Raw genomic sequence first — 57,671 nt, 5'->3', positions numbered from 1 at the left:
TAGCATATTCCGCATCGATAAGAATAGTCTGTGCATGTGAGCAAATTAGATGAATGTCTCACGCCGCGATTCCTCCGTTCTTTCATCAGAACATGAATCCGCGCAGAAAAAACCGTCCGGCTGCCCGGACGGTCCTTGCGTGCATCGACTATCATGTTATCGGATACGATGAGACTACCTATCTATCCAGCCCTCTGTCCGTAAACGGCATGAGCTGGCGCACTTTATCATTGCTCAACCAAACCCCTCCCCAAGTCAAAACAGCAAGGTAGACCGGAAAGAGAATCGTACTAAAAAGCGGGGCGTCCATCCGAATTTGCGTAGCGAGCACTCCGCCATAGTATCCTGTCAGCAGCAGTGCGCCCAGGAATGACGTGCGTGGAACGGCATACAAAATAGTAGAAAGCAGCCCGAGTATTCCAATAACCATAATATGATGCTCGGCATATCCCAGCGTGACTGTCCCTTCCACAACCTGGGCAGGCTTGAACAATTTAAGGATACTGTCGAACAGCATAAATATTATCGTTACCCCGCTCATGATTCGCGCCGTCCAAAGCCGTCCTTTTGAAATGCTGGTAGTCATGATTTATCCCACCTTCTCAAATTTTGGATAAACCCATATTAGCATAAGAGGATAGGCCGGATTTCTTCTGAATTGCTATATTCACTCATTTGTCCTTCGTCTCAAACCACACTCTTCTGAAGTCCACCCAGCCTATCGAGTTGAGATGAACCCCTTTCAGGGATGGATGTACCTGTGTTTTGAGCGGACGATGATACAAATAGAGTACGGCATCATCCAGCTTGAGCATCTGCTCCAGCTCTTTGGAGATCTCGTAACGTGTGGCAGGCGAAGATTCCTCGTACACTCGCTGGACGATACCCTCGATCTGCTGCAAGTTCCCCGGACGCAGGTTTTTATGGAAGCAGCTGTTCCCGGACAGAAATAACTCAATCATCGAAAAGGCCGATTCATCCTCCGTTACGATGGAACCGATGGCCAAATCCTCCTGCTTGATTCCAGCATCCTTCACCATACTATTCTTGGGTGGTTCAATAACATCCAGCTCGACACCCAGAATCCCGCATTCCTCTATAAACCATTGTGTGCTTTCATTGGATAATGCTGCATATACCGTTACTTTTTCTCCCTTGTAGCCGCTATCCGCCAACAGCTTCCGGGCTAACTCAGGGTCATACGCAGCTTCATAACCGGTAATCTCAGGATCCGGAAAGAAGCTTTCCACGGCTTTGGCATCTGTTGAAACCATGATTTCCAGCAGCCTCCTGCGATTCAACCCATGAAACAACGCCCTGCGGAATAACGGATTCTGCTGCGGACCCTCCTTGGATAAATTAAAGGAAATATAATGACAGGAAACAGCGCTGGTCTCAACCTCCAGCCATGCGGACGGGGTCTGCATCCCCAGCTCGCCGCAAAGATAATTGCGCATCTGATAGGAATCCGTATCACGCTTCCCGCTGCTCATATTCCGCTCCGGCGTCCGCCATATCTCTACCCGGTCCAGATGGGCGCGCTTGTCAAAATATTGCTGGTAGGCCTCAAGCACAATCATATTATCGTCATTTTTCACCAGCTTGAAAGGTCCCGTGCCTACCGGCAATCTCGCAAATTGTCTGCCCAGGTCCTGAACGGCATCCCGTGGAACAATGGAGGTGGGGTCAAAGCTTAAATTCCGCAGGAACAAGTGATTGGTTCTGGTCAGAAAGATCCGCAGGACATAGTTATTGACCACTTCAACCCGGGAAATATCGGAGACCAGCCAGCGGAAGGGGGCCTTGATCTCATCGTCATTCAACCGTTCCAGCGTAAACTTCACGTCGTGGGCAGTAAGCTCCCGGCCATGATGAAAATATATCCCTTTGCGGATATAAAATATCCATTCCGTACCTTGTTCATTCTTCCTCCAATAATGCGCGATATGAGGCTCAATGCGGTCGTGAAGCGAATCGTACCGGACCAGACAATCAAAGACATGCTTGACCAGATGCGACTCCACCGCATAGAGCATAAAAATCGGGTCGATATACTGAATCGTTCTATCGTATGGAATCCGCAGTGTTTCCATGACATCCATATTCTTCGTTTCCGTCCGGTAGCCAAAATGGGTATCGAGCCAGTACATGAACTGCTCTTTAACAAAGGGCAAGTGCGCGTATTCATCCAGAAAAGCAAACGCCTGTTTAAGATCCCCTTTTTCCACATACTGCTGTGCGATTTGCAGAACGATCGACTCCTGGGAGACGAGGAAGGTCATTTGCGAGCGATTGCCGCGCCCCCTCCCTGCAACCCAATCAATCCACTGCTGCTCTTCCATTTTACGCAGAATCAAATTCACGTTGCGCCCGGAGCATTCCAATACATCTGTCAGCTCCTGCAGGGTGATTTCGAAGCTCGTTCCCCGCATTTCGTTCAGATGCAATTGCCTTATTTTCAAATACTGCTGCTGCAGAATCATGCCGGTCACCTGCCCTGAATAAAAGATGAAATATATAATTAATACTTTACAATTTTTATTCATCTTTATCCAGCTATAATAAAAAACAAAGGGGATGTGACAAATGAACAACCTGTATGAATATGAAACGAGAATGAATCAAATCAGAGACGATGTGGAAAAAGCAGCGCGCGAGGCTTGGAAAACATCACCTCAAGCGCCGCCTGGCCGGTTGGTTCTTCAGCTGCTCAGAAGCCTGACTCTGTGGCTGCAAAAGCTGTGAGCAGCATCGTACATCTGTTGTCTAGCAGTCAAATTCTACCTTTCCCGTAATTCCCGGTTGAGTCACCAGCGGCCTCTCCACACCCTCGAAGAGGTTGCGGCTCACCGAAACTTCATCCGCATCGATCGCGTGAATGCCAATCGCCGAATTTCGGAATACATTGCCGCTAATCGCAATATGCCGGTTATACGGACCATCGAAGCCGGAGGATTTGATGCCGATGCACCCTTCTGCGCCATATCGCGGATAGAAGCCGCAGTGGTCGAATACGCAATCCTCTATACGGATATGCGTCGCATGGCCTCCCTCGGCATGGGTTGGAAGCTCCGCCCCCAGAAGAATACCCGGGTTCATTGTATTGCGGTATGTACAGCGCTGGATCGTAACATGGTCGTTCCTCACAAGATGGCCTGCACCGGCGATGTTGACAAATTCCGAGTCGGTACATGTGTAGCTGTCAGCCTCCCAGCAGTCTGCCGCACACAGCGTGCCTTCGAGCGCGGATGCGGGAATCTCCTCCTGCAATCGTATACGATACTTATGGCCCCCTTCGGTCTTCTCTTCCAGCGACCAATCCTCAATCACTCTTCGTTCCATATGCGCGCCATCATAAAATTCAATATGGCTGCCAATCTGCAGCGGCGCAAACGTGTACTTGCAGAAGAAAACAGCCTCCAGCGGAGACAGCTTGCGCTCCAGAAGCAGCCAGTTGCTCTGAATATTCTGCCCGTCCATTCTGACGCCTTCCACATACATCCGGTTAATCTCGATATGGCCGCTGCACTTGAACAGCTTCCAGGCATCGCGCGGTGCCGTGAACAAGCGGTTCCCGTCAGGCTTGAAGACCACTCCTTCGGCGCGTATATGCCGGCAGCTTTCCGTCAACATGGCGAAGCCGTTCGCATTCTTGATGCGAAGCCGGCTGAGCTCCAGATTGTCGCACCGGGCGAAGTAAATCTGGAAATCCGTCCGGGCGCCTTGATGCCATGACAAATGCTCGCCAAGCCTCACTTTGGAGGCAACCGATTGGCTGTTCAAGACAAAACTCCGCTCGCCGACCTGCTCCCAATCCGCGTCCGCTCCTCCGCCATAGGTGACGCTCTCGCCGGTCAACGCACCAGTCAGAGGGTCCAGGCGGTTCATGCAGTAGGTGCCCATCCCTTCATGGCAAGGATTCCCTGCGAACACCTCAACCGTAATGGAGGATTCCGAACGGTATGTGACGATTCCCGCAGAAGCAAATTCAGGCTCCCGCGTAAAAGCCAAATGACACAGGCCAAGGGCTTCATTGTCCTCGCACCACAGGATCGACGGCAGATATCCGTTGACGCTCCCGTCATTGTAACCAGCCAGCATGGTGGCCGGCTCGCCGTTATCGCCAATCGCTCCCTGCAGCGTCAAGCCTTTCGCGCCGCTTATCGCAATATGGGTATCCTTCCACAGCTGATGGCCGCTCCCCGCATCATGCACCATCCCTTCGGTCTGGACAACCTCCACCGAGGTGAGCCTGTATGTCCCCGCCTCAAATACGATTAACCCTGCTTCAGCCTCCAGTGCTGCCCGAATCGCTTCCCGAATTCCTTCCGCGCTATCCTGCCCGGATGGCGAGGTGTAATCCTTCACATATATGATTTTATCCGAACTCATACTTTCTCCTTCTTTCTCCCATTAGTCTTGGAGCAGCCTCAGCTCAGCCTGCCGTCTCTTCCACTATAAAGAAAAGCTGCCCTGCGCAGCATCAAGGATCTGGCGATTTATTTCATAATATGACGGATTTGAAAAGCTGCGGCCGCGCCGGCTGATTCCTCCTTCATAACTTCATGATTTCTTTACCCAACCATGCATCAGCGCTAATAATCATGAACTACTGTGAAGGTATCATCCGTAAGGAGGAGTGGGCCCTATGCGAATTGCCGTGTTTTCAGACACTTTTATTCCGCAGATCAATGGCGTTGCTCTTACTTTGAAACGCTGGACCGATTATTTATCCGACCGGGGAGTCGAGTGCAAGCTGTTTGTGCCGACCGAACCGGATCCCTCTTATGAAGATCAGGTATGCAGGCTCGCCAGCCTCCCTCTCCTGCTCTATCCCGAATACCGGTTCGCTATTCCCAATTTGCTCCGCATCCGGCAGCAGCTTTCCCGGTTCAAGCCTGATCTTGTCCATATCGCTACCCCGTTCAATGTCGGACTCGCCGGTCTTTCCGCCGCCCAAAAGCTGCACATCCCTGTCGTAGCCTCTTACCATACCCATTTCGACCGCTACCTCGAATCCTATCGCTTTCCTTTTGCCCGGTCATGCTATTGGCCGTATATCAAATGGTTCCACCGTTCCTGTCGCGCCATCTTCGCGCCTTCGCTGGAGACGATAAGCCTGCTGGAAGCAAAAGGGTTAAGCAATCTCGCCTTGTGGACTCGGGGAGTCGACTGCAAATTGTTCACACCCGCGAAGCGTTCGCAGCGTATCCGGGAAATTTACGGGATCACGGAGCGGTATCTGCTGCTGTTCGTCGGCCGTCTGGCGCCGGAGAAGGATATGGATATCCTCTTCCAGCTGATGCATCGGCTGCCGGATCCGATCCGCAATCAAGTCCATCTGCTGATTGTCGGCGACGGCCCGATGATGGAGCAGGCCCGGCAGGAAGTGCCGCAGAATGTAACGTTCGCCGGCTATCAGAGCGGAGAGTCGCTGGCGGAACTGTACGCATCCTCGGATTTGTTCGTGTTCCCGTCTTCGACCGAAACATTCGGCAACGTCGTGCTGGAGGCTGCGGCGTCCGGGCTACCCTCTATTGTCGCCAATAGCGGAGGCGTGACCGAGATTGTACAGCACGGGAAGACCGGGATGCATGCACAAGCCAGAAATGCGGAGAGCTTCCTCGCGGCCTTGACCGACTGGTTCGAGCACCCGGACAAATGGCGGGAGTTCGGGGCAAGAGCCAGGGCCTATGCGCTAACGCGCACCTGGGACCAAGCGATGGAGGTCATCTATACGCGCTGCCTGCAGATCGCCGAAACGGAGAATAATCAACTGGCCGCCGCAAGTCAAATCCTGACGGCTATCGCGGAAGAAGACGAAATTGCCTGAAGCTGACACACATCGGCACGACGCATAATCACATCCAAGATTCAGTAGGAGGTTATGGGATATGGATACCGGAACTCATCTTCTGATTGGCGCCACGTTGGGAGGACTTGCAATCTCTCTTGCCGATCCCGCTCTCATCAGTCATTCGACCGCCGTCTACGGGTTATTCGCGGCAACAATCATCGGCTCGAACGCTCCGGATTTCGATACCGTCATCCGTATTCGCGGGTATAAATCATACCTGCAGCATCATCGGGGCTTCAGCCATTCGCTTCCCATGCTTGCGGGGTGGCCGCTTGTCCTCGCCCCATTGATCGCCCTCGCTTTCCACGCCTGGGCCTATCTGCTCCCGATATTTCTATGGACGATGGCCGGAGTGGTGTTTCATGTCTTCCTCGATTTATTTAATGCCTACGGCGTGCAGTGCTTCAGACCGGTTTCGCGGAGATGGTTCCATGCGGATATCATCCCGATCTTTGATCCGATTCTGTTCTCTCTTCATGCAGCGGGGCTGCTCCTGTGGGTGTTCGACGTCTTCGGGGCAGCGGCTGTCTTTCCGTTTGTCTATGCTTTAACCTTTCTGTTCATCGGCTGCCGCCTCCTGATTGGCCGCTTCATGCTGCAGCTTGTCCGCCGTCGTTACGGAACCGCCGGCTATTCCTTCCTGATTCCACGGGGGCTTCCCCACGAGTGGAAGTATGTTCATGAAACCGGGCAGGCCTATATCACGGGCTCGATCCGCGGATTGACTTTGAAGGAAGAAGCGATCTTCGAAAAAGGGGAGCAAAACGATATCATTCACGCGGTCATGGGCAGCGACGGGGTCCGAACATTTCTCCGCTTCACGCATCGCGTTCATATTTCCTGCCAGAAGCTTCAGGACGGATACAAGGTTGAGCTGCGCGATGTCCGTTTCCGGCACGGACATGATCTTCCTTTCGGTATGGATGTCATGCTGGATGAACGGCTGCAGGTGATCGGGGACACGATCGGGTGGAGAAAGAAGATGTGGGAGCCGCCATATGCATGATATTCGGGGGAGGCAGTTGAGTACGTAAGGGTGGTTATAGTGCTGGAATCTTTGGATAAGAGGGCGCCTAGCAGCAGGTGCTCTCTTCTTTTTGCCTTGCTGCACAATAAACCGAGCCGCCTGTCCATCAATCAAACGGCAGCGCGAACGATGAAGTGATCCACCGTTGTTGGCAGCCCTCTTTCAACCGCATGCCCGGAAAAAATCCGCTCTACTTCAGACAAGCTTTCATTGATGACCATCTCTTGCAGGGATGGCAGCTGACCGAAGCAGCACATTTTAATAATGTCCATAGGCTCCTGCAAATATTGGACAGCCGTGACCGTTTCGATTTCAGCTTGAGTAATTCCCCCTTCTTCAAGCTTATTCTTGATTTTGTCCCATACGGGAGTTCCATCAGGAAGCGGTTCAAAAAGATTGGGGAAAAGCCGCGGCAATTCTGGAGACATGCGATCCCCGGGATGCAGACCAAGGATATGCCCGCCTTTTTTTAAGATCCTTTTTAAGTCTGCATAGGCGGAGGTCGGACCTTTGCGATTGTAAGCACAATCAAACGCTTCCGTTTCAAACGGAAGCTTGTGCTTCGTATTGGCCGTAACAAAAGATACGTTAGCCAGATTGCGGCTTCTGCCCGTTTCAATAAAGTCGCGTGTGATATCCAAACCCACAATCTGCTTCACAACCGGGCTCCATTGGATGGTGAAGTCGCCGTGACCGCAGCCAATATCCAGCACCTTCTTATTCTGAACCATCAGCGAGACCTCATCTCTAAACTTACTCTCGCCATTCGGCTCCGCGACCGTCGAATTCCATGGAAAAGCATACTCCCCTGTCAAACGCGCAAGCTGAGCATACCATGCATGCGAATGAGGCGTTAACCAGTCCTTGTGTGACCTCGGGTTTACAAGCTTCGGATACACGATAAAACCTCCTGCTCATTCAAAATCTCCTTAAAATTCCATTCATCCCCTTTCAATATAAGTAATTTCCTGGGTCTATTCAATGCTTTCCTGGATTCGAATGATTCGTAAAATTAATTCCAAGACTGATTTAAGTAAAATTTGGAATCCTTATAATTTCAACAGATTATTTGTTCAATTCCTTTCACCGGCAGGGTTTTGGAAAGGATTGTTTTTGAATATAACCGGAAATCTGACCAGCCCAGATAAAGCATAATGTGGATGAAATAATGGGATAGTAAAGGCGTGGCAAAATAAACTTATATTCAAAGGACGGTGTCTCATTAACATGGTGGACAATCAATATCCTCGCTTAAGAGGAAAGCTTCTCAAATCGGCAGCAAAGTTTCTCGGATCCGCCCTATTAGTAATAGCGCTGATGACTGGCTTTCCGGATGTCAGCTCGGCGATCGGTAAAGGGGCGAAAGGGCCGGATGTATACGTCATTCAGGGAATGCTGAAATCACTTGGCAGTTACGCAGGCCCAATCGATGGGAATTACAATGCTCTGACTGTCATCGGCGTCAAATATTATCAGAAGAAACATGGACTTCCGGCGACTGGCTCAGTGGACAAAAGGACGCTCAAGTCGTTGGTCTACGTGTACGCAAGCAAGAAGACCGGAACCCAAATGCACACGCAAAGTAAAGGTAATGGAAAAATACGCGAGCAAGGTATTCGCGGCGGCAAAAATGGCGGCGGTATGGGCGGTGGACAAGGCCACGGCGGCGGTATGGGCGGTGGACAAGGTCATGGCGGCGGCACTGGTGGTGGACAAGGCCACGGCGGCGGCATCGGCGGTGGTCAAGGCCACGGCGGCGGCATCGGCGGTGGTCAAGGCCATGGCGGCGGCACTGGCGGTGGACAAGGTCATGGCGGCGGCACTGGCGGTGGACAAGGTCATGGCGGCGGCACTGGCGGTGGTCAAGGCCATGGCGGCGGCACTGGCGGTGGACAAGGCCACGGCGGCGGCATCGGCGGTGGTCAAGGCAATGGAGGCGGCACTGGCGGTGGACAAGGCCACGGCGGCGGCATCGGCGGTGGTCAAGGTCAAGACTCCGGTCGGGGACAAGATCGGGGCCAAGAAAAAATAGAAATCAAACAAGAAGATCAAGGGCAAAAAATTGAAGAGAAAGCCAAGGAAAAAGACAACAAAATTCAAGATGACAATATTCAAGAAGACAAGGGCCAAGTAGAAGAAAAAACCAAAGAAGATACCAAAAGCAAGGATTATGGCCAAGGCGGAGAAGGCAGCCATGGGCATGGTGACAAGCAAAGTCAGGATCAAAATCAAGGAAACAGCCAAGGTGATAATAAAGGCAGCGGATATGGTCAATCAAAAGACACGCAATAAAATCTCCGGCAGCCTTCAAGCCTGATCAGAAACAAATATAAGCCGGGAAGCTCCCAATGGAGGGGTCCCGGCTTATTTAACTTCTCTATTCGGTTAATCAGATTCTAGCCCTTCACGGACCCCAGCATAACGCCTTTGGCAAAATGCTTCTGCAGGAACGGATAAACGAGCAGAATAGGCACCATGGCCAGCACAATGGACGCCATACGGATCGTTTCCTGCGGAATAACCCGGTCGTCGGACCCGCCGGACCCGCCTACGCCGTTGGAATCCGAATCGATAACAAGCGATTTGATCAGCACCTGCAGCGTCCATTTCTTGGCATCGGTCAAATAGATCAGCGCATTGAAGTACGTATTCCAGTAAGCGACTGCGAAGAATAAGGTGAAAGCGGCGACAGCCGGCATGGACAGCGGGACAATAATCCGCCAGAAGACGCCGATATCGGAGCAGCCGTCGATGCGGGCGGCATCCTCAAGCTCCGGGGGGAGCGTATCCAGAAAGCTTTTAATCACAATCAGGCTCCAGGCGTTGGTCAGGCCGGACAAGATCAGGGACCAGTGCGAATTGAGCAGTCCAAGATCCTTGATCAGCAAATAGTTGGGCAAAATCCCGGCATTGAATACCAGCGTAAAAATAACGCCTCCGAGCATCACATTCCGGCCGGGCACGGCTTTCTTGGTCAGAACATAGGCAAATGTGAATGACACGATAACGCTCAGCACGGTTCCGATACCCGTCACGAACACGGTGCTTTTCAAAGCGTTCATAAAGCTGTTGGTCGACAGAATGTACCGGTACGCCGACAAGGACCATTTTTCCGGGAACAAATAAAATTGCATCGGCACATAGACCTTCGGATCGGTGAAGGAAACGCTGAATACATAAATAAACGGAAAGACGCAAATGATCGACATGATCGCGAGCAGAGAGTAATTCACATAATCGAACAGAGTCAATCTTTTGGAAGCTACGAAACTCAAAGTTGGTCCCCCCTTAATAAATGCCCTCTTGACCCAGCTTCTTCACCGTATAATTCGACAGCAGGACAAGGATCAAGCCTACAACGCCTTTAAACATCCCTACAGTTACGCCTACGCTGATCTTCCCTACAAAGCGGTCTCGTATTCTTCCAGAGTGGTCGGAACCGGCAAATTAAACTTGTCCAGCCAGTCCTTCCGCATTTTGATGCTGATATCGATTTGCGGTCGGTTTCGCGGTATCCCGAATATGCCGCCGCCTGCCTTCATATAATTCCATATTTCCTCATAGCTGTTGTTTTTCAAATTCGGGTACTTGCTGAAGTCGCCCAGGAATGGCGTCAAATCCCAGAACGCTCCCTGATTGATGGCATTCTGCAGCGTCGGGCGGGTGGTGCTGGTAGCGACGATGACCTCCGGAATATTGCCGGAAGCCAGCACCAGGTCAAATTTGGTGTTGTAGTCGCCTGAGGGAACCCATTCCACATCCAGTTCGGTTTGGCTGCTATTCTGAAATTCCGTCCAGTATTCATCGTTCATATCCGGTACATCGGCGTATGACGGAACCATAAATTGAACGCTTAGTTTTTTCGCAGCCTCACCCGTTTGCGCCGCCTTGTTCCCATTCTGACCGGTGCCGCCGCATCCTGCGACAACGCCCAGGGAAAGTGCCAGCACCATGGTCAAGCCTAGAGCCTTGCCAGAGAAAATGTTCATATAGACCTCCCAAATTATTTTTAACCCGCTGCCGGATTATTGGACGAATCCGCATCGTTTGGCAACGTTTTCATCATTTATCTTAACGGCATCCCGGACTGCATGTAAGTGACAGATCTTGAACTGCCTGTGAAAATCGGGGTAAAAACAAGGATTGGCAGTCCTTTGTCATGGTTTGCGGCAGCTTGAAGGCTGGCGAACAACAAAACAGCCGCCATCGGTAACAACCGGTTGGCGGCCTGCTTGGTGGAGCATGTAGACGATGAATTTCCGCTACTCCGTGATCTCCCACTGCGGATTCCAGACGACTTCCCACAGATGGCCATCGGGGTCCTGGAAGTGTCCGGAGTATCCGCCCCAGAAAGCATCATGCGCCGAGTCCGTAATAACGGCACCAGCATTCCGGGCCTGCTCCATGACCTGATCCACTTCTTCCTTGCTGCCTACATTGTGGCCAATCGTAAATTCGGTAGAACTTGATGCGGTCTGATGAACCTTCGCCTCATGGGCGAGATCCTTACGATTCCAGATGGCGAGCTTCAAGCCTGCCTGCAGATCAAAAAAAGCAACGGCGCCATGCTCGAACTCTTTGCCAATGATGCCTTGCGTCGGCAGTCCCAGTCCCTCGCGGTAGAATGCCAGCGATCTTTCCAAATCATCCACGCCCAATGTGATTACCGTAATCCGTGGTTTCATCATATACCTCCCTGCGCGATTTGCTGTTTCTTCACCCGGCAATACCGGCCTCAACCGCCAATTTGAATCCATTATATCCTAGTATGAAAAAAAGCCCAACCTCCCGCTCGATAGCGGCAGACTGGGCGGTGATTCATCTGGAACCTCTTATACGCTTCTCTCATCTTCAACTTAGAACTCCACATTCAGCTCAACATGGTCGAGTATTTCCTTCACGCGCGCGATCTTGAACGCGTCAGCCGGCACTTCGCCCGACTGATAACGCTTGCCCCGGTTAAATTCGCCCAGATAAAGGTGTTTAAATATCCTTTGCAGCTCATCCAGCTCGAACAATTTGACGGTCCGGACTTCTCCGTCTACGGAGATATGCAGGCTGGATGCCGGATTCATCTGCACCAGCACCTTGCCCTCGAAAGCGTTTCTTCCCGGCTCATCATCCAACCAGTACTCACCGCCTGCGGGTTTCCCCGCTTTACGCACATGAACATTGACGTCCGACAGATAGCCTTTATTCACAAACGGTTGATTCCGAATATATACCGGGCTGGTAATCGCAACATTTCCTGCAAAATCATAGCACTTGGCAATGACGAAGCTGTCTTCTTTCACTTCTATCCGGTGCGTGCAATCATATTGCATGTCGCTCACGGCATACTCGGCTGCAATATCGCCATTGACGATCAGCTGTACGGTCGAAAGCGATGCCTCAAAACAGCTGAAAGCTTCTATAACAATCTCGAACGCCTCCCCGCTTTCATAGGAGAACACGGTGCCCGGCAGCTGCCCGTTTACCCTCATAACCAGAATGGGACCGGAGCTGACAATATTCCTGCCGTTCTTCATAGCAGCACCCAATGCCTGCATGCTGAACTCTTCCAGAAAAGCATACGTCTTGTATTGGAGAAACCGCTGCTTCGGAACTGCGTCGAAGGAAACATCCGTTTCCGCCACTCCGGGAAGAAAATAGCCATTCCGCAAAGCCTCGAACCATAAGTCCTGATACGCTTTCTTGTCGCTGCCATAGCCCATGATGACCATGCCGTCAACGGCACCCGTCAACAGATCAAACGCCAGCGTGGATGCGATATTCGTAATGAATACGTCATGCATTCCCCACCACCAGCTCGTCGGATGAGCGGCGAACGCGAAGGAGTGCTCCTGCTTTTCCGCAAGAACGGCTTCATACGGATAGGAGATTTCATAGCGGGGCTCGTCTCCCTGCCGGTTGCTGTCATTCCAGGGATCCCACGCCTCGTCGTAATATTTGCTGAAGGGGGGCTTCTGCACAAAATTGAACAGGCATATATGTCCATACCTGCATTTGACAAACTCGTTCCCGATATCGATGATGAAGCCTTCCTGATTGATCTGATTGATCTGCCTGATATCGGAAGCGAACTGCCCGCGGTAAGGGGCATCACTCTTATACTCTTTGTTTAAATACTCCAGATGCGTTTCGTGATCATAAGGCGAGCCGGCATAGAAGAAATTGAAATCCTCCGCCATCATAACCGTAGAGGCCCATCCGAGGTTTCCGTTCACCAGGTTCTCGTTCCTGGAAACATGGGAATGCGCATCGAATGAATAGAGGCCAAGCTTCCTTGTATCCACCAGAGGCTTGAGCTGCACACGGATCTCGACATTCCCGGTATGCACAGCCGCAGTGTGGCGGACTGGAGCATACAGCTTGCCCTTGAACACCTCGATCGTGTATTCGCCGTTGACCGCTTCAAAGTCATGTTCCCCGCTGCAATATATAATTTCGCCTGCATTCCCGTTATCCTCAACCGGCCCGTTACCGGATTTCCGGATCACAATTCTGCAGGGCGTTAATTGTTCATTGGCATCATATACCTTAATCCTGATTCCCATGCTGTCCCTCCAAAACAATTGGAATTGCTGTCATAACGCTTATTGAATGGCATGGATGGACGAAATGCGCAGCTGGGGATAATAAATCCCTTTTCGTTCCTTGAAATCAATCGTCGCCACACCCGTTAGCTCAAAGCGGAAGCCGCCTATCGGAAATGCCCTGACCCCGAGCAGAAAATTCAGCAGCGTCCCCAAAGAACCTCCATGGGCGAATACCGCTATGGACAGATTCCGGGCGTGCTCTTCAGGCACAAACCCGCCCATGCGGCTGTGAATGCCCAACCGGCCCAGCTCCTTCAGAAAAGGCGGGATGATCCTGGCGCTCATTTCAAAATGTCCTTCGCCCATGTCCGTCTTCCAGCTTTCTTCGGCATACACATCTTCCGCCTGCTGCTGGATTTGTTCATATACCGTGCTTGGAAGGCTCGCAAGCTCTGGGCTTGGCATCCATTCATGCAGAAAATGCAGCACTTCAATGTCTGTCTCTCTTCCGGCCATAATAATTTCAGCCGTCTGCAGAGCCCTGCCGTACGGAGAGGAGAAAGCATGATCGAAATGCACATCCTTCAACGCCTGCGCCGCCGCCTCCGCTTGCGGAATGCCTGACTCTTCGGTAAGGCAGCCCTGTACCGGTCTTTCCGGGCAAATGAACGGATCCCCGCACATTTCTCCATGTCTGATTAAGGTCAATTTCATAATCGGCATCACCTTCAGTCCTGTGAATTTTCCCAATAAAGTGGATAAGGCCATCCGGCCTTATCCACCCGCAGCTTCATTACGATTATTTCAATCCCAGCTTCGTGAGGTTCTTCTGGTAATTCTCGGTGACCGCAGCCTCGACTTTAGCCGCTCCCGCATCATCCATAGCCTTGATGAACTTAAGCCATTCCTCGTGCGAGGCTTCTGCGGAATTGGACAGAACAGGCTTATAGACGGCATCGCCGAGCTTGCTGTCGATCGTGCTGTACATCATCGTGATATCCTGCGGCAGTCCTGTCTCAATACCTACGAAAGGCGCGCTGTCGAAGTAATATTTGCCAAGCGCCTCATCCCGCTGTGCAAAGTCGACCCGGCCTGTCACTTTAGGGTCATCCTTCAGCACCATATAGGTGCCTGTAGGGGATTTGGGGACGTCCGTGCCCACGAAGTGCCTGTATAGGCCAATCCCCGTTTCTTTGGCAAAGCTGTCATCGCCTTCCCCGTTTTTCCATCTCTCCAGATATTCGGGCTTCAGCGTAGGAACGCCGTCCTTCATTTCCCACTGCGTGCCTTCCGGCCCGTTATGCGCCATGAAATTGCCTTCCGGCGATGCCAGGAAATCCAGCAGCTTGATCGCCGCTTCCTTATCCTCCGTCTTATCGGTTATGACCGCATAGCCATTGCCTACACTGCTTATGTTTACGAGCTGCGGCGTTTCGCCGCCGGGTATGCTGACGGCAAAATTCAGGAAGTACATATTTTCCGCATTCGGCACATTCGCCGCCTTGAATTCGCCCCAGGCATCGGCGACCATATTCCAGGCTCCGATCGTAGTTGCGATTCTTCCCGTATTGACCTTTTCTTTCTGCCAGGCATCCGGCTCCACGACGAATGAATCGGGATCAAGCAACCCTTCCCTGTAAAGCTTATTGTAAAATTGCATGGCCGTTTCCGCCCAAGGCTCTCTGAACCAATATTGGACTTTCCCGTCTTTGACGGTCCACTTGGCCGTTCCGGAGCCTCCCATAGCCTCAAGGCCCTGCAGGAAGTTGTTCCAGGAACGTTTGAACGTTCCGATTGGCCACACGCTTTCGCCGCTGCCGGTTTTATTCACCTTCGGATCGTCCTTGATTTTTTTTAAAACCGCATAGATGTCGTCGGTTGTCTCAATCTTGGGCGAGCCGATGGCTTCATAGATATCCTTTCTGATCTGAAAGCCGAAGCCATAGCCAGCCGGTGTAGAGCCTTCCGGGATATTGCCGTATTGCTGAGTCAGACTATACAAATGATTGTCGTCCGTTTTAAGGAAATTAAGCGTTTTTTCTCCATACGCCTTCTGGATATTGGGTCCATTGGCTTCAATAAGGGGAGCCATGTCAACCAGCCGGTTGTCGTCCAGCATCTTCTGATACGTCTCCGGCTGCAAATTCGTAATGATATCCGGGTAATCACCCGACGCAAGCTTGAGTCCCATAGCCTGGGCGCCGTCGCCGGAGATAACCTCCCATTTCAGCTTGATATTCAGATTGTCGAGCAGATACTTGGCGATCGGATTGTCATCGTACACAGGATCGCCTGTACCAAAGGTCGGGGAACCGCCAGCCGCATTCAGCACGGTCAATTCCACTGGAGGTTCTTTCGCATCGGGTACCGCAGCGTCCGTTTCGGAACCAGCATCCGCTGTCCCCGCATTTGCGGCCGCATCAGCTGCCGGTGCGTTATTTTTAGCCGGTTCCGGCTGGCTGCAGCCCGCAAACACGGCGGCAAGCAGAAATACGACTAGCCCTACACTTGCCATTCTGGTCCAACGTCTCATTTCTCCCATTTCCCTTCGTTATATAGATTATCTATCTGAAAGTTTCAGCAATGGCCGTGAGATCAAATCGTCATCTGACCCCGGCAATCATTGAAATCCTCATTCCTTGACTGCTCCCATGGTCATCCCGCTTACGAAATATTTTTGCAGAAATGGATAGACGCACAGAACCGGAACGGTTGTTACTACGATGGTAGCCATCTTGATCACCTCGGACGTCGGCTTGTTCTCGCCTCTCATGGAATCTATCAGCGCGCTGTAGTTGGAGCTCATGCTCTGGGCTTGCGACTCCATCAGGATTTTGACCAGGATGCCCTGCAGCGTTGCCAGTTTCCCATCGTTCTTGGTGTAGAAATACGTATCATTCCACGAGGTCCAATGCCCGACTGCATACATCAGGGCAACCGTCGCCATAACCGGCGCAGCCATCGGGATTACGATCCGCATCAAGATCCGTATCTCGGAAGCACCGTCAATCCTTGCCGATTCGAGCAGCGCCTGCGGCAGATCCTCGAAGAACTGGCGCATGATCATGATCGGCATTGCAGCCACAAGGCCGGGGAGAATATATACAGCGAAATTATCATAGAGACCGAGACTCCGGATGAGCAGAAATTCGGGTATGATGCCGCCGTTAAAATACATCGTGAACACATACAGAAAGATGAACGTTCTTCTGAATAACAGCTGTCTGTTCGACAATACATAGGCAATGACCGCCGTGCTTGCCAGATTGACGATCGTCCCGAGAACCGTCCTCAGTACGCTGATATAAGCGCTGTGCGCCAATAAAGGCTCCTTGAAGATGAGCTCGTAGGCCGCAACCGAGAATTTCCTCGGCCACAGGTATATGCCTTTTATCATGGCGTCCTGCCCGTCGTTAAACGAGATCGCGAAGATATTGATAAAGGGGTAAATGACCGTGAACGACAAAAGCAGCAGAATAATGGCATTAAGTACATGGAACGTCTTCTCGCCTCTTGAAATCAGCACAAATCCACCTCATGGAAAAATCATCTTAAAGTATGGTGCAAAAATGGCCTTCGGTTCGTACGGGCACTTTTTCACTAAAACACGCCCATCTTAAACAGCCTTCTCGAAATCATATTGGCGATGATGACCAGCACCAGACTGATGATACTCCTGAACAAGCCTACCGCCGTACCGTATGAATATTCGAGCTGCTGCAGCCCATATCGGACGATATACGTATCAAGCACCTGCGAATGCTCCATATTCAAGGGATTGCCCATGAAGAACTGCTGATCGAGCCCCGCGTTCAGCACGTAACCCAAGCTTAGTACCAGCAGAATAACAATGGTCGGTTTTATGCAAGGGAGCGTAATATAGATAATTTGCTTCCACTTATTGGCCCCGTCGATAATTGCCGATTCATACATCTGCCTATCTATGGCTATAATAGCGGCTATATAGAGAATGGAGTTGTATCCGGCGCTTTTCCATACATTCAGAAAGGTGATGACCGGCCAGTACAATTGCTCGTCGCCCAGGAAGTTTACAGGCTTATCGATAACATGAATATCGACCAGGAACTTGTTAATGGAGCCGCCGTCAATAGAAAACAGCGTGAAAGCCATGCCCGCAACGACAACCCACGATATAAAATGAGGCAGATACGAAACCGTCTGTACGAACTTCTTCATGTACAGGTTCCGGAGCTCGCATACCAGTATCGCAAACACGATGGAAGCCGCCGTTGTAAAAATCAACGAAAGCACGCTGATGACAACCGTATTTCTCATAACGATCCAGAAATCCGACGAATTGAAGAAATACTCGAACCACTTGAAGCCCGCCCAGGGACTTCCGATAATTCCTTTGGAGAAGGAATAATCCTTGAAGGCAATCAGATTGCCGTACATCGGATAATATTTAAATAAAAGCAGATGGGCCAGGAAAGGGATCAGCATGAGCATCAACACTTTCTGCTTCTTCAGTTTCGAAAGAAGATTCTGAATCCCGGTCAAATGGATAACTTCCTTTCACCTGATGTTTTGGTTTCTCTCTCTACTTAAATTTTAGTGCCGGCAGGCCGTGCCTTCAATTCAAATATCCATCGAATGCTTATAGTAAATATGGCAGTTGGATCAGGCAAATTGTGATGGATATATGCATTTTTGATAGATTCTGCATAAAATGAAAACGCCGTTGAACCGACATGGCTCAGCTGGCGTTTTTAATGGTGATTTCTATTAATGTGCCAGGGGTTCTCCGTGCTGCGCGAATCCTTATCTGGTCCCCGTACAAATATTTCAACCGCACAATCGTATTGGTAATTCCGTAGCTTGCGCTGCTTGTCATCGTATTCAATCCGTTCATATCCTCAATCAACCGGACAAAGTCTTCCTCAATCCCGGACCCATCGTCCATGATGCGGATCCGCACTCCCGTTCCTTCGAAACGGATGATTTCGATCGATAGATTCAAGGGCTGCTCACGCACGATTCCATGCACGATGCTGTTCTCGACAAAGGGCTGCAGGGTCATTTTGCATACCTGCAAGTCGTTCAGGCTCTCGTCCATCCGGATTGTTAAACGAATGAGACCGCTGTAGCTCAAATTCTGCAGCTCGACATAGCTTAGGACCAGTTTGATTTCATCCTGGATGCCGATGATTTCGTTTCCTTTGCTCAGGGCAATTTTATAAAAATCGCTTAAATGATCGATGATGTGCATAATCTGCTGCTGCTTCTCTCTAAAAGCTATCCAGCGGATGGCAGAGAGCAGATTGTACAGAAAATGCGGGTTCATCTGCATCTGCAAATATTTAATCTCGCTTTCTTCCTTCTGCTTCTGGACGTTTAATATATCGCTGTTCAGGCTGTTAATATTCCGGGCCATCGTATAAAGCGCCTGATCCAGCAAATAAAACTCGTTCACCTGGCTGATCGTCGGCTGGATATTCAGATTGCCCTTATCGATTTCCTTGATCTTGGCGACCAGCTTGTCTACCTGCCCGGCAAATCTTTTCGAGAAAAGGAAGGCCAGAAGCATCGATACAAGGATCAGAATGGCTGTGTAGAAGATAATATAGTAGGTTATGTTTCTCTTTTCCTTCTCGATCTCGTTGGAATCATACAGTACGGCAAGCGACCAGCTGTCGTTCACCTGCTCGCTGAACAGATAATAGCGGGTATTGTCATAAACCAGCTTGCCCGTCGCCTCTCCTTCGCTGACAAAGCGCTTGACGGGCGCATTGATTTCCTTCCCGATCGATCCTCTGCTGTTGGAGCTGATCACCTGATTCTGGTTATCCATGAGGAACAGATAATTGCTCGCCATTCCGGATTTGTAAAGATCATAGAAGCTCTCTTCGTTCAATTCGATGACCAGCACGCCTCCGGGCGCATAGACATTCAAATACTTCATCAGGACGATTTTATACGCGCCGCTTGCTTCATCCCGGTAACTGGCCCATACATCCTTGCCCCCTGCATCCAGTGCCTTCTGAAGCAGATCCACTCGGCTGAATTGACCCCAGATCCTGATTTCCTTTCCGTTGCTGACCAGCCCGGCATCCCTTTTGTAAATGCTGATGCTGCTGATCTCCGTATTATTGCTCAGAATGCTCTGGAGATTGTCCGTAATCGAATTGAACTTCTCAAACATATCGTAATCGATTTTTTGATTATGATAGCCTTCCAGAAAAGTCTGCAGAGCCGTATCGGCATAGATATTTCCTGCAATGGTTTCACAATTATCGACCAATGTCAGCACATTGCTCTTCAGCTGCGCGCTCGTATTTTGAATGAAATCGTCGTTCTGCTTCGCGATGGCTGAATTGAACCTGTAATAAATAATCAAGCTGATGGTGACAGAGCTGACCAGCACGATTGCAATCGTAAAGGCGAATACAACATAGAAAAATTTCACTTTATATGCGGTATTCATAAGTCCTGCTCCTTTTGCTGCCGGCATCGTTCACGGGTCAGGCCCCGCTTACCTGGGTCATATACTTGTTCCGGTACTCTTTGGGCGTCATATGGACACTGTTTTTAAACACAAGATTAAAATACGTGCTGTTCTCATACCCCACCATTTCACCGATTTCATGCACCTTGTAGCGGTTTTGCCTCAGCAGCTCCTTGGCCTTGTTGATCCTCAGCTGGGTCAAATAATCCTGTATGCTGATGTTCATTTTATCCTTGAACAGGACCCTCAAATAATTGGGACTCAAAAACACCCGGTCGGAAATATATGAGAGCGTGATCGATTTGCAAAAGTCCTTATTCAGGATGTTCAAAATTTCCTGGATCATATAATCTTCTTTATTCAGGTTTTTGCGGCCCATATACGAGGAAACCTCATTCATAACCTGACGGACGTAATGTACAATATCGGGAAGCGTCTTGGCCGTGACTACACCATGAAAAAGCTCCGATTCGTCTTTTGCGACCATGTCGATCTTTTCTCCAATATTCGCCATGCTCTTGGAAAGGCTGCTGAATAAGCTGATCATTATACTCTGAATGCGCTCCAGCTTCATATAATGCTCCGTTGTCATGAGATGCATCAGCTTCTGTATGCTCTCTTCGCAATCCTTGCCCCCGCATGCCCCTGACACAATCTCGTCGATAATCTGCTTCATAAGGCCAGTGTCCGGGTCGGACAGCGCAGATGTACGGGCATGCGCCTGTTCGAACGTAATTACGCTGCCATACCCGAATCCGACCTTTCCATTGATTGTGGAGCAGCACTGTCTATACAGCATTCCAAGGTCGGTCAAATTAGGAGCGCCGGTGCTTACGCCGATTACATACCTGAAGGACTGCACCTCCATGAGAGCGGCAATTTTGTTCCCGACCGTGTGAAGAAGCTGCTTTTCTTTGTCGGAATCTTCCTTCAGGGAATGGAGAACCGCAATGATTCTGCTGTCCCCATCCTTGATGAATAATACGTCCTTGGGATCGCACGCATCCTGCAGCTCAGTGAGAATGCTGCCCAGATACCCGGATTTTTGGAAAATATCGGTGTTGGCCGCATAATCGAATTCGATCAAGGCCAGCTTGTATGAACCCGTCATTTGCAGCTTCAAATCATTAGCCCGGGTGTAGATCAGGTTCGCTTCATCCGGACTGTGCCGGCCGTTCATCAGCTCCTCCAGAAATTTGGTCTGAAGATGGGGCAGATTATGATGGAATTGCTCCATGATTTTCCTGCTTGCCCGATGCGACAGCTTCTCGTCCATGGAAACCGATGCAATCCTTCTCAGAACCGCAATCAATTCTTCTTGTTTTACAGGTTTGATCAGATAACTGTATGCCCTGACTTCAAGCGCTTCCTTCAATGTCTCCGCGTCATCATGTCCGCTTGAAAAAATAAACTTTATGTTCGGGTTGAAATGAGCGATGGCTTTGGCCATCTCAATTCCATCCATAACAGGCATTTTGACATCACTGATAATAATATCAGGCTGATGCAGCCTGGCTTTCTCCAGCCCATCCTTGCCATTATGAGCGGTATCCACGACACGGACCCCCAATAAGTCCCAATCGACATAATGCTGCAGCGCATTTCTTTCAAAATCGTTGTCCTCTACAATGAGAAGCGTGTTCATCTCCATTACACCTCGCAAACAGGTTTATACCGCGTATTTGCTCGAGAGCATGTTCATCATTGAACGACAGGGTCTATCTTCGTTAGTTCTACACGGAAAGTCCAATACCCTCCTGAATAATCCCGCTTGCTCCTGGTTTAACAATTACTTATCAAATGCCGACCATTTCTTGCCATAACCAAACAGACCCAGCACCGGACGGTGCTGGTTCTCTCTCTATCGTTCCGATATTTATACGCTTGAAACTTGGCCTTCATTTAAAGGATAGATACATGGTTGCTTTCAGTCAATCATTTTATTTGTAAAAGTGATCCATATTAATCATAATTCTATCATTTGATTGGATTTGATTGATTTTTATGGTTCCAAAGAACGGAGGATGTGAAGCGGGTGCAATAGTCACCTTACAAATTGTCAAAAAGCTCATGAAGCATTTTTTCTTTATTATTGAGGAACTGCTTCATGATTATATAATGATCGGTTGCTTCCAATGTTGTGGTTTCAATCCCGTCAGGAGTCAGATTATAAATGACCGAATCCGGATATGCCATAAGAATGGGGGAATGAGTGGAGATAATGAACTGGGAGTTTTTTTGGACCAGCTCATGAATGCGCGAAAGCATGGCCATCTGCCGGAGAGGAGACAAGGCGGCCTCAGGCTCATCCAGGATGTATAAGCCCTGCCCTCCGAACCGGTGAAGGAAAGCGGCAAAAAACGACTCACCGTGGGATTGCTCGTGCAGCGACTTACCCCCGTAAGAATCTATAATGCGTGGGCCGGCAGAGCCTTCCCTATCCAGCTCCTCGATATTCGTCGCCAGGTTATAATAACTCTCCGCCCGGAAAAAGAATCCATCCCGCGGCTTATGCGCTCCGCGCACCAAACGTATATATTTATGCAAATCGGAATGGGCGGATTGCGTGGAGAATGAGAAGTTCCGGGTGCCGCCTTCCGGATTAAATCCCCAGGCTACGGCAATCGATTCCATTAGCGTCGATTTCCCCATTCCGTTCTCACCCACGATGTAGCTCACTTTGGGATGAAAGTCCAGCTTGCCGAGACTCCGGATTACGCCGAGATGGAATGGATAATGATCAAAGGAAGGGATCGCATCCCTATCAAGCCTAATGCCCCGCAAAAAACGATCTGGAGAATGCCTGCCCATCTGTCACATGACCTCCCTGTCGCCACTCCCATTTAATTCCACTGTTTGATTGATCGCATTTCTCCACTCATACAAATGCTCTTCCAGCTGGGACTCGGCTTTGCGAAGAATCCCGATTTGTTTTTTGATGTCGCCCAGCTTTCTTTCAGCCACTTCTATGGCATTCGGCAGGCATTCCCGACTTGTACCATATTGAAATAAACAGTCAAAGAAATCCGTTATTTCCTTGGCTGTGAGTCCAAGACTAAAATAAAGCTGGATCAATGCAATCCTTTCAACATCCGATTCCGCATAATCCCGATATCCGTTCTCCAGGCGAACGGGGTTCAGTAACTTCTTTTCTTCATAGTATCTCAGGGAACGCAGACTCACTCCTGTCCTCCCTGACAGCTCACTGATATGAATAACGAGCCCTCCCCGCTTTGATTGATATATGTCATACTAAACCATCACATGATGTGAAGGTCAAGAGGGTTGAGCGGCTTTATAGCTGTCCAGCAGGCCGGCAGCGATATTTCCAAACATCCTGATCTCGCTTAAATACTCAAACCCAACCGGATTGTTTAATTGATTATACATTCTTACCACTACTGCGTCATAATGCGGGATGATCAAACAAGCACATCCGGTGATGCCGAGAATTTGATACGCCCCATTGGGTACATGTTCACCGATCTGGTTTAATGGACTGCTGCTTTGAAGCCACCAAACAAATCCATTACTGGGCAGATGCTCAGGTACTGTGGAGGGTGTGTGTAATTCGGTTACCCGTTCAAAAACAGTTTGCGGCAGGACTTGCTTGCCATTCATACAACCTTTTCTAAGATGAATATAACCCCACGCCGCCATGTCTTCAGCACTGATAAATAAATTGCCTTGATCACCCGCATCGCTGTCATTAGGGCCAACCCAGGTATGTTTGTCCTTGTAGTAGTTGTAAATCAGGTGCTCATCATACGAAGTTCTCCAACCGGTTTTATTCAAATGATACGGTGCAAGGATGCTGCTTTGCACAAATTCGCTTACATTTTGTGCAGATAAATGCTTAACCAGCCGGGTTAACAGGGTAATGCCGGTATTTCTGTACGCCCAGCTCTCACCCGCCGGAAATTCTCTTACGATCGCGCCGTCTGCTTCCATTAAACCGTGAGTATGCGTGAGCAGCTGCCGTAACGTTACTCCCTTAGCGGCCTCCTCGGGCTCATTCAGGTATCCCGCAATTTCGTCATCAACACTGTTGATCCTGCCCTGCTCTATGAGCAGGCTTACCGCAAGCCCAAGATATGTTTTACGTATGGAACCTACATTAAACCGGGTAGCTTCGTCGACCCTCCGCGACTCCGGAGAGAAATCGTGGGTACCAGCGTACCATTCGTTTACAACAGTGTCTTTATGGATGATGCAAACAGCAGCAGCTGTTGCTCCTGTCTCTTTTTGAATGTTTTGTACGTAGATGTTGAGGTCTTGAAAATGTCCATTGACGGTTCTTTTCAAATTAAAGTCTCCATCCTCCGGTTATTTAAGCTCTTTCCGCTTTACCAACACAGCACGATAACCTAATCCTACCATGGGATTAGATATGAACAAAAGGCCAACCGCTATGCCGGTTGACCCATTCAATACTTATAGAAGATTCCTCTCATTCCCCCATGCGGAATGCGGCGATGAACGATGCCAGCGCAGCAAGGCTCGCGACGGTTCGTACCGTATTCCACGCCGTCCAATCGGCGATGTAACGTGTCCATAGTTCCGCGCCTTCGGTGCTTGCGGGATCCACAGCGGCAAGCGTATCGTTCAACGGCACGTTGAACACGGCTGTCACCAGAAAGGAGCCTACGAGATAGAGCAGGCTGCCGGCGAGCAGATAGATCACGCCAGCTTCCCCCCATCTGAAGAATGAAACGATGAGCAGGACAACAGATGTCAAGGCCGATCCGAAAAACACGGTATTGAACCATGGATTGAGGACGGTTACGTTAATGGACTGCATAGCGGCAATGCCCTGCTCCGCCGGGAGACGGGAGAGAGCTGTCATCACGAATGCCGAGAAGGCGAAGAACAGACCGGCAACAAGCCCGGTTCCAAGTGCCGAGACGAAGGTTAATGTGCCAAGCAAGCGCTCCATAATACTAAACCCTCCAGACGCCGGCTGCGGCAGTGTTTCGTGCATATTCAGCAAAATCCCGCGGCTCTCTGCCCAGAGCACGCTTAACGCCATCCGTCAGATGGGAGTTGCGGCCGTCCAGTACTTTGGTGAACAGATCGGTCAGCAGCAGCACGATTTCGTCCGGCACATGCTCCTCCGCCAGCATCGACTTGAACTGTTCCCCGGAGACCTGCACATAACGGACCTCCCGTCCGCTGGCCTGGGCGATTTCCTTGGTCGCTTCAGCAAAGGTGAGCGCGCGCGGGCCGGTCAATTCGTAGAGCTGGCCCACATGGCCGTTCCCGGTCAGGGCGGCGACTGCGACGTCCGCGATGTCCTCGGCATCGATGAACGGCTCTGCCACATCCGCTGCCGGGAGAGCTACCGTACCGCTCATGACCGGCCCGATCAGGAAGCTTTCGCTGAAATTTTGGCAAAACCAGCTCGCCCGCAGAATCGTCCAATCTGCGCCTGAATTCCGCAGCGCCTGCTCGCTGAGCTGAGCCTCTTCCTCGCCTCTGCCGGACAGCAGCACCTGCCGCCTGACGCCCCTGCTCACCGCAAGCTCGGCAAATGCGCCGATAGCTGCTGCTGCTCCCGGCAGTGCAAGGTCGGGATAATAAGTGATATACACCGCTGACACGCCCTGCAGAGCTGCTGCCCAGGTTGCTTGATCCTCCCAATCAAAAGGCAGCTCACCGGAGCGGGAACCAATCCTTATCGGCACACCGAGCTGCGTGAGCCGCATCGCCACACGGCTGCCTGTCTTGCCTGTTCCGCCAAGAATCAGGATTGGCTTCCTTTCTTGAGCACTCTCCTGGTTGATGCTTTTTTGCGTATTTTCGTTCATAATGAATCCTCCTTGTATATAAGTAGTATTTATAGGCAAGGCATTAAGCCTCTGTCCACATTGGGGAACATAATCATCATCAGCGTCAACTGGCATCATAAATTGTTTGTACAAGCAAATATTATTGTAATAAAATGGAACTGAATCATTCGATATTTTCTAATTGATCGCTCACTTTATATAAATGAAGGGTTAGTTCATCGCCTTCTTGTTCCCCCAAAATGGCGGAATAGCGGGCTCGAAGATTGTTCCAGCATTGATTGATCACATCTTCCAATGCCTTGCCTTTATCCGTTGCATAAATGAGCGACAATCGCCCTTCCACACGGTTGTAGATCAATCCTTTACTGACAAGCTTCTCGACAAGACGGGTCACCGTTGAAGGCTGAAGATGGAGAATTCCGCCTAACTCCTTCTGTGAAATCCCTTCTTTCTCATACACGGCCATCAGTAAAAAACTATATGTCGGCGATAATCCGCTTACGGCAAACTCATCCTCAGCCATTTTGGTAATAACCCTGCCGAGCCGGTTCGCAGTGAAATACAGGCATTCCTTCAAATAGTTTTTCAGCATGGATGGTACCTCATTTCTTGAATGGACACTGTCACAAAATAATATTGTTTGCACATACAAATATAATACATTCCCGAAAAAATGTAAAGCCTGAATTTTCCTTTACGCATTTTCTATTCTTTCATGTGAGATACATCTGCATGGAGCTCTATTGTCGGATTATTGTTTTGAATAACAACCTTACTGAGACTTGTAGGATGCAGATATGGCGGCTCCCACAACTTTTCCAAGGGCCTGCCTTCAAAATAACCCATAATCAGTTTCAATGTGACGGAATGCGTTACGACTAGAATCTCTTTTCCCTTGTGGGCAGCAATGATCTCTTCAATCACTGGAATGACCCGATCGGAAACATCTTGAAAAGACTCTCCCCCGTTCTGGGGGCTGTAGAGATGCGGAGTATTCCAAAAAGCATAATAAGCTTCCGGCTGAGATTGTTCAATGTTGTTCTCTCGTATGGGATATAAGCTCAGCCGTTTTAACGGCTCTCACGCTGGAGCTTGAATAGACAGCCGCAAAATCAACAGCTCTCAAAGAATCGCCCAAGGCTTGCGCTTGATAAAGCCCTCTGCTGGTGAGCGGCGAATCCTGATGCCCTTGCATTCTTTTTTCAACATTCCATTGCGTTTCTCCATGCCTCGTTAAATATAAATTCGTCTTCTCCATTTTATAACGCTCCCTTTTCAGAAAACCTGGCGGATTCGTTATTTTCCATACTTGCCGTTATCCTTGAGTTTGAAATACTTGCCGTCTGTTTCCGCTGCTATGAATTGTTCCGTGTCTATCCCCTGAATTTTATAAAGCTTTGTACCCTTTTTAAATAGATTGGAGTAACCATTGCCATATGTTCCTTCGTGATCGGAATACTTTTTAACTTCCCCGATACTTTGTTCAATTGAATCCTTTGCGACCTCTTCTTTGATGTCTTCATAAATATCGCCGTTCCAGACCACAAAGCCATATGCCCAATCTGCACTCGAAGAGGGCGATATTGCGCTGCAGGAACTCAATACAATAGCAGACAATATGACAAGAGCAGCCCATGCCAGTCTATTCATAAGATTCAAGCCCCCCTTACTGTTCGGCAAAATATTGGACGAAAAAATCCCTGAACTTGCGGGCTGCCAGAGATAGGTAGCGTTTCTCGTGCCATATGATTTGAAAATTGCGCTGACACACAGGATATTCAATACGCAGCAGATGAAGCGGGACACCAGGACTTCTTCCGCACCCGCCGATAAGGGCAATTCCCAATCCGGCACGGACAAGATTTGAAATGCTGGCAGGTTCGTCTACCTGGCAAACGTATTTTGGCGATATCCCCGCTTTGCGGAAGAAACCGTCATTCATCGGTTGGAAAAGAATGCCCTCTTTGTAGCCGATAAACGGCTCATCCGCGACCTCTTCCAAGCGAATGCTGCCACGCTCCGCTAACCGGTGCCCGGGAGGAACGGCCAAGAAAACATCTTCGCTGAACACGGTCGTTGCACTGAATTCCGGGTGTTCGACGGGCAGAGCCGTAAAACAAATATCGGCTTCGCCTGCTCCAAGCAGAAGGGCTATTTCTTCTTCTTTTGAAACCTGTGTAAGCCGGATATTGACTCCTGGGTAGAGGGAGAGGAACGCCCCCAGCGGCTCTGTTAAACGGTCCAGGGCGGATGTCGCCAAATGAATGACTCCATGCTCCAATCCCGCAAGCTCGGTAATTTCCTTCTGCCCCTCTTCCAGCGCGCTGAGGGCCGCTTCGACCTTTTTCAAAAAAATTTGTCCAAATATATTAAGCCGGATTTGTCTTCCATAACGGTCAAACAAAGGCACGCCTACGCTCTCCTCCAACCGGGAAATCGTCTTGCTGAGAGCGGGCTGCGCAATACGCAGCTCCTCGGCAGCCTTCGTCATATGCTCCAGTTTGGCTACCTTGCGAAAGTACTGCAGCTGCAGCAATTCCATCCTTTCCCTCCTTCTTATACACTTTAGTATATGTATTATATGTGTTTAGATATATTATTGTTTATTTACATTTTATTATAAAATAAATGATGCCGGCAAACAATTGAAATGCTAAAAGATACATTTTATATACGTTCAAATATTTTAAGAAAGGGTGAGCTTGGATGGACAATCGTTATCCCAGACAGGGAGGGGAAGCAGCATGAGAGCAGCGGGAATTCTCTCCTTTGGCCCTCCGGAGGTTTTGCAGCTAATCGAGGCTGAGACTCCTCAAGCAGGCGCGGGCGAAGTACGGGTCCGCGTCAAGGCTGCCGGAGTCCAGCCCGCCGATTTGGCAGTACGCAGCGGTTGGACTCCGCCCGGGGCAGCAGTGCATTTTCCTCAGATTCTTGGCAACGAGTTCGCGGGGATTATTGATCAGGTCGGGGAAGGCGTCACCGGCTTCACTGCCGGCAATGAGGTTCTTGGCTTCCGGGTGCTGGGATGCTATGCCGATTATGTAGTGGTAAGCAGCAGTCAGATCGTGGCCAAGCCCCGGACTATGTCATGGGTGGTCGCAGGAGCACTGTCCGCCTCCGGGCAGACTGCCCACACTGCGCTAAAGGAATTGGGCGTTAGCCAAGGCGACACCGTATTGATTCATGCCGCCGCTGGCGGGGTAGGTACGATCGCGGTCCAGTTAGCCTTGTCCTGGGGGGCTACCGTCATCGGCACAGCCAGCGAGCAAAATCACGAATATCTTCGATCGCTGGGAGCGATTCCGGTCAGCTATGGAAACGGTCTGGTCGAAAGAGTCCGTGGCCTCGCACCGGATGGCGTGGACGCGGCGCTGGATGCGGCGGGAGGCGATGCTCTGCGCGCTTCGGTACAGCTCGTTGCGAACAAGGATCGCATCGGCACAATCGCCGCCTTTGACATTGTGCAGGAGCTTGGAGTTCGTCCGATCCGCAGCCAGCGGTCCGCAGCCCGGCTTGCCGAACTCGTCGACCTTCATACCCAGGGAAAGCTGCAGGTTCATATACGGAAAACGTTTACGCTGTCCGACGCAGCCGATGCCCATCGGGAAGTAGAAACCGGACATGGCCGCGGGAAGGTTGTCCTTACAATCGATTGATTCCTCGGGAATAACGGACGTGTCGGACACTCATCTGTGAGAAGATATGTGCCTCCAGAGACACAAACAAGGCTAGCCAGAATTACTGGCTAGCCTTTGTTTCACTCTTTACTGCATTATTTTTTCACTTTAAGTCCCAGGGACTGCATGAGCTTGGTGAATACTTCGGTATTTTCATAAATACCAGAGAACATTTCGGCATTTTTGCCAATTGCCGTTAAAGGGATATCGACCGCCGTATGACCTGCGGTTGTCCAGTCAACAACAAAGTTATGTTTGGAGTTCACAATGGCGAAAGGACCGTCTTCTTTGGAAATAGCGTCGCCTGACTCGTCTCCGGCGTCAACTTCCTCAATGGAGAACCCGCCTGTTTCGTGATCGGCAAGTACAAGGACAAGCGTATCCGGGTTTTTCTTGGCAAAATCTTTGGCAACTTGAACGGCTTTGTCCAACTGTTGACCTGCTTTAATGGTCATTTTGGCATTGTTTTGGTGAGCGAATTCATCCGTGCCTTCTTCTTCAACCATCAGGAAGAAGCCTTTTTTGTTTGACGCAAGCGTGTCAATCGCTTTTTTGGTCATGTCCGGAAGAGAGACAATCGGGTTGTAAATATCCCCTTCGCCTTCCGGTTTTTGCTGGAACATCTCTTCATTGGCAAACAGTCCAAGCAGCTTGCCGCCTTTTGCTTTTTGCATATCGGTTTTGTTCGCAACATAGCTGTATCCCAATGCTTTAGCCTTGTTGATCAGATTTCCTTGAGTTCCCTTGCTTTTTTCTGCTGGATCTTCAGCCGGCTCGTCTTTGAATTTGCCAGCATCGCCCGCAGGGTACCAGAAATCCTCGCCGCCGCCGAGAAGCACGTCAATTTTGCTTTTGGTCAGGTACTGCAGGGCGATGTCGCTTTGCTTGGCACGGTCTTCAACATGCGCGCCGAATGCAGCGCCGGTAGCATCCGTAACTTGGCTGGTTGTAACTACGCCAGTGGCTTTTCCGGCATCTTTCGCGTATTCCATGATTGTTTTTACCGGTTTTTTGTTGGCATCCACGCCGATTGCGCCGTTATACGTTTTTACGCCGCTGGCATAAGCCGTAGCTGAAGCAGCCGAATCCGTAACGGGGATAGTGGATCTTGTATGAATTAAACCAACGTATGGCATAGCATCCATAGCCAGTTTACCGTTTTCACCTACAGTCGCAAGCCGGATCGCGTCACGCTGGGCTGTTCCCATTCCGTCGCCGACGAACAAAATTACATTTTTCGTTTGCGAAGAAGCAGCTTCTGCACGATTAGGCGCTTGTGCGCTGACTACGCTCGTTACGAGAAGGGCAGTTGCCGCAGTTGCTACCATCGCTGCCTTGAATCCATTCTTTTTCTGTGATTTCATATATTCCCTCCTAAGGTATGTTTACTCCCTCATATTAAAGCACTTACATTAAGAGAATGTTTTCGAAATATGTATATAATGTTAATGAAAAAATGATAGATTCGGCTTAAGCCTGCATGTGCGACATTCAGATTTCCCTTGTATTTGCTGGCTTTGCCTATGTATATAGGGCTATTAACAACGCGGATCCAGCCACCGCGCATTATATGGATTCAATCCGGTGCATGACAATAATAGCTCTTGAAGGCTCCCTTTTTGACTTCTATCACTGGGTTATTTTCCAAAAATAAACAATTCTAATAGCAAAAATAAATAAAGCAAAATTTGTCCTAAATACTATGAACCCAATCATAAATCTGTTATTCCTAAAGAATCGGACTATAGCTGCCGTCAAAATGATAGTGAAAGCTCTCATCAATTCGGATATAACCAAGTATGCAGTGCCTTCTGTTCCTATAGAAGACGCAGGAGAAATTCTGATTATCTCTATTGCCCTCAGCGACTAGAATTTTCTCATCCTCACAATCCAATAGAATTCCAATATGATCATGCGGGTCGTCAGACAGCAGCTTCTCATAGATCACGATATCACCGCGCTGCGGCGTGAACCCATTCTGGTCGTCTTCATGAAAAAATCCGGTTTCCGGCAGCCCAGCCCACTCTAGCCAAGCGCCTACGCCTGCAAACCGGCAGATCGAGTTCGGGTACCGAATCGGCAGTAGAAATCCGGCTTGCCGGCAGCAATGATAGACGAATGCGGCACACCAGCTGTTTTGCAATTCTTTATAGACGTTTCTATCCGGCCAATACTGGCAGATTTCCCGATATCGTTCATCTCCCGGAACGCCAATTATATCTTCTCCGGCAAGCGCTTCCGCTATGTCGGCCAGCTTGCCCCGTTTGCCGGCAGCGGAGAAGCTGCTGGATACCCTACCCTCACTGTGCATATTTACCGGCATTTCATGAGAAATCCCCAGTTCACGAAGCACTTTTTGAAGCCTTGGGGTATCCTGCTGCGATAAGCTTCGGCCACTATTCTGAAAGAACGACTGCATCACATAAGCATCCTTGATCATTTCATCATAGGGACCATGGGTTCCGGTTCTATCTCCCTGATAGAAAATCGCCTGTTGGATGATGAGCTGCTCCTCTTTCGTAAAAATGTTCATATCTCTTAAAATAGGTCTTACCGCCTCGGCGCTGTTCGGACCGGGAAAGTCATGGATTCCGGTTTTATAGAAATAATAACCATGAAGCAATCCTGCGATCTCCGCCAGTTCCTGATTAAGCCCTCTTTTCAATGCGAGCATTGAAGCAAAAGCGGACACTCCGTACAGATGGACACATGTTTCCTGCTGCCGGGCTCTGCTAACGATAGACATGATCATTTCTTGAACGGCCACTCGGACGCTGTCCAGCCGCTTATTCGTTTTCACACTTTTCAAATTTTCTCCCTCATTTCGTTCGAATATAAATAGGTACAAATTGAAAAGAGGAGCTGCCAGGTAGCAAGCTCCTTCATTATTCTATTCCATTGGCCCCGAAATAAAGACTTTATTGCTTGTCGCTATTCTTCTCAATCTACTACAATCTATCAATGATACCATAATTTTCTGAAAGATTGCCAGCTGCCGCTACGCCACTTCAAGCTCATATTTCTATTTTCCCGGCTGTTTCAATCCACTATCGAACCCCCCTTCTCCAGCCCTATATAAATAATTCAACCTTATGACAGAGTCCTTATAATTCATATGCCGTAAAAAAGGGATAAATGAAAGCAAACATTGGCATTTGCACGAATGTTGTACGATAAGGATGTACGTAAAATTCTTAATGAAAAAAGGTGGTTAAAAAATGGGTGTGCCAGCTGGGCAGCAGAATGTTGTTCCTTATATCATGGTTACTGACGGGCAGGTCTTGATCCAATTTTTAGAGAGGACTTTTGGCGCTCAAGCCGGATTGATCGTCAAGAGTACAAACGGAAAAAAAATAACGCATGGTGAATTAAAAATCGGGGAAAGCCTGCTCTACTTCGCTGATGGTACGGAGGAAGCCGTCAATTGCGATGAGGATTGCAGCACGGGTGAACAGAAGTACGATGCCGAACTTAAAGCGAAGGAACCATCGAGTATTCACATGTATGTCTATGTTGATGACGCAGCAGATGCCGTGCGGAGAGCAGAACTGGCAGGCGGCACTTCCGTAACACCCGTTATGGAAGACGAAAATGGCATAATGGGCGGCTTTGTTGATCCCTTCAACAATTTATGGTGGGTCAAGTCACCCAAGCAATAACAACCGACAGGCTGCCGATTGATCCGGCAGCCTGATTGGTGTACAGCGTCTGCATGGCGGAAGCCTCACATCCTTTATGGCTATGCTTCCTCTGACGCAACCGTAATGTAGACGCAGCAGTGCAAGTTCATATTGCCATTGAGACTGTCAAAAGAATTGATGTCATACATGCGCTCTCCGGCTCCGGGAATATGGTATAGCACCCGGCTTACTCTTTTGAGCTGGATATCATGCAGTTCCCACATGGCGGCGAACTCAGCGCTGTCCATGATTAATTGCTCAACCGTCTCGCGATACCAGGGGTCTGCCGCATAATTATCGTAATAAGTCCGGTAAACCCCGACCGACTAGCGTGCAAACTCTTCCCAATTGATCAGACGCCGCCGCAATTCCGGATTAACAAACAATAACCGGATCAAGACACGTTCCTGAGCGGGCAAGGCTGCGAAGTCCGCAATGATTTCATTGGCCGCCTGATTCCAGGCAAGCACTTCCGATCGATCGTTCGTTATGAAGGCTGGATACGTTAATTGATTGATAATAATCTGCCATTCTGAATTGATTTGCGCATCCATCGAGACAGAGGGACCGGATGAATGGGGACTCGACAGCTGAATGAGATGCAGGCGCTCATCTCCGATCAACTGCAGCGCTTTTGCGATACTCTCAATGACTTCCCTGGATACCGCCACATCCCGCCCTTGTTCCAGCTATGTATAATAAGTCACGCTGACTCCTGCCAGAAGGGCAGCTTCTTCCCGTCTAAGTCCTGGCGTTCTTCGTCTGCCGTAGGAAAAGTTGATGCCGGCTTGTTCCGGCTGGAGCCGCTCCCTGCGTGATTTCAGGAATTCACCCAGCGTTTTCATTTTAATGCCGTCGGTGGCTATATGCGCTCTCTCCTTTGAAACCCTCACTGATCCATACCATTAAAGTATAATCCGTCTAGATCGAATTGTCATATCGCGTCCAGGGATATTATGCCATACTGCCGAAAGTCTATTCCGTAAACAACGTCGAACAAAATAAAATCTTCATGCTGATGAGGCCGATACAATTGTATCGGCCTCATTCTCTTTCGTGTGTATTCTCTTTCGTGTGCAAATACGAATAATTTGAAGCATTTAAGACCGGAAGACTCAGGTGCCGCAATAGGTTCGATAAGGTTGGGAGGAATGTTCAGGCAGCAAAGTATACTCCTCCTGTTCGGGGGAGTGCGCGTAAGGCTTCGACAGCACAGCCAGCAGCCGCTGCATGACGCTGAGGTCCCCTTTCACGGCGGCCTCGAGAGCGGCTTCGACCCGATGGTTGCGAGGGATAACCGCAGGATTGCTGTCCCGCATCAACTGCTGCGAGGCTGGCTTCGCTTCCTCCTGCCTGCTTCGTCTCGCCTGCCACCGGTCATGCCATTGGACAAATTCGGCTGTGCCGTGCAGTACTGTCTCTTCCGTTCGATCCCAAGTAAGAGCGCGAAAGGTATTCGTGTAGTCCGCGCCATGCTTCTGCATCATCTTGAGGAGCTCATCAATCAGAGCTTCATCCTCCGGCTCTTCATTGAAAACTCCCAGCTTCGCCCTCATGCCTGCCAGCCAATTGCTGCTGTACAGCTCGCTAAATTGCGAGATCGTCTCTTCGGCCAGCCTGACTGCCTGCTCTTCGTCGTCATGCAGCAGCGGCAATAAAGCTTCGGCAAGTCTCGCGAGATTCCACTTGGCGATGCGCGGCTGATTGCCATAGGCATAGCGGCCTTGGCTATCAATCGAGCTGAAGACCGTTTCCGGGTCATAGGCATCCATGAAGGCGCAGGGACCATAATCGATCGTCTCACCGCTAAGTGTCATGTTGTCGGTATTCATCACCCCGTGAATGAATCCCGCTTGCTGCCATTTGGCAATCAGTGAAGCCTGACGCTGTATTACATTCCGAAGCAGGGAAAGGTAACGGTTCTCACCGGCATCGCTGTCTTTAAAGTGTCTATCCCATGTATAATCCGCCAGAGCCCGGAGGTCGTCGATCGCATCCCGTGCCGCCGCATATTGAAAAGTGCCGAATCTCAAATGACTGGCAGCTACGCGGGTCAAAATAGCGCCAGGCAGCTCCTCCTCGCGAATCACCGATTGCCCTGTCGCTACCACCGCCAAGCTGCGGGTGGTCGGAATACCAAGCGCATGCATCGCTTCGCTAATGATATATTCGCGCAGCATCGGCGCGAGCGCAGCCCGGCCATCGCCGCCGCGGGAATATGGCGTACGGCCGGAGCCCTTCAGCTGTATGTCCACCCGTTCGCCCGCAGGCGTAATCTGCTCGCCCAGCAGCAGCGCCCGTCCGTCCCCCAGCATCGTAAAATGACCGAATTGATGCCCTGCATAAGCTTGAGCGAGCGGCAGGGCGCCCTCGGGAACCCGGTTCCCGGCAAGCTCGGCTACGCCGTCCTTGCTTTGCAGTGCCTGGCTATCCAGCCCGAGAGAGACCGCCAGCCCCTCATTGAATATCACTAATTCCGGTGACCGTACGGGGATTGCATCGAGCGTGGAGAAGAAGGCTCCCGGCAGTCTCGCATAACTATTGTCAAAGCTCCAGCACGGTTCGATTCTTGTTTTCTCTTCCGCCATTATATTCACTCTTCCTTCTGAATTTAGTATTACCGATAGTATACCCTCTCGGGTGCCGCTTACATGCCTGCTGCTCAATCAGCTGTCATGACTCTCCAATGCCGGAATCAGGCCTTGATGGCCCTCCAGCAGGCTTCAATCGTTTCCTGTATGCGAGTTTCATCAAGCGGATATTTCCCCAGGCGATTGGCAATCGTTCTTGATGAAGGCTTGTTCCTCCGAGAAGTGCATTCAAAATATCTTGCGCTTTCCCAATTTCCTCACCTTCCATTATAGTACATTTTATTCTAATTACTTTACCTTATAGACATGACAGGCGCGAAACTTCACAAACTCATCGATGCCGTGAGCCTGCTGGTTGCTGCTCCGCGCACCGATCCTGTACAATAAGGCTATCATTCTGTCCGATCGGAGAATATCCTCATGACCCGACTTTCCCCAGAGCTGCACACTCTGTCCAAGGTTTTTCCCTGTTTTCAAGCGCTCTCGCCTGAGGAGTGGGCCGATGCGCAGCCCGTGCTCCGGGTTTTTCCTGCACACTCGACTCTGTTCGGCAGCGAGGATGCCGCTGAATATGCCGTGTTCCTCCTAGCAGGAACCGTACAAATCTCGAATATAACCGAAGACGGCCGTGAAGCCGTTGCAAGCCGGCTGACGGCCGGCGATATATGCGCCATGATGGTGCTGAGCGGATTGAGCGAACGCGAATATCCCGGGGCTATGACGGCTGAGACCGAGGTTGCGGCCCTCTTCGTCACGAAGAGCTCGTTTCTGGTCTGGATTCAGAGGCATACACCTATTCGGAACGCGGTGTTCGGCAATATTTTGGATGGACTGATCCGAATGGGCGGCAGTCTCTCGGCAAAATTGTCAAAGCCGCTGGAAGCGCGTCTCGCCGAAGTCCTGTTGAAGCTGACAGCGGAGCAGCAGCCAACCATCCATATTACACATAAACAGCTGGCTGCCGAGCTAGGTTCCGTACGTGAAGTCGTCAGCCGCCAGCTGAACCGTATGCAGTTGAAGGGCTGGATCACAACGGGAAGGGGCTTCGTATCGGTTAAACAGCGGGAGGCTTTAAAGGAGCTTGTTGGTGACCAGGTCACAGAAGGCTGAGGCTTCCTGTGGTAGGGTAAAGTCAGTCGGTTCAGACTGAGGGTTACCCTATCATATAACCAGGAGGTTATTTATCATGAGAATTCCATTAATCAAGGGGATGACCGCACCGGATTTCATATTTGCCCATGTTGACGAAACCCCACCACTGCAATTGTCCAGCCTGCGCGGCCGCAGGGTGCTGCTTGCGTTCTTCCGCAACGCAGCCTGCGCCATGTGCAATCTGCGGATGCGGCACTACATCCGCAGCTATGACCAGTGGAGCCGGCAGGGGCTCGAAATCATCGCGGTATTCGAGTCGCCCGAGACCAGCATTTTCCGCCATGTCGGTCAGCAGGAAGCACCATTTCCGATAATCGCCGATCCTGAGGCGAAGCTTTATGACCTGTATGCCGTTGAGGTATCCGAAGAGAAGACGCAGGCAACGATGGCAGATACGAATACAGAGACGTTCGTCAAGGAAGCAGCGGCGGAAGGCTTCGCTTTGACTCGGGAGGAAGGCGCCAATTTTCACCGTATACCGGCCGAATTCCTTATTGATGAGAAAGGCATTATCCAAATGGCACACTACGGCCAGCTGGTGACGGATCATCTGCCATTAGATGTTATTGAGCATTTTGTCACTGAATATAATTGAGACTCAGCCCGTACAGGAAAGTCTACAAGTGCGGCCGTACCAGGCCCAAAATACCAGTTTCTTGGTTGCTGCTTCTTCAGCAGTCCCGTATGGCTGTATAACAAACAGGGGAGCCGATTCTATGGCCCCCCTAATCTTCATTGCTGTAGATAAGCATCTCTCTCTTACTCTATCATTCGTTGGTAATCGTTGATCTTCTTGACCTCAAAGTGCCTCCCTGGACACAGGATAAAGCGTCCATTTAACAAGGCATAATCTCTTCCAGTGCTTCCGCAAGCGGCAGGCCATGCTCCGACAGCAGCTCCGCAAGCAGCTGGCGTCCCTCGTCGGATGCTTCAAGAGCCATTGTGACCATTAGCGGATTAAACAGCTCGCGCAGCGGCACCGATAATGTATTTACTGCCCAGTACATGCCGAATAATTGAAAATTATGATTTCCCGTCCCCTCCTTCAGCATCAAATCCATGAACCTCCGGGCAAAAGCAATCCCCTTGAGCGGCTCGCCCCCCGTTTCGTATTCGACGCCTTCCCACTGCAAATCCGCCGCGCAGTTGAGCCACCAGGCAGGCGTAATCGCCTCATCCTGCATTTTCCGTAGCACGCTCTGCTCGAAGCCGGATTGTGGATTTCTCCTCTGCTCCTGCAAGCAGGCACTCAGCATATCCGCTTCGATCGCCGCCACCGTGATGCCTTGACCAAAGATAGGATCATAGATGCAGATAGCATCGCCCAGCACCAGCAATCCGGCAGGCCACCTTTCCATCAGCTCATAGTGACGGCGGTACAATTCCGGTACGCGAAAGCCCCGGGGCGGAGTGACCGGTTCAAGCTCCTTCAGGATCTCCGCAATTATCGGGCTGGGAAGCTGGGCAACAGCCTGTTCGAATTCATCCGCATTCGTTGGCGGGTATTGTCCTCCCGGGCGATAAAGCACCATTTCGGCCACCTGATTCTCGATAAAGGAGAAGACGCCTGTGAACGTTCCGTTTGCCGGCTGGCCCATAATATTAATAACATCCCACTCCTCGGGCAGATGGGCCATATGGGCAGGCACCCTGTAACGCCGTGTGCTGTATCCGATTGCGGCTTTCATCTTGTCTTCTTTACGCACCTCGTAACCCAGATCGGTCAGCCATTGCGTAAGCTTCGAGGCACGGCCGCTGGCGTCCACCACAAGATCCGCCGCAAGCTCACTCTCCCGGCCGGACGCTCCGCGTTCCTTGATTTGAACCCCTGTAACGGCAGTCCGGTCCGGAGTTGTCACGAGCTGCAGCACATCATGCTTCGGAAGTAGCCTTATCTGTGGAATTTGCTTCACGCGGCCGCGGATGACCCACTCCAGCGCCGCCCGGCTGAACTTGATATCGTTTCGCGGGTAAGGATTGGATACCGTGCCGTATTGACTCATCATATGTGCGGTCTTATTCAGTGAAGACGGGGAACCGAGTGCCACCAATTCTTCCTCATAGCCGGGAAAAAGCTTCTCGGTAATCTCCTTGCCGCGGTTCGTGAACCGATGGGGATGAAAACCGTGCGGAACGCCAAGACGGTCCTCGGGCTGCTGCCCGGGAAATTCATCCTTGTCGATGATGAGCACCTCTTCGTAATAATCCGCCAAGACCCTCCCCGCCAATAAACCGGCCATGCTGCCTCCGATAACAATCGCTTTTCCCTGCCTTTGTGTACTGTTCATGTGAATCTCTCCTTTTTGATTGATTAATTCAGTCAATATTAAGTTAAAAAAAATCCCCCTCCAAGATAGTCCCCTTAATAAACGAAAGGGAGGGTTTCCGATCCTGTTTTTAGATTGATCTGTTCAGTCAAAAATAGAATAATTCATTTTACTCCGGCTGTCAATTAAAATAGTTCCCTTGTACAGCCTGTTAGCTGCTCCTTCCCAGGTGTCTTCCTGTGTTTTTCCGATCATAAAAAGAAAACCTCGGACCGGTTCCTTTAACTGGAGCCGGTCCAAGGTATATGCGCAGCAGGCTTGCGAATTTGGATAGGTTATGACGTTTCTTGGCGGACCTGTCCGGCGCTGTCCGCCGGCTCTATTCTATTAGTTCGTTCCGGCCCAGCGGTCATAGGCAGTCTGATACACTTCGAGCAGCTTGTCTACTTGCATATCCTCAATCGTCTTCTGGAAGGTGTCCCAATTCTCCAAGGGAGCTTCTCCTGCCACCAGCTTGGCTTCCATGCTCTCCAGGTACGTATTGAGGTCGGTTTCAATGCCCTGAATTTGCTGTCTCTCTTCCGGCAGCAGATAGATTTCGGGGAAGACGGGCTCTCCATACGGCGCCAGCTTCTCGTCTACCTCTTTAATTCGGTATTGATGCATGGTATCTTTCCAGTTGGCTTCTACCTCATTGGGGGTGAACATCGGGATCGACACGCCGACTGCAGGTGTAATGCTGCCTCCGCGGTATTCCTCAAGGTTCATACCTGCGGGCGGGTTCCTGTATTTGCGCAGCTTCTTCTCCGGATCAGCCCATTCCCACAGATCGCCTTCTTTGCCGTAGTGGACCAATATTTCTCCTTCTGGACTGTACAAATAATCGACCCATCGGATCATCGCTTCCGGATCTTTACTCTTGTTCGTAATGGCGAACGTTCCTCTTGTCATTCCAGACCACTGGGTAATCATCGGCTTACGATCGGCAGAACTGGTAAGGGCCGGAAGAATCGGATGTATGGTGGAGCTCTCAGCGTCTCCGCCCAAAGTAAGATAAGGGAGCGAGTCCGTGAACATACCGATTTGCCCCGCATTTCCCTTGGCAGATTTCTGTTCCACCGTCTGAGAGAACGTCCCGGGATCCAGCAGCTTCTCTCTCCACAGTTTATTCATAAACGTTACGTACTCTTTATATTCAGGTTGTACGGCTCCATAGATGACTTTGCCATCCTTTACGATATGCGCTCTTCCAACAATTCCGAAGGCAGGCAGCAGGATGTTGCGGACATCACCCAGATTAATCGAAGTAAGCGGGATTTCATCCGGCTTGCCGTTGCCGTTAGGGTCCTTGTTTTTAAACGCGGTCAGCAGCTCATACAGTTCATCCGTTGTATGGGGAAGCTCTGATATACCCAGCTTTTGCAGCCAATTCCCGTTGATCCATGTGGCCGGCAATTTGGCTATAGAGGCCATGTTAACGGATGGCAGTGCATATATATGACCGTCCGGCGTTGTGACCGATTTCTTAATTTCGGGATGCTCGTCGAACATCTTTTGAATATTCGGCGCAAATTTTTCGACCAGACCTTCCAATGGAATGAGAACTCCCTGCTTGCCGTACGTAAATTCATCATCCGGGGTTAACTGACCTCCGAAGAAGACGTCTGGAATTTCACCGCTGGCGAAGGACAGATTCTTCTTCTCGTCATAATCCGCCTGCGGAGGCGTGTTGAATTCAAATTGAATGTTGGTTTTTTCCTGCATTTCTTTGAAAAACTGCAGATTCTTCCATTCGCCAACAAGCGCGTGCCTGGCGCCCATCATGGATACTTTAATCGGCTCCTTAACAATGGGGAATCCTGTTTGGTTGAAATTATCGCTTGGTTCCCGGTCCTCAAGCGCAGCCCCGGATTCATTGCCCCCGCCGTTCGAGCATGCGCTCAGCAGCATGGATCCGGCCATTATAGATGACAAACAGATAGATAGCCATTTTTTCATCATTCTTGTTCAAATCCCCTTTAACTGATTATTATCATTCTTTAATAGAACCGACCAGAACGCCCTTCAGAAAGAAGCGCTGCAAGAAAGGATACGCAATAAGCAGCGGCAGTGTGGACACGATGATGACGCCATATTTTAAGATGGATGCGATACGGGCTTGCGAAGCCATGGCTTCCGCCTGAATGGCACTGCCCGACATATTCTCGGAACTCATCTCCTGAGCGACGAGAATCTTGCGCAGCACCATTTGCAGCGGATACATACTGTCATCGTTCAAATAGATCAGCGCATTGAAATACTGATTCCACAAGCCGACCCCATGGAAGAGCGACATGACCGCAATTATGGGCAGGGAGAGGGGCAGTGCGATACGCAGAAAAATATAGAAGTAGGATGCTCCGTCCACCTTGGCCGCCTCAACGAGCGGATCAGGCACATTTTGCTGAAAGAATGTCTTTGCCACAAGAATGTCCCACGCCCCCACCACGCCGGGAATGACCATTGCCCATACCGTGTTAAGCATGCCTAATTGCTTGACCAGCAAATACGTCGGAATCAGTCCTCCACCGATCATCATGGTCAAGAGAAAGTACCACAGTATCAGCTTTTTACCCATCAATTCTTTTCTCGACAGCGCATAGGCGCATGGCAGCAGCACGGCCAGGTGCAGCAATGTTCCAAGAACCGTGTATACAATGCTGTACAGGTACCCCATCCATATTTCGTTGTTATGCAGGATGCGCTGGTAGCCTTCGAAGGTTATGCCGCGCGGCCAAATCCACACCTTCCCGCTGTTCACAAGCATAGGATCGCTAATGGATGCTGACAAGACGAACAGGAGGGGGAAAAGAATAATCCCGATGACAATCAGCAGCAGTCCATTATTGATCGTATCAAATGTTCGGTCGGACAGACTCCGGTTCATGATTAGCGTTCCCCTCCCTTTACCATAAGCTGTTTTCCGTTGTTTTTCTGGCAATCTGGTTGGCTGTGACCAGCAGGACGACATTAATAAGCGAATCGAACAGCCCTACCGCCGCAGAGAAGCTGTACTGCGATTGCAGCAGACCGCTGCGGTACACGAAGGTCTGAATGACGTCGGATGACGACATATTCAAGGCATTCTGAAGGAGCAATACCTTCTCGAAGCCAATTGACATGAAGCTGCCCATCGTCAAAATAAACAGAATAATGATGGTCGGCATAATGGCAGGAATGTTGATATGCCATATCCGGCGCATTCTTGAAGCCCCATCGACAGACGCGGCATCGTGCAGATCGGGATTCACGCCTGCCAGTGCCGCCAAGTAAATGATCGCTCCCCATCCAAGACCTTGCCATTGACCCGACCATACGAAGATGTGCTTGAACCAGTGCGGAATAATCAGGAAGGGAGTCGAATCGCCTCCGAACGCTTTTATGATATTGTTGATCAAGCCAGTCTCGGGGTCGAGAAAGGCAATAATCATTCCTGCCATTACAACCGTCGAGATAAAATGGGGGGCATAAGTAATCGTCTGCGCCCATTTCTTGAACGCTGCATGCTTGACCTCGTTAAATGAAAGCGCCAGTATAATCGGCAATGGGAACAGCAGCAATCCATACACATTGAGTACAAGCGTGTTCCGAATGAGGTCCTTGAAGTAGTAGGAGTTAAAGAATCGCTGAAAGTGATCGAAGCCGACCCATGGACTGCCCCATATCCCCCGAGTGGCAATGTATTCCTTGAATGCAATCTGCACGCCATAAAGCGGAATATAATGCAGAATGAAAAAGTAGAGCAAAGAGGGAAGAAGCAGTATATACAGCTGCCAGGTTTTACTCAGGTTTCTCAGAACCATACCTGTCGCTGATTGCGGCTTTCTATCCATGCCTCTCCTGGTTTGATCCAGGGCTTCCTCCGCTTTGAACAAATAGATCTCCTCCCCTTGCAAGATGATGTGCATGCCCAGAAAAACCGGTTTTTGGATGCGCTTTCAGTTTATGTCTGACTCAGCATCCCCGTAAACATGTCATTTTTGCAAATGACAATGCGCAACGCCGAATACTTGGCGGCCACAGGCGCATAGCTTGATAAGTAATATGTAGTTTTTGAACTTCAAATGGACCGATTCGCCAAATGACAACGCGTTAGAAAAGATAAAAAAGAGCACATCCGCCATGGAAAGTGCTCTCCTGTTTTAAAGCATGTCTGCTCTTCGCTTGCGGTATTCGCCCGGCGTCAATCCCTCCGTCTTTTTGAATTTGCGGATGAAATTTGGCGTGTCGAGGTAACCAACCTCCTGAACGATGGTTCTGATTGGCTTGACGGTATGTTCAAGTTCCCTCTTGACCGCGTTTAACCGAAGCTCCCACAAGTACTGCATGAACGTAATATCCGCTTTCTCTTTAATAAACCGGCTGAGATAAGATTCGGACAATTTGAAGTGGGCTGCCGTTCCCTCGAGACTGAAATCGCTCTCCCTGAAATGCTTTTGGATATAGAGCATGACCTGTTCGCTTAACAGCAGCCTCTCCATCTCCTTATTCTGGGCCGCTTGCCGGCAGATTCCTTCATTAAATTGGTACAGCAGAATCTCCAAATCTTCAATAGAGGTAAAATTGACGATCTTCTCTTCCAGCGCTGCATCCGCATATTCCATGCTTGCCGCCGCCCGGAAGACAATATTGATGACATCGAAGCAATAGCAGCGAAGCAAATAGACCGGCACGCGGAACGTCTTGAGCTGATTCAGCATCATGCCGAGTGTTTCCGCAGCCGCCTGTTTATTGCCCTTTTTTAAGCTTTGCGTAAGCTTGAGATGAATATCGGACTGATACCAGCCGCTCGTACCTATCCTGGCTCCTGACGGCTTGAAATAAACGACGGTATCGGTTCCGCTGGCAAACTTGTAATCCGTCGCCGCCGAGGCCTCGATGTATGAATTATGTACGCGGGTGATATCGTCATATATTCCACCGACCCCCATCGTCGCGCCTCGGCCCGAATCCGCCTTTTGCTGTTCCAGGTCGCGAACCGCATTTTCCATGGACTTGTCATTCAAGCAATTTATCAAGACCGCAATGGCATGATCATGAATAAGCTCCACACCAAAGCCAATCGCATCCTGCAAATGCCAGCCTTCCAGTTTCTTTAGCAGCGTACTCCGGACCTTCGCTTCATGCGAGAACAAATCGTCAAAAGAGACATAAACTACGAAAAAATTAGGGTATGGAAAAACAATGCCGGACATGGCGCAAACCTCGCGGATATTGTCCGGATCCTCCCAACTCCCGCCCAGCAGCTTTAACAAGCATTGATCCCGGACGTATGGCTCCTGAACGGACATCCGTTCCTGCATACGATTAACCGGCCGGTATTGATGCGCTGCGAAGAACAGGGCAAGGGCCAATCCCGCAAGAATCAGCCACGCAGCAATGAACAGCAAGAGCATGGGAAGATGGAACGCCTTATTGAAGAATTGTGCGGTCGGCATCGCCATGACGAACGTCCAGCCGGTCTCCGCCGAGCGGACCGTGACCACTGAATATTTCGTATGATGAATAGTTGTCTGGGAGATGCCTTCTGCCGACAAATCAACGGATTCCAAGTCTTTGAATTGGAGCTCCCCGCCATGGTTCTGAGAAGTTATTATATCGTTGTTGTCGTTCAGAATATAAACATGGCCTTCGAAGTCGCCCAGGGCACTGTGCATCATGTTCTGAAACACATCGTCCTGGACAAAATAGATGACGGTCCCGTGCTTATTCGTCTCATGCGGCGGGATGGGGCATAAAAACAGCATCGTACCCTTCCTCTTATTATCCACTGATCCGAAATAGTCCGCAGGTAGTACAGTCGGCGTTTTGAGCCCTTTGATTAGATTTAAAAAACGTTCCTTCTCTATATCGTTTGCCCCCAGTATCCGCTTCAGCAGCGTGTCGACAGAGTAATAGCCGCGGTCTGAGTACATATTCTGCGAATCTCGGTAAAATAGAAAAATTTCATCGATAATGGCGGTTGAAGACTTGTAAATACCCAATTTCTTGATCGCTTCCCGGCTGCTGTACGGATGACTGACCATGTAGGGCGTCAGATCCGAGTCATAAGTAATTCGGGCGGCAATTTGGTTCATTTCCTTTATGCGATCATAGGTCAGCTCACTGGCCTGCAGCAATTTATTCCTGTTGGCCTCTTCAATTTCATTATTCCATGTTTCGTCGGTTTGATGGTAAATAAACAGGATCATGACGATAAACGGGACGAAAAAAATAATCAGATACGAGAAGACATAACGTTGAAACACTTTGGACTTTATATATAAATTGAACACGGCATCCATCCTCATACCCATTATATAGCGCTTTCATTATACGATATTTATTGCAGGTAAATAAAGCCGGGGTTCGTCCTTGTAGGGGGTCTTTGAGCAGCTGCTGTGGGGAAAAGCGGTTTGTTTCTTGATATGGGCGCACAAGGTGAAACGGCTGTCGCCGTCCTCATGGCGGTGGCGCGTTTCATTCCGGTGAAATATAGAGAAAGACCCCCATTCATCCCGCTTTTTATCCATAAACGTCATCTGGGGAAACTGCCGCTGCATCCTTTGCAGCTGCCCATCGTCCAGAATAAAATCGCCGGAATAGCTTATAGCCGCTATCATATCAATCTCCTTCCCGGACATTCTTCGGTTAATCGTGCTCTTTATATTGTATCACCGGCTTTTTTTGATAATTTGTAACGAATTTAATATACGTTACACTTTTTTATGATCGGGACGGCATAAGAATAACCCTTACTTTACATGCAAAGAAGCTCCGGATATATCTCCGGAGCCTCATACCGTGTTATAAGTTAAGCGTCAGTATCAGCAGCCTGGAATGACATAATAGGGCTGGTTGGAAAGCTCCTCATTCAAACCCGGGTAAATCCAGGCATCGCCCTTGCTGTCCTTCATTTCAAAAAAATAAATGAAATCAAAAGATGAGTCCGTATATTCCGCAGGCACGCAAGCGGAGAATAGGTCTCCTTTCCGGGACATCTCCACGGTCACATAGCGTTCCCCTTGATTGGCATGACGGTAGTGCAGATCGATTCCAAACCCGTCCTCTGCATCAGGCACCGCGATGCTCAAATCCAATTCTTCCCCTTTATTCAGACGGGCTGGAGATTCATGCCTGTATTCCTCACACTTATTCGGGCTGCGGGCTTGAAGAAACGGAGCAGCGGCTGCCAGTATGTCCGTTATCCCGGGTTTTGCTGCTGCTTCGCCGGCCTTCTGCTCCATAGCCATAATATCGTCTTCTATGGCTTGCAAACGGTCGCTCCAATGTCCCCTGACATGAGGGGTATAACCAAAGGTAATATCCGGCTTATATATGTCCTTCGACACCATAATCAGATGCTTCCATGAATCTCTTGCTGTCCGGTAATGTGCCAAAGCCAGTTCCAATTGTGCAAAATTCTGACTGCGCTCGAACAATGCGTAGGCTAATGCAGCACGGAACTTATTGGCAAAGAAGCATCCCAGATCGATCAGAATGGTTACGTCGATAGTGAACCGGCGGAAGGAAGGCGTATTCTGGTCACCTGCATCGCGAAAGGCTTGAGACAAATTCATTTCTGCCGTATCGGCAAACTGCTCCAGACGGCCGGCGGTTTCCAGAGGGGAATATTTCCCTGTGCGAAACCCTTGAACAATGTCGTCGGCAAAATCGTCAACCCGATAAAACAAAGCCGTATCCAGCGGGCTTGATGTGCCGAATGTTCCGGGCTTCGGTGTGTCGAATTCATAATAGGAGGCTTCCCCCCTATTCATAATGGGCTGGTTGGAGTACATCTCGGGCCAATATATAACATTCGCAGCAGAAGGAAGATGGGCAGCGGTTACAAGCGGGAGTATTCTGCTGGCATGTGCGAGCGCCTGCTCGCAGTAATAAGCCGCAGCACCGAACTCGCTATTCAAGTAACGCCGCCAGGAGGCCGGATCCGCATCCGGATTATACAGCAGCCGCCCCCACAGCCGGTAATAATACTTATATTTAACCCAATCCCGATTAGGCAGCTGCAGCGCTGTATCCAGGTAAGGCTCGCGGCCCCCGGGCGATCCTGAGCCTTTGCGGCCTTTGAATGTTAAAGGCTCACATAATTCCACCCCTTGAGTGCCGCTGAAGCTTGCAAAGCGCCCGTACCCTGATGCGATAGCCGGATCGCCCCAAAGCAGCAGCTTCTGCGTTCCCGGCCAAACTCTGAACAAGATGCCAAACGCGCGATCATGCCGCAAATAATCGGCGTAGCCATACCGTGTAAATCTGCGGGATAAAGCCGTAATTTCCTGCATTTTCATTGCAGGACTGTCAGGCGGCGAAAATTCGTTTTCCCGAATGGCGGCCTGATGATAAGAAGGTCCCATATGCTCAGCCCAATATTTGGGGGACAAGTAAACCGGCTGCTGCGTGCTTAAGGCAACCTTCAACAATTCATCGTTTATCCCCTTGGCATGCATATCAATTTCTACTCTACGTCCGGCATCCTTCGTACCTTCCATAACGACACGCCAGAATTCATAGGCAGGCTCGGGAATGCCTCCCTCATAATGGACGCGAAATGTAAGACCGTCAATGGTTGGAAAATCCCTCAGCAGCAGCCGGATGGCATCACGGCAATATTCGGCATGGTTCTGCGGGGTTATTCCTTCAATCGTGTAGTTCATATTCGGACTTTCGGTGAACATATAGGAATGATTCCATAATCCCAATTGAAAATGAAGGCCTCTGCGTTGGCATTCTTCTCCGATATAGCGCAGCATGTCCCAATTGCGCTGCCTTTCGTCGGCAGGAAGCTCTGCGACCTGCACTTCATATCCGGGTACCTCGAATAGAAAGGGATAGCTGAAGCAGAAGTAATTGTCATGGACATCGGGATCGTGACCGTAATCGTAGCCCATGCCAAGCGCAAGACTGAATCTGTTGAACCGCTGCGTCATCAATTCAGTCAAATATTCATCCCAGAATGATTTGTCGTAAAACCATGGCTTATCCTCGGGCTCGCAGGCAAATAACCGGGTTACGCTCCGGATAAGATTGGCGGGCTTCTCGGCAAACGACGCTGTAGCAAGCAGCTCTTCCATAACGTTTGCAGCCAACTGGACGCGGTCGGCAAGCTCAAGCACGGCGTAGACGATGCCGCGAGTGTCCGTGGCTGATAGTACAATCAGCCCCGGGAGCGCTGCAACGGCAAAAGCTTCCGCTTCGGCGGGCAAAGGAAGATTGGCTTGCTCAAAAGCCGAATGTACAAGCGGCGAATCCGTCCCCGCAATAACGAACTGCAGCGCGGTACCGGACCCGTTCAGATACTTCCCGGTATGGCTTACGGGAATATGGCGTTGTTTCAGCGCATCCGACAAGAGTCCCTCTGCCCAGATTACCTGGGCTTGCGAGGCGAGCGGATTCTGATCATCGCGGAAGATGATCACTTCTGACAGCAGCTTTGGCGTTTCATTTGACAAAGAGAAACACTCCTCGGGTATCAATTTGAAAACTTATTTGATGACAGGGGCAGCGAAATCATCTTGATGCAAACCGGCATCGGAATCTCGATGCTATGTCCTGTCGGATGCAGTCTGCCGGTCTGATTGTCGATGCCAAACACGACGATATTATCAGTAGCCTGATGTGCAACGAGCATATATTTGCCCGTGGGATCGATAATGAAGCTTCTGGGTTCCTTTCCCTGCGTCGGCTCGTGTCCTACGTATTCAAGACCGCCTGTAGCAGGATTGACAGCATAAATCACGATGCTGTCATGCCCCCGATTCGAACCATAAACAAACGTCCCCGCAGCGTTTACCTGTACATCCGCACAATTGCTGCGGCCCGTAAAATCGACCGGTAGAGCCGAAACTGATTCTTTATACATGAGTATGCCTTCATCCGGGTTATAGTCATAGCTCGCTATGGTGTTGCTCAGCTCATTAATCACATAAGCCCAACGTTTATGGGGATGAAAAACGAAATGCCTGGGACCGGCTCCGGGCTCCATCTGCACCGGCGGAATGGAGCCGGAATTCAACTTCCCGTTCACCGGCTCGAAACGGTAGACGATTAATTGATCAGCCCCATACTCGGCAGCAACGGCATAACGGCTGGAATTATCCAGGGTTATAGAGTGGACATGCGGTCCTTGCTGCCGAACCGGATGTACACTCGCGCCCTCATGTTGAATAAAATCCGATAGTTCTCCCAGACTTCCGTCTTCGCGTATAGGCAGAACGCATACGCTGCCGCTGCCGAAATTGGCGGCTAACAAGAATTGGTTATCTTGCTCCACAACCAGATGAATGGGCTTGGAGCCGCCCGAGGACTGCTGATTTAAATATCGGGGTAGCCCGGTGCCAGAGTCGATTTCGAATGCGCTCACCATTCCCTCCCCTTCAATGGTGTTCACCGCGTAAAGATAACGCTGCTGCGAATCTATCGCCAGATAGGTAGGGTTCACAACACCGGAGACTTTGCCGGAATAAGCCAGCTCTCCGGTAGCCGCATCCAGACGGAGGACATAAATACCCTCGCTTTCACCTTCCGTGTACGTTCCTATATAAGCCAATATCGCTGAATTTGAATTCATAACCGTTTCTCCAATCTTTCTTTACGGATTCCAAACTCCCAATCCTTCTTCAACCGACTCCGCTACCCCATCCGCAAGCTGGGCGGTTAAGCCCCCATCTACTACCAGTGCATGACCGGTAACGAAAGAGGATTCATCCGATGCCAGAAAAAGGGCAGCCATAGCTGCTTCGCGCATCGTTCCAGGCCTTCCCAATGGATAGGTCGCTTTCTGACGGCGAACCTCCTCGGGATACTTTTCCAGAAAATCCACTTTGCCTTCCGTCACGATTCTCCCTGGGCAAATGGAATTGACCCGGACTCCATATTTTCCATAATCCAGCGCCATCTGACGGCTCAAATTAATGATGGCCGCTTTGGCAGCAGCATAGGATGAATGCCTTCTTCCACCCAAGAGTCCATGGACCGACGCAGTATTGATAATCGAGCCCTTCCCTGCTTTCATCATTCCTGGAAGCGCATACTTACTTCCCAAAAAGGCTGCCTTGACCGTAGAGGCGAATACTTCGTCCCATTCAGCCTCCTCCTGTTCAACGACAGAAGCCGTTCGGCCTTTATAGGCATTATTCATCAGAATATCCAGCCTCCCGCATGATTCATTGGCATGTTGGATAAGTTTCTTCAAATCATCCGGTTTAAACACGTCAGCCGAGCAATAACTGGCCTTGCCCCCAGCGGCAACAATGTTATCGGCGACCTGCTGGCCCAGGCCTTGCCGTCCGCCATCGTCGTTGACAATCACGTAGGCGCCCTCTTCCGCAAACAACTCCGCGCATGCTCTTCCAATCCCGGAAGATGAACCTGTAATAACGGCCACCTTGTCTTTCAGTCTTGTTCCCACGCTCTTCTCCTCCTTGCATTTTTTTAATTTTTCAGCTTCTCCTGATATAACTCGTTCAACTCTTTCAGGTGCTGCTGATAGCTCGGATCATCCTTGAAGCTCTTGACAAACTGCTCCCAATCGCTCATGGTGCTCTTCCCTATGATGACATTTGTCTCCATATCATTAATTTTCTTATTCCAATCCGCGCTTTTTTCCAAAGCGGTTGGTGTTACAAGGCCAAGTCCGGGATTGGGCGTCGACAGGGTGGTGATCTTATCGACAAGCTCATGATTGAATGCTTTGGTTTCCGGCGTCATGCCCGGCAAGTCCGCTTTCACATATTTGTCGTAGTAGCTGGAAACCCATTGTGCGGATGTATCAAAGGCATAGCCTTTCTTCTTGCCTGCTTCCGTCTGGGTGATGTCGCCCGTTTCGCTCTCGGTGTAATCCGTACCTTTTATTCCGTACGCAACTAGATTATATACCTCTCTGGTCGCCGTATAGTCGTAAATTTCAAGAATTTTTTTCAATTTTTCCTCGCTTACTTTTTTATTCACCATAAAAATTCCAAATGAGCCCGGCGCTGCCTCCATGTATACATTTCCGTCCGGTGCAGCGGGAAATAAGTAAGGCTTGATCATGCCTTTCGGATTAACCTTGGTTAAGTCATCGGTGTACAAGTGGCCGTCATACACATTGGTAAAGCCCATTCCCGCTTTACCCTGGGTCATGAAATCTCTGGTCTGACTGGTCTGCAACAGCGGCAAGTCCGGGACCATGATGCCGGCTGTATTCACTTTGTTCCAGAATGCCAATGCATCCTTCATTTTTGGATTAAAGAAACTCGGCAGCAATTGACCGTCCTGGTCCACATACGTTTGCAGGCCATTCCCGAACATTGATATATAATAACTGGATAACGAAGGCGTTCCTTGACCTACAAAACCGTACGTATCATCCTTGCCGTTGCCGTCCGGGTCGTCTTTGGTGAATGCCTCCATCACATTATAGAATTCATCCATAGTCGTTGGAACCTTCAGTCCTAATTTGTCCAGCCAGTCCTGCCGGATCAGCAGGGATTGGTGACCATCAATCGGCCGGACGCGGGGGATCCCCATTGTTTTCCCTTTGAAGGCGACATTCTTGTAAATTTGCTCAGGGTAGCTGGCCAAATTGGGGTAGTTTTGAATATACGGTGTCAAGTCCCAGAAAGCACCCTGGTTCGTTGCATTGGCGAACGCTTGCGTATTGATATCCCATACTAAAGTTACGTCGGGAAGGTCGCCGGCAGCGAGCATCACATTTAATTTGTCCGTATAGTTGTTCGCAGGAACATAGGTAACGTTAATTTTGACATTAAATTTCTCATTAAGTTGTTTGAGACTATCCAGATCATTGCCTGGCACCGAATTGTAAGTCGTGGTCAGTATATTAATTTCTGTAGGTTTGGAAGCTTTACCCCCGGCAGCAGCAGTTGAAGATGCTTGCTGAGTTGTTGACGGAGTCTGTGCTGAACTGCAGCCCGCCACCAGTATTACGGCAGCCAAAGCGCCAATGCTTATACCTTTCAACCATCTTCTCATATTCGAACCTCCTTCAATTTTAGAACGCCTTCATTCGTTTTCAAGCTGCTTGAACGCATTCCTTCTAACACCATCACCCCCTTAGCAGGAATGCCTCATCAGCCTTTCACCGAACCAACCATCATCCCTTTGACAAAATACTTCTGCAGGAACGGGTAAACCATAATAATAGGCAGTGAGGTCAGGACGACAGCTGACATTTTTATGGTTTCGGGCGGCAGCATTTGATCGCTCTGCAGCATTTGCGCTACTGAGGGATCCCCTACCTGGGTGGACGATTGAATGAGCAGTAATTGCAGGACTACCTGCATGGGGCGGAATGTATTCGAATTGATATAAAGTACAGCATTGAAATAGGTGTTCCAATAAGCAACTGCGAAGAATAAACCGAAAGCAGCGATGGCCGATAATGAAACAGGCAGAACAATTCGGAAAAACACGCCAATGTCTGTGCAGCCGTCTATTTTTGCCGACTCCTCCAGCTCATCGGGAATTTCCTGATAGAAGCTTTTCATCAAAATGACATACCAGGCGCTGGTGATTACAGGGAGAATAAGCGACCATACCGTATTGATCAATCCGAGCTCCTTCACAAGCAGATAATTGGGAATCATACCCGGATTAAACATCATCGTGAATAGAATACCCATCATGAGGATACGTTTGGGCCTGAACTTCTTGCGGGACAAGGCATAAGCGAGCCCGCTTGTCAGGATAAGGCTGCAGGCCGTGCCGACAATCGCCAGGAAAGCACTCACACCCATGGAGTGAAGAAAGGTTGAGGTTGATAAAATAAACTGGTAAGAAGCCAGGCTCCACTGCTTCGGAATAAGCACAATCGGGCTTGTGGCATATTCGATCGGGTCCGTAAAGGAGACGAGAATTACATAGAGAAAAGGCAGTAACGTCGTCAGGGAGAACAAAATGAGAAAGATATAATTGAAGGCGTCAAACACCCGGGATGCGGGCCGGTGCTTCATCAGTAAACCCCCTCCTCTCCGAGCTTTTTGGCTAACCGATTGGCAGAAATAACGAGAATTAGGCCCACCACCGATTTGAATATTCCGACAGTCGTTGCGAAGCTGAAACGCCCGTTTTGAATTCCCATCCGATAGGCATAGGTATCAAATACATCAGCCACCTCCGTCACAGCAGAGCTGGACATCAAATAAATTTGTTCGAATCCGATATCCAGAACTTGACCTAATCGAAGAATCAAAAGAATGATAATCGTTCCTTTAATGCCGGGAAGCGTCACAAATAAAACCTGTTTCCAGCGGTTCGCACCGTCCATCCGCGCCGCTTCATATAATTCCGGATTAATGCCGGCCAAGGCAGCCAGGAAAATAATTGTGCCCCATCCGGCATCCTTCCAAATCGATTGCATTGTCAGCATAAACCAGAAGTTATTGGAGTTGGTGAGGAAGTCTATGCTGCTGCCTCCTGAATCCGCGATCAGTTTATTGACAATTCCGCTGCCGCTCAAGGTCAGGAAGCAAATCCCCACGATAACGACCCAGGACAGGAAGTGCGGGAAGTAAACCGCGGTTTGAATCCATCTTTTAAAGGTTACGTTTTTTAATTCATTCAATAGAAGCGCCAGAATGATTGGTGTGGGAAAGAAGAAAACAATGTTTAAAAAACTGATTGCCAATGTATTTCGGAACAGCAGCCAGAAGTCCGGATTCAAGAAAAAACTCTCAAAGTTTTTGAACCCGACCCATTCGCTTTTTAGAAGACCCAGATAAGGAGAGTATTCTGTGAAGGCTAACGTTAACCCCCACATGGGCACATATTTAAAGATAAGGAAAAATAACAGGCCAGGCAGTGCGAGCATGTACAAATATTTTTCTTGTTTGAACGATTTTCTCCAGCCCTTCAGCCAAAGCAGCAGTCGATGGGGAGAAGCGGTCTGGTAAGGCAGTTCGATTTGCTTCCCTGGAGAGAATACGGTTTTTCGCTGGTTCGGCAATGCGCTCATCCTTTCCTTATTCGATTGTGGATTGCTAACTCGTATTGTAAGTAAGCCCTATCCGTTTAACAATGAGCCAATTGTGAATGCTCTTTATGTGCCGCTTTTATTCGAATTCACAAAAGGAGCACTCATACAAAAACGGCTACCCTCCGTCTTAACAGACTTGTGGATAGCCGTTATCTCGATCATGTTATTCTTGTTCGCGAAACTGCCCCGGAGTGCTTCCTACATTTTTTTTAAAAACACGAATAAAGTTTTGCGTATGCAAATAACCAACCTTTTCGGAAATATCACTAACGGGGATCGTGGTTTCCCGCAGCATTTGCTTTGCCCGTTCAATACGGATTTGCGTTAAATAATCGGTGAACGAGATTTGCTTGAACCGTTTAAACAGCTTGCTGAGATGTGTCCGGCTAATTCCGGCATCGCGTGCACATTGATCCTGGGAAATCTCCAGATGATAATTTTCTTGTATAAAGGCGACTACATTCTCAATAATCTGCTCGTGCTCCATATAGGTTTTATTTTGCACAAACCGGACAATCGGAGTAATTAATTCCTGAAGAAACCAACGGTTTAAATCATCCATATTTTGCATTTTGCGCAAATGTTCATAAGGTTCCTCGTCTTTAAAAATGGCGTCCATATCCATGCCCAGCAGATAAACGGTACGCATGGTAGTACCCAGAAGCTGTGTATACGACATATGGATCACTTTAGGCACATGGGTGGCACTCACCACATACAAGGAGAACTCGTGAAGCATGCGCTGCGACTCCGCCAGATCCCCTTGCCTCAATGATTCCTCATAGTGCTGCTCCAGCTCAATTGGATAACGATAGCTCCCGCTTGTCTTCAAGAAGGCATTATCCTGGTCAATGACCTGTTCTCCCCCTACGACCAACCGGGAGGATAATGCAGAAGCGGCTTGCCGGTACACCTGCGCCAGATCGCGAATTTCATGGGTTGCGGTCCCAAGTCCAACCGTTATTGGCAGCCGCAAATAGTTCGCCAGAACAACCCTAACCTCTTCCAAAAATGCTTTAACCGAAGCGTTCCATGCAGCCACCGCTTCCATGTTGATTTTCGTGTCCGTTCGATTCCAAAGGAGTACAGCGACCTGGTCATTCAACAGATTAACGGTAATGCCAAGGAAGGAACGCTCATAATTGCTGATCATATCGCTTACTATATTCTTCATTGCAAATGCAATAAGATCACGATCCCGATCCGAGAACCTTCCTTCGAGTGTTGAGCTCCTATCGTAAGTCAGAATAAAAACGGAGAAAATGGCCCGCTGCGGAAGACCGTAACGGTGGAATAAGTTCTCGAGTTCGCTCTGCGAATAGTGGATAAGATGACCATGAAGCGCCTGCATAACAAAAGATTCCTGAATAATGGGTAACTGGCGTGATAGTTGATGCTGCAGCTCTCTGGTTTTATCCTTTAACTCCAGCCAATGTTGCTCCAAATAACCGATTTCATCTCCATCTGTATCACTTTCAGTGGAATCACGCCTCATACGGGACAAAAGATTGGCAACCGGCCGGTAGACCCATCGGGTCCCGAGAAAAGTAAAGACAAAAGCAAGCAGCAGAACGGCAGCCAGAACAGCCGCCGTAATGATTCCGATCCCTGCCGATTTCGCATTCAATTGCCTTGCCGGAATCAGATCAATGTACTGCCATCCGGTATAAGCTGATGTAAGAGTCGTCACTAAATAGTCCTGGTTATTCCATGTATAGTGAAGCTTGTGGTTGGATCCGGTTTTTTCTCGAATCGTGTCAATTAATTCTGATGGCAATACGGATTCGGAAGAATTAACAACCGTTTTATCCTCGTTATCTACAACAGCGATCATCTGTCCGGGATAAACAACGGAGCGCTGGATAGCATCCTGGAACAGCTTCTTATCAATCCTGACAAGCATCAGTCCAAACGGATTGCTATCCTGCAAAGGCAGCTTGCAGACAAATGTAATTCCGTTTGCCGTATCATTGGGGCGGATATGGAATATCTCGTTTACCCATTGGAACGATTTCGGAAACCCGATTGCCTCGTTCAGCTTGTTAATATCGTAAATTGGTGTCACTTTGAATAGACCGGAGGATGAAGAAAGCAAATAGTTGTCTTTGACATACATCGAGATATCCAGTATCAGCTTGTGATTGGTTTGAAAGGACAAGAAAAACTGGGAAACCTGCATATTATATTCAAGTTCATTATTCTTGACCTTCTGCAAGGCCCCATCCCAAAAAAGGGGAAGAAACAGCATTTGCAGCGTACTGTCTTGAATATTTTGCAGCTCATTTTCAATGGTTGCGGAAGAATTCTCTAAAAGCTGGATATTTGCCCGGTTCACTTCATTTTGCAGCGCCGCGGCGGAGAATGAATAACTGCTCACGCCTACAATCAGGGTAGGCAGAACGGCGGCAGCCAGCATCAACAAAATCATTCTTCGCAATAAAGTCGATTTCATGCTAACAAACGGTTTCTCTTTCCAGTTCCATCTCATTGTCCCCCTCCTAATATGAGATTAGCGACATTGCGATTATGAGCGATAGCCGGACCCGGACCCTGAAATATAGAAGGCCGTACCCCAAGTAGAAGTCGGTTCCTTTGGGTACAGCCCGGCACATCTCTTATTTGAAGTCATTCAGCAGAACTGTAAACGCTCTCATTCAGCTCATCTCAGATTCACCCCCGGCTATACCGGGAATCACTTTTCCCGCCCATTTTTATACATTCTTCCGGCCGCTCTTGACCGAACTTTCTCCATTTTATCAAAAACAAAAACGATAGCCTATAGACAGTTCTTGCGTTCTGCCTGCCGGAAATATAGGTTCTGACGGATATATGCTCACGCTGCCTGACAAGCATTTAATAACGCAGCAAGGCTGCCAATGGATTGGCAGCCTTGTGAACGGTTCTATCCTATTTTCCATCGTAATCGATCAGGCCTTGTCATAACGCCTTTTGAAATCGCATTTGGCGCAAATTCCTGCCCCGGTAGATCTCCCGCTCCGTGCCGTCGAATTCAAAGCTTCGACGCTCGTAGAAGCCGATTGCGGCCTTGTTCTCCTGGAGCACCCACAGAATCACTTTTATGTAACCCAGCTCCTTCAATCGCTCCAGTGCCCAATCAAGCAGACGGGTCCCATACCCTGAGCCTTGATATTCCTTCAACAGGTAAATTGCCGAAATTTCAGCGGTGCTTTCGAAGCCTTCAATGGAGGGGTTGATTATCAGACAGCCTATTGCTGTTTCATTGACCAGCATGATTGCAGTCCGTTCCATGCCTTGAGACAGGGAATGTTCAAAGTGCCTGGCCTGTTCCTCAGCCGCAACCTTGACCAAATAATCAGCCGGCATGATCTCTTTATAAGCATCCCTATAGGATGCGGCGTGCACCCGTCCCAAATCTCCGGCATCCTCCAGCCGTGCCCATCTTATTTCATGCATGTGGAAGTCCTCCGAAACGGCATGCTGCCGGATTGATATAATGGCCTTCATGTTTCCAAGGTTTGGTGAATAACAGGCCCTGCAAACGCTCGTTACTTCGATCTTGGTATTATAAATGCCCGGTCATTCTTCTCAAACCCGATACGCGGGTAATAATCCATCGCGGTCGGCGCGGAGATTA

At 49.6% G+C, this 57,671-nt stretch carries 51 protein-coding genes and 1 pseudogene (1 of these 52 only partly in view); 9 read left to right on the top strand and 43 right to left on the bottom strand.

What is annotated here, in order from left to right:
* Window positions 1–178: 178 nt before the first annotated feature.
* Both AC0YNV_RS33020 and AC0YNV_RS33015 read right to left on the bottom strand, forming a co-directional pair.
* On the bottom strand, window positions 179–586 hold the full coding sequence (locus AC0YNV_RS33020; protein ID WP_210046523.1) for a DoxX family protein: 408 nt from the start codon (window positions 584–586) through the stop codon (window positions 179–181).
* 85 nt (window positions 587–671) lie between these two features.
* Window positions 672–2,483 carry an ABC transporter substrate-binding protein gene (locus tag AC0YNV_RS33015; RefSeq protein WP_475771835.1) on the bottom strand — a complete coding sequence of 604 codons (1,812 nt, stop codon included), beginning with the start codon at window positions 2,481–2,483 and terminating at the stop codon, window positions 672–674.
* Window positions 2,484–2,586: 103 nt separating this feature from the next.
* On the opposite strand from AC0YNV_RS33015, the gene AC0YNV_RS33010 reads away from it, so the two are divergent.
* The gene (locus tag AC0YNV_RS33010; RefSeq protein ID WP_210046521.1) at window positions 2,587–2,745 is read left to right on the top strand and encodes a hypothetical protein; all 159 of its coding nucleotides are present in this window, start codon (window positions 2,587–2,589) and stop codon (window positions 2,743–2,745) included.
* Window positions 2,746–2,766: 21 nt separating this feature from the next.
* On the opposite strand, the gene AC0YNV_RS33005 is transcribed toward AC0YNV_RS33010, so the two are convergent.
* Window positions 2,767–4,392, bottom strand: coding sequence for a right-handed parallel beta-helix repeat-containing protein (locus AC0YNV_RS33005; RefSeq protein ID WP_475771834.1), 1,626 nt, complete (start codon window positions 4,390–4,392; stop codon window positions 2,767–2,769).
* A gap of 256 nt (window positions 4,393–4,648) precedes the next feature.
* Here AC0YNV_RS33005 and AC0YNV_RS33000 point away from each other — a divergent pair, with 256 nt between their 5' ends.
* Together AC0YNV_RS33000 and AC0YNV_RS32995 are read left to right on the top strand one after the other, a co-directional pair.
* Window positions 4,649–5,833 carry a glycosyltransferase family 4 protein gene (locus tag AC0YNV_RS33000; protein WP_475771833.1) on the top strand — a complete coding sequence of 395 codons (1,185 nt, stop codon included), beginning with the start codon at window positions 4,649–4,651 and terminating at the stop codon, window positions 5,831–5,833.
* 61 nt (window positions 5,834–5,894) lie between these two features.
* Complete coding sequence (locus AC0YNV_RS32995) at window positions 5,895–6,863, top strand: metal-dependent hydrolase (protein ID WP_475771832.1); 969 nt, start codon at window positions 5,895–5,897, stop codon at window positions 6,861–6,863.
* Between the two features lie 131 nt (window positions 6,864–6,994).
* On the opposite strand, the gene AC0YNV_RS32990 is transcribed toward AC0YNV_RS32995, so the two are convergent.
* Window positions 6,995–7,783 (bottom strand): class I SAM-dependent methyltransferase, encoded by a 789-nt coding sequence (locus AC0YNV_RS32990; RefSeq protein ID WP_475771831.1) that lies wholly within the window; start codon window positions 7,781–7,783, stop codon window positions 6,995–6,997.
* Between the two features lie 328 nt (window positions 7,784–8,111).
* Between AC0YNV_RS32990 and AC0YNV_RS32985 the strand changes: the two genes are divergently transcribed.
* A complete protein-coding gene (locus AC0YNV_RS32985) occupies window positions 8,112–9,176 on the top strand; it encodes a peptidoglycan-binding domain-containing protein (RefSeq protein WP_475771830.1) in 1,065 nt (354 codons plus the stop codon).
* 104 nt (window positions 9,177–9,280) lie between these two features.
* On the opposite strand, the gene AC0YNV_RS32980 is transcribed toward AC0YNV_RS32985, so the two are convergent.
* The 20 genes from AC0YNV_RS32980 to AC0YNV_RS32885 all read right to left on the bottom strand — a co-directional run bounded on the left by AC0YNV_RS32980 (window position 9,281) and on the right by AC0YNV_RS32885 (window position 28,220).
* The gene (locus tag AC0YNV_RS32980; protein ID WP_475771829.1) at window positions 9,281–10,159 is read right to left on the bottom strand and encodes a carbohydrate ABC transporter permease; all 879 of its coding nucleotides are present in this window, start codon (window positions 10,157–10,159) and stop codon (window positions 9,281–9,283) included.
* A gap of 126 nt (window positions 10,160–10,285) precedes the next feature.
* Window positions 10,286–10,873, bottom strand: a complete 588-nt coding sequence (locus tag AC0YNV_RS32975) for a hypothetical protein (RefSeq protein WP_475771828.1) — start codon at window positions 10,871–10,873, stop codon at window positions 10,286–10,288.
* A 273-nt stretch (window positions 10,874–11,146) separates the two neighbouring features.
* Entirely contained in the window at window positions 11,147–11,569 is a 423-nt protein-coding gene (locus tag AC0YNV_RS32970) for a VOC family protein (protein WP_475771893.1), read from the bottom strand.
* Window positions 11,570–11,740: 171 nt separating this feature from the next.
* Window positions 11,741–13,441 (bottom strand): CehA/McbA family metallohydrolase, encoded by a 1,701-nt coding sequence (locus AC0YNV_RS32965; protein WP_475771827.1) that lies wholly within the window; start codon window positions 13,439–13,441, stop codon window positions 11,741–11,743.
* Between the two features lie 39 nt (window positions 13,442–13,480).
* Entirely contained in the window at window positions 13,481–14,137 is a 657-nt protein-coding gene (locus tag AC0YNV_RS32960; RefSeq protein ID WP_475771826.1) for a histidine phosphatase family protein, read from the bottom strand.
* 85 nt (window positions 14,138–14,222) lie between these two features.
* Window positions 14,223–15,956 carry an extracellular solute-binding protein gene (locus tag AC0YNV_RS32955; RefSeq protein ID WP_475771825.1) on the bottom strand — a complete coding sequence of 578 codons (1,734 nt, stop codon included), beginning with the start codon at window positions 15,954–15,956 and terminating at the stop codon, window positions 14,223–14,225.
* Between the two features lie 99 nt (window positions 15,957–16,055).
* Window positions 16,056–16,949, bottom strand: coding sequence for a carbohydrate ABC transporter permease (locus AC0YNV_RS32950; RefSeq protein ID WP_475771824.1), 894 nt, complete (start codon window positions 16,947–16,949; stop codon window positions 16,056–16,058).
* A gap of 74 nt (window positions 16,950–17,023) precedes the next feature.
* A complete protein-coding gene (locus tag AC0YNV_RS32945) occupies window positions 17,024–17,944 on the bottom strand; it encodes an ABC transporter permease (protein WP_475771823.1) in 921 nt (306 codons plus the stop codon).
* Between the two features lie 196 nt (window positions 17,945–18,140).
* On the bottom strand, window positions 18,141–19,868 hold the full coding sequence (locus AC0YNV_RS32940) for a cache domain-containing sensor histidine kinase (protein ID WP_475771822.1): 1,728 nt from the start codon (window positions 19,866–19,868) through the stop codon (window positions 18,141–18,143).
* 37 nt (window positions 19,869–19,905) lie between these two features.
* Complete coding sequence (locus tag AC0YNV_RS32935; RefSeq protein WP_475771821.1) at window positions 19,906–21,534, bottom strand: response regulator; 1,629 nt, start codon at window positions 21,532–21,534, stop codon at window positions 19,906–19,908.
* Between the two features lie 404 nt (window positions 21,535–21,938).
* Window positions 21,939–22,700: an AAA family ATPase gene (locus tag AC0YNV_RS32930; protein ID WP_475771820.1), complete on the bottom strand. Its 762-nt coding sequence runs from the start codon at window positions 22,698–22,700 to the stop codon at window positions 21,939–21,941.
* A gap of 3 nt (window positions 22,701–22,703) precedes the next feature.
* A complete protein-coding gene (locus AC0YNV_RS32925; RefSeq protein WP_475771892.1) occupies window positions 22,704–23,090 on the bottom strand; it encodes a MerR family transcriptional regulator in 387 nt (128 codons plus the stop codon).
* Window positions 23,091–23,165: 75 nt separating this feature from the next.
* Window positions 23,166–24,194: a serine hydrolase domain-containing protein gene (locus AC0YNV_RS32920; RefSeq protein WP_475771819.1), complete on the bottom strand. Its 1,029-nt coding sequence runs from the start codon at window positions 24,192–24,194 to the stop codon at window positions 23,166–23,168.
* Between the two features lie 145 nt (window positions 24,195–24,339).
* On the bottom strand, window positions 24,340–24,825 hold the full coding sequence (locus AC0YNV_RS32915; RefSeq protein WP_475771818.1) for an anthrone oxygenase family protein: 486 nt from the start codon (window positions 24,823–24,825) through the stop codon (window positions 24,340–24,342).
* A gap of 4 nt (window positions 24,826–24,829) precedes the next feature.
* On the bottom strand, window positions 24,830–25,696 hold the full coding sequence (locus AC0YNV_RS32910) for an NmrA family NAD(P)-binding protein (protein WP_475771817.1): 867 nt from the start codon (window positions 25,694–25,696) through the stop codon (window positions 24,830–24,832).
* A 145-nt stretch (window positions 25,697–25,841) separates the two neighbouring features.
* Entirely contained in the window at window positions 25,842–26,270 is a 429-nt protein-coding gene (locus AC0YNV_RS32905; RefSeq protein WP_475771816.1) for a MarR family winged helix-turn-helix transcriptional regulator, read from the bottom strand.
* Between the two features lie 113 nt (window positions 26,271–26,383).
* On the bottom strand, window positions 26,384–26,713 hold the full coding sequence (locus AC0YNV_RS32900; RefSeq protein WP_475771891.1) for a histidine phosphatase family protein: 330 nt from the start codon (window positions 26,711–26,713) through the stop codon (window positions 26,384–26,386).
* Window positions 26,709–26,936 carry a histidine phosphatase family protein gene (locus AC0YNV_RS32895; protein ID WP_475771815.1) on the bottom strand — a complete coding sequence of 76 codons (228 nt, stop codon included), beginning with the start codon at window positions 26,934–26,936 and terminating at the stop codon, window positions 26,709–26,711. The genes AC0YNV_RS32900 and AC0YNV_RS32895 overlap by 5 nt, the downstream gene beginning before the upstream one ends.
* Window positions 26,937–26,974: 38 nt before the next feature.
* A complete protein-coding gene (locus AC0YNV_RS32890; RefSeq protein ID WP_475771814.1) occupies window positions 26,975–27,328 on the bottom strand; it encodes a hypothetical protein in 354 nt (117 codons plus the stop codon).
* A 16-nt stretch (window positions 27,329–27,344) separates the two neighbouring features.
* Complete coding sequence (locus AC0YNV_RS32885) at window positions 27,345–28,220, bottom strand: LysR family transcriptional regulator (RefSeq protein WP_475771813.1); 876 nt, start codon at window positions 28,218–28,220, stop codon at window positions 27,345–27,347.
* A 202-nt stretch (window positions 28,221–28,422) separates the two neighbouring features.
* Between AC0YNV_RS32885 and AC0YNV_RS32880 the strand changes: the two genes are divergently transcribed.
* Window positions 28,423–29,334 (top strand): NADP-dependent oxidoreductase, encoded by a 912-nt coding sequence (locus tag AC0YNV_RS32880; protein ID WP_475771812.1) that lies wholly within the window; start codon window positions 28,423–28,425, stop codon window positions 29,332–29,334.
* Window positions 29,335–29,450: 116 nt separating this feature from the next.
* Here AC0YNV_RS32880 and AC0YNV_RS32875 read toward each other — a convergent pair whose 3' ends face one another.
* Both AC0YNV_RS32875 and AC0YNV_RS32870 read right to left on the bottom strand, forming a co-directional pair.
* Window positions 29,451–30,719, bottom strand: a complete 1,269-nt coding sequence (locus AC0YNV_RS32875; protein WP_475771811.1) for an alkaline phosphatase — start codon at window positions 30,717–30,719, stop codon at window positions 29,451–29,453.
* A 365-nt stretch (window positions 30,720–31,084) separates the two neighbouring features.
* Window positions 31,085–32,155: a CHAP domain-containing protein gene (locus tag AC0YNV_RS32870; protein WP_475771890.1), complete on the bottom strand. Its 1,071-nt coding sequence runs from the start codon at window positions 32,153–32,155 to the stop codon at window positions 31,085–31,087.
* Between the two features lie 418 nt (window positions 32,156–32,573).
* Here AC0YNV_RS32870 and AC0YNV_RS32865 point away from each other — a divergent pair, with 418 nt between their 5' ends.
* On the top strand, window positions 32,574–33,014 hold the full coding sequence (locus AC0YNV_RS32865) for a VOC family protein (RefSeq protein WP_475771810.1): 441 nt from the start codon (window positions 32,574–32,576) through the stop codon (window positions 33,012–33,014).
* An 80-nt stretch (window positions 33,015–33,094) separates the two neighbouring features.
* Here AC0YNV_RS32865 and AC0YNV_RS32860 read toward each other — a convergent pair.
* From AC0YNV_RS32860 to AC0YNV_RS32850, 3 genes and pseudogenes are all read right to left on the bottom strand, one after another.
* Window positions 33,095–33,589: pseudogene (locus AC0YNV_RS32860) on the bottom strand (MmyB family transcriptional regulator).
* Window positions 33,590–33,724: 135 nt separating this feature from the next.
* The gene (locus AC0YNV_RS32855) at window positions 33,725–33,928 is read right to left on the bottom strand and encodes a hypothetical protein (protein WP_475771809.1); all 204 of its coding nucleotides are present in this window, start codon (window positions 33,926–33,928) and stop codon (window positions 33,725–33,727) included.
* Between the two features lie 222 nt (window positions 33,929–34,150).
* On the bottom strand, window positions 34,151–35,623 hold the full coding sequence (locus AC0YNV_RS32850) for a protein adenylyltransferase SelO (protein ID WP_475771808.1): 1,473 nt from the start codon (window positions 35,621–35,623) through the stop codon (window positions 34,151–34,153).
* A gap of 423 nt (window positions 35,624–36,046) precedes the next feature.
* On the opposite strand from AC0YNV_RS32850, the gene AC0YNV_RS32845 reads away from it, so the two are divergent.
* Both AC0YNV_RS32845 and AC0YNV_RS32840 read left to right on the top strand, forming a co-directional pair.
* On the top strand, window positions 36,047–36,736 hold the full coding sequence (locus AC0YNV_RS32845; protein WP_475771807.1) for a Crp/Fnr family transcriptional regulator: 690 nt from the start codon (window positions 36,047–36,049) through the stop codon (window positions 36,734–36,736).
* Window positions 36,737–36,812: 76 nt separating this feature from the next.
* Entirely contained in the window at window positions 36,813–37,373 is a 561-nt protein-coding gene (locus AC0YNV_RS32840; protein WP_475771806.1) for a peroxiredoxin family protein, read from the top strand.
* 241 nt (window positions 37,374–37,614) lie between these two features.
* Here AC0YNV_RS32840 and AC0YNV_RS32835 read toward each other — a convergent pair whose 3' ends face one another.
* From AC0YNV_RS32835 to AC0YNV_RS32815, 5 genes are all read right to left on the bottom strand, one after another.
* The gene (locus tag AC0YNV_RS32835) at window positions 37,615–39,066 is read right to left on the bottom strand and encodes an FAD-dependent oxidoreductase (protein WP_475771805.1); all 1,452 of its coding nucleotides are present in this window, start codon (window positions 39,064–39,066) and stop codon (window positions 37,615–37,617) included.
* A 366-nt stretch (window positions 39,067–39,432) separates the two neighbouring features.
* Entirely contained in the window at window positions 39,433–41,046 is a 1,614-nt protein-coding gene (locus AC0YNV_RS32830) for an extracellular solute-binding protein (RefSeq protein WP_475771804.1), read from the bottom strand.
* 31 nt (window positions 41,047–41,077) lie between these two features.
* Window positions 41,078–41,971: a carbohydrate ABC transporter permease gene (locus AC0YNV_RS32825; protein WP_210046476.1), complete on the bottom strand. Its 894-nt coding sequence runs from the start codon at window positions 41,969–41,971 to the stop codon at window positions 41,078–41,080.
* Window positions 41,972–41,990: 19 nt separating this feature from the next.
* On the bottom strand, window positions 41,991–42,917 hold the full coding sequence (locus AC0YNV_RS32820; RefSeq protein WP_210046526.1) for an ABC transporter permease: 927 nt from the start codon (window positions 42,915–42,917) through the stop codon (window positions 41,991–41,993).
* 309 nt (window positions 42,918–43,226) lie between these two features.
* Window positions 43,227–45,359: a helix-turn-helix domain-containing protein gene (locus AC0YNV_RS32815; RefSeq protein ID WP_475771803.1), complete on the bottom strand. Its 2,133-nt coding sequence runs from the start codon at window positions 45,357–45,359 to the stop codon at window positions 43,227–43,229.
* Between the two features lie 105 nt (window positions 45,360–45,464).
* On the opposite strand from AC0YNV_RS32815, the gene AC0YNV_RS32810 reads away from it, so the two are divergent.
* Window positions 45,465–45,764 (top strand): hypothetical protein, encoded by a 300-nt coding sequence (locus tag AC0YNV_RS32810; protein ID WP_475771802.1) that lies wholly within the window; start codon window positions 45,465–45,467, stop codon window positions 45,762–45,764.
* Between the two features lie 126 nt (window positions 45,765–45,890).
* Here the strand turns inward: AC0YNV_RS32810 and AC0YNV_RS32805 are convergent, their stop codons facing one another.
* From AC0YNV_RS32805 to AC0YNV_RS32765, 9 genes are all read right to left on the bottom strand, one after another.
* Window positions 45,891–48,530, bottom strand: coding sequence for a hypothetical protein (locus AC0YNV_RS32805; RefSeq protein ID WP_475771801.1), 2,640 nt, complete (start codon window positions 48,528–48,530; stop codon window positions 45,891–45,893).
* A gap of 20 nt (window positions 48,531–48,550) precedes the next feature.
* Window positions 48,551–49,648: a lactonase family protein gene (locus AC0YNV_RS32800; RefSeq protein ID WP_475771800.1), complete on the bottom strand. Its 1,098-nt coding sequence runs from the start codon at window positions 49,646–49,648 to the stop codon at window positions 48,551–48,553.
* 21 nt (window positions 49,649–49,669) lie between these two features.
* The gene (locus AC0YNV_RS32795) at window positions 49,670–50,488 is read right to left on the bottom strand and encodes an SDR family NAD(P)-dependent oxidoreductase (RefSeq protein ID WP_475771799.1); all 819 of its coding nucleotides are present in this window, start codon (window positions 50,486–50,488) and stop codon (window positions 49,670–49,672) included.
* Window positions 50,489–50,511: 23 nt separating this feature from the next.
* Window positions 50,512–52,053: an extracellular solute-binding protein gene (locus AC0YNV_RS32790; protein WP_475771798.1), complete on the bottom strand. Its 1,542-nt coding sequence runs from the start codon at window positions 52,051–52,053 to the stop codon at window positions 50,512–50,514.
* A gap of 98 nt (window positions 52,054–52,151) precedes the next feature.
* The gene (locus tag AC0YNV_RS32785) at window positions 52,152–53,033 is read right to left on the bottom strand and encodes a carbohydrate ABC transporter permease (protein ID WP_475771797.1); all 882 of its coding nucleotides are present in this window, start codon (window positions 53,031–53,033) and stop codon (window positions 52,152–52,154) included.
* Window positions 53,033–54,034, bottom strand: coding sequence for an ABC transporter permease (locus tag AC0YNV_RS32780; protein WP_475771796.1), 1,002 nt, complete (start codon window positions 54,032–54,034; stop codon window positions 53,033–53,035). Before AC0YNV_RS32780 ends, AC0YNV_RS32785 begins: the two co-directional genes overlap by 1 nt.
* A 184-nt stretch (window positions 54,035–54,218) precedes the next feature.
* Window positions 54,219–56,543 (bottom strand): helix-turn-helix domain-containing protein, encoded by a 2,325-nt coding sequence (locus AC0YNV_RS32775; RefSeq protein ID WP_475771795.1) that lies wholly within the window; start codon window positions 56,541–56,543, stop codon window positions 54,219–54,221.
* A gap of 449 nt (window positions 56,544–56,992) precedes the next feature.
* Window positions 56,993–57,490, bottom strand: a complete 498-nt coding sequence (locus tag AC0YNV_RS32770) for an N-acetyltransferase family protein (RefSeq protein WP_475771794.1) — start codon at window positions 57,488–57,490, stop codon at window positions 56,993–56,995.
* A gap of 92 nt (window positions 57,491–57,582) precedes the next feature.
* Window positions 57,583–57,671 carry the 3' end of a GNAT family N-acetyltransferase gene (locus AC0YNV_RS32765; protein ID WP_475771793.1) on the bottom strand. Its footprint extends 310 nt past the window's final position, so 89 of the gene's 399 nt are visible here — the last part of the coding sequence; the start codon falls outside the window, past its right edge — the gene reads right to left on this strand; it ends in the stop codon at window positions 57,583–57,585.

This window comes from Paenibacillus sp. JT31N11 (assembly GCF_056269285.1).
This window is presented reverse-complemented; position numbering and strand designations above follow the sequence as displayed.

Excerpts from the sequence above, each read along its gene's own strand:
- AC0YNV_RS32850 (WP_475771808.1), bottom strand. The coding sequence starts at position 35,623 with ATGGCGGAAGAGAAAACAAGAATCGAACCGTGCTGGAGCTTTGACAAT.
- AC0YNV_RS32845 (WP_475771807.1), top strand. The coding sequence starts at position 36,047 with ATGACCCGACTTTCCCCAGAGCTGCACACTCTGTCCAAGGTTTTTCCC.
- AC0YNV_RS32770 (WP_475771794.1), bottom strand. The coding sequence starts at position 57,490 with ATGCATGAAATAAGATGGGCACGGCTGGAGGATGCCGGAGATTTGGGA.
- AC0YNV_RS33000 (WP_475771833.1), top strand. The coding sequence starts at position 4,649 with ATGCGAATTGCCGTGTTTTCAGACACTTTTATTCCGCAGATCAATGGC.
- AC0YNV_RS32905 (WP_475771816.1), bottom strand. The coding sequence starts at position 26,270 with ATGCTGAAAAACTATTTGAAGGAATGCCTGTATTTCACTGCGAACCGG.
- AC0YNV_RS32995 (WP_475771832.1), top strand. The coding sequence starts at position 5,895 with ATGGATACCGGAACTCATCTTCTGATTGGCGCCACGTTGGGAGGACTT.
- AC0YNV_RS32965 (WP_475771827.1), bottom strand. The coding sequence starts at position 13,441 with ATGGGAATCAGGATTAAGGTATATGATGCCAATGAACAATTAACGCCC.
- AC0YNV_RS32785 (WP_475771797.1), bottom strand. The coding sequence starts at position 53,033 with ATGAAGCACCGGCCCGCATCCCGGGTGTTTGACGCCTTCAATTATATC.
- AC0YNV_RS32825 (WP_210046476.1), bottom strand. The coding sequence starts at position 41,971 with ATGAACCGGAGTCTGTCCGACCGAACATTTGATACGATCAATAATGGA.
- AC0YNV_RS33010 (WP_210046521.1), top strand. The coding sequence starts at position 2,587 with ATGAACAACCTGTATGAATATGAAACGAGAATGAATCAAATCAGAGAC.
- AC0YNV_RS32930 (WP_475771820.1), bottom strand. The coding sequence starts at position 22,700 with ATGGGCAGGCATTCTCCAGATCGTTTTTTGCGGGGCATTAGGCTTGAT.
- AC0YNV_RS32880 (WP_475771812.1), top strand. The coding sequence starts at position 28,423 with ATGAGAGCAGCGGGAATTCTCTCCTTTGGCCCTCCGGAGGTTTTGCAG.
- AC0YNV_RS32840 (WP_475771806.1), top strand. The coding sequence starts at position 36,813 with ATGAGAATTCCATTAATCAAGGGGATGACCGCACCGGATTTCATATTT.
- AC0YNV_RS32985 (WP_475771830.1), top strand. The coding sequence starts at position 8,112 with ATGGTGGACAATCAATATCCTCGCTTAAGAGGAAAGCTTCTCAAATCG.
- AC0YNV_RS32935 (WP_475771821.1), bottom strand. The coding sequence starts at position 21,534 with ATGAACACGCTTCTCATTGTAGAGGACAACGATTTTGAAAGAAATGCG.
- AC0YNV_RS32800 (WP_475771800.1), bottom strand. The coding sequence starts at position 49,648 with ATGAATTCAAATTCAGCGATATTGGCTTATATAGGAACGTACACGGAA.
- AC0YNV_RS33015 (WP_475771835.1), bottom strand. The coding sequence starts at position 2,483 with ATGATTCTGCAGCAGCAGTATTTGAAAATAAGGCAATTGCATCTGAAC.
- AC0YNV_RS32910 (WP_475771817.1), bottom strand. The coding sequence starts at position 25,696 with ATGAACGAAAATACGCAAAAAAGCATCAACCAGGAGAGTGCTCAAGAA.
- AC0YNV_RS32790 (WP_475771798.1), bottom strand. The coding sequence starts at position 52,053 with ATGAGAAGATGGTTGAAAGGTATAAGCATTGGCGCTTTGGCTGCCGTA.
- AC0YNV_RS32960 (WP_475771826.1), bottom strand. The coding sequence starts at position 14,137 with ATGAAATTGACCTTAATCAGACATGGAGAAATGTGCGGGGATCCGTTC.
- AC0YNV_RS32915 (WP_475771818.1), bottom strand. The coding sequence starts at position 24,825 with ATGGAGCGCTTGCTTGGCACATTAACCTTCGTCTCGGCACTTGGAACC.
- AC0YNV_RS32885 (WP_475771813.1), bottom strand. The coding sequence starts at position 28,220 with ATGGAATTGCTGCAGCTGCAGTACTTTCGCAAGGTAGCCAAACTGGAG.
- AC0YNV_RS32820 (WP_210046526.1), bottom strand. The coding sequence starts at position 42,917 with ATGGATAGAAAGCCGCAATCAGCGACAGGTATGGTTCTGAGAAACCTG.
- AC0YNV_RS33005 (WP_475771834.1), bottom strand. The coding sequence starts at position 4,392 with ATGAGTTCGGATAAAATCATATATGTGAAGGATTACACCTCGCCATCC.
- AC0YNV_RS32890 (WP_475771814.1), bottom strand. The coding sequence starts at position 27,328 with ATGAATAGACTGGCATGGGCTGCTCTTGTCATATTGTCTGCTATTGTA.
- AC0YNV_RS32780 (WP_475771796.1), bottom strand. The coding sequence starts at position 54,034 with ATGAGCGCATTGCCGAACCAGCGAAAAACCGTATTCTCTCCAGGGAAG.
- AC0YNV_RS32970 (WP_475771893.1), bottom strand. The coding sequence starts at position 11,569 with ATGAAACCACGGATTACGGTAATCACATTGGGCGTGGATGATTTGGAA.
- AC0YNV_RS32975 (WP_475771828.1), bottom strand. The coding sequence starts at position 10,873 with ATGAACATTTTCTCTGGCAAGGCTCTAGGCTTGACCATGGTGCTGGCA.
- AC0YNV_RS32835 (WP_475771805.1), bottom strand. The coding sequence starts at position 39,066 with ATGAACAGTACACAAAGGCAGGGAAAAGCGATTGTTATCGGAGGCAGC.
- AC0YNV_RS33020 (WP_210046523.1), bottom strand. The coding sequence starts at position 586 with ATGACTACCAGCATTTCAAAAGGACGGCTTTGGACGGCGCGAATCATG.
- AC0YNV_RS32955 (WP_475771825.1), bottom strand. The coding sequence starts at position 15,956 with ATGAGACGTTGGACCAGAATGGCAAGTGTAGGGCTAGTCGTATTTCTG.
- AC0YNV_RS32865 (WP_475771810.1), top strand. The coding sequence starts at position 32,574 with ATGGGTGTGCCAGCTGGGCAGCAGAATGTTGTTCCTTATATCATGGTT.
- AC0YNV_RS32775 (WP_475771795.1), bottom strand. The coding sequence starts at position 56,543 with ATGAGATGGAACTGGAAAGAGAAACCGTTTGTTAGCATGAAATCGACT.
- AC0YNV_RS32875 (WP_475771811.1), bottom strand. The coding sequence starts at position 30,719 with ATGAAATCACAGAAAAAGAATGGATTCAAGGCAGCGATGGTAGCAACT.
- AC0YNV_RS32830 (WP_475771804.1), bottom strand. The coding sequence starts at position 41,046 with ATGATGAAAAAATGGCTATCTATCTGTTTGTCATCTATAATGGCCGGA.
- AC0YNV_RS32940 (WP_475771822.1), bottom strand. The coding sequence starts at position 19,868 with ATGAATACCGCATATAAAGTGAAATTTTTCTATGTTGTATTCGCCTTT.
- AC0YNV_RS32895 (WP_475771815.1), bottom strand. The coding sequence starts at position 26,936 with ATGGAGAAGACGAATTTATATTTAACGAGGCATGGAGAAACGCAATGG.